The 56,382-nt window shown below is 71.9% G+C and carries 51 protein-coding genes (1 of these 51 only partly in view); 26 read left to right on the top strand and 25 right to left on the bottom strand.

All coding sequences use genetic code 11. The annotated features are described in order from the left end of the window. Positions 1–2 precede the first annotated feature (2 nt). Positions 3–236, top strand: coding sequence for a hypothetical protein (locus tag EOE48_RS06295; RefSeq protein WP_127727932.1), 234 nt, complete (start codon positions 3–5; stop codon positions 234–236). 131 nt (positions 237–367) lie between these two features. On the opposite strand, the gene EOE48_RS06290 is transcribed toward EOE48_RS06295, so the two are convergent. From EOE48_RS06290 to EOE48_RS06275, 4 genes are all read right to left on the bottom strand, one after another. Continuing rightward, on the bottom strand, positions 368–673 hold the full coding sequence (locus tag EOE48_RS06290; RefSeq protein WP_246154013.1) for a hypothetical protein: 306 nt from the start codon (positions 671–673) through the stop codon (positions 368–370). A gap of 222 nt (positions 674–895) precedes the next feature. After that, positions 896–1,102, bottom strand: coding sequence for a hypothetical protein (locus EOE48_RS06285; RefSeq protein WP_127727931.1), 207 nt, complete (start codon positions 1,100–1,102; stop codon positions 896–898). 51 nt (positions 1,103–1,153) lie between these two features. Further along, the gene (locus EOE48_RS06280; RefSeq protein WP_425463628.1) at positions 1,154–1,378 is read right to left on the bottom strand and encodes a hypothetical protein; all 225 of its coding nucleotides are present in this window, start codon (positions 1,376–1,378) and stop codon (positions 1,154–1,156) included. A 110-nt stretch (positions 1,379–1,488) separates the two neighbouring features. Then, positions 1,489–3,318: a cation:proton antiporter domain-containing protein gene (locus EOE48_RS06275; RefSeq protein WP_127727929.1), complete on the bottom strand. Its 1,830-nt coding sequence runs from the start codon at positions 3,316–3,318 to the stop codon at positions 1,489–1,491. A gap of 657 nt (positions 3,319–3,975) precedes the next feature. Here EOE48_RS06275 and EOE48_RS06265 point away from each other — a divergent pair. The 6 genes from EOE48_RS06265 to EOE48_RS06240 all read left to right on the top strand — a co-directional run bounded on the left by EOE48_RS06265 (position 3,976) and on the right by EOE48_RS06240 (position 13,363). Beyond that, positions 3,976–4,554: a DUF2147 domain-containing protein gene (locus tag EOE48_RS06265; protein WP_127727928.1), complete on the top strand. Its 579-nt coding sequence runs from the start codon at positions 3,976–3,978 to the stop codon at positions 4,552–4,554. A gap of 229 nt (positions 4,555–4,783) precedes the next feature. Then, positions 4,784–5,266, top strand: a complete 483-nt coding sequence (locus EOE48_RS06260) for a Ros/MucR family transcriptional regulator (protein ID WP_127727927.1) — start codon at positions 4,784–4,786, stop codon at positions 5,264–5,266. Positions 5,267–5,782: 516 nt separating this feature from the next. Further along, positions 5,783–6,013 carry a hypothetical protein gene (locus EOE48_RS06255; protein ID WP_127727926.1) on the top strand — a complete coding sequence of 77 codons (231 nt, stop codon included), beginning with the start codon at positions 5,783–5,785 and terminating at the stop codon, positions 6,011–6,013. Positions 6,014–6,160: 147 nt separating this feature from the next. Beyond that, the gene (locus EOE48_RS06250) at positions 6,161–7,939 is read left to right on the top strand and encodes an alpha/beta hydrolase family protein (protein WP_246153988.1); all 1,779 of its coding nucleotides are present in this window, start codon (positions 6,161–6,163) and stop codon (positions 7,937–7,939) included. A 534-nt stretch (positions 7,940–8,473) separates the two neighbouring features. Then, the gene (locus tag EOE48_RS29740) at positions 8,474–12,073 is read left to right on the top strand and encodes a hypothetical protein (protein WP_246153987.1); all 3,600 of its coding nucleotides are present in this window, start codon (positions 8,474–8,476) and stop codon (positions 12,071–12,073) included. Positions 12,074–12,148: 75 nt separating this feature from the next. After that, positions 12,149–13,363, top strand: coding sequence for a pyrophosphate--fructose-6-phosphate 1-phosphotransferase (locus tag EOE48_RS06240; protein WP_127727924.1), 1,215 nt, complete (start codon positions 12,149–12,151; stop codon positions 13,361–13,363). Between the two features lie 11 nt (positions 13,364–13,374). Here EOE48_RS06240 and EOE48_RS06235 read toward each other — a convergent pair whose 3' ends face one another. Beyond that, complete coding sequence (locus tag EOE48_RS06235) at positions 13,375–14,328, bottom strand: polyphosphate kinase 2 family protein (protein WP_127727923.1); 954 nt, start codon at positions 14,326–14,328, stop codon at positions 13,375–13,377. Between the two features lie 103 nt (positions 14,329–14,431). Here EOE48_RS06235 and EOE48_RS06230 point away from each other — a divergent pair, with 103 nt between their 5' ends. Further along, entirely contained in the window at positions 14,432–15,022 is a 591-nt protein-coding gene (locus EOE48_RS06230) for a histidine phosphatase family protein (protein WP_127727922.1), read from the top strand. Positions 15,023–15,178: 156 nt separating this feature from the next. Further along, on the top strand, positions 15,179–19,228 hold the full coding sequence (locus EOE48_RS06225; RefSeq protein ID WP_127727921.1) for a Pls/PosA family non-ribosomal peptide synthetase: 4,050 nt from the start codon (positions 15,179–15,181) through the stop codon (positions 19,226–19,228). Positions 19,229–19,397: 169 nt separating this feature from the next. Here EOE48_RS06225 and EOE48_RS06220 read toward each other — a convergent pair whose 3' ends face one another. From EOE48_RS06220 to EOE48_RS06210, 3 genes are all read right to left on the bottom strand, one after another. Further along, a complete protein-coding gene (locus EOE48_RS06220) occupies positions 19,398–19,772 on the bottom strand; it encodes a VOC family protein (protein ID WP_127727920.1) in 375 nt (124 codons plus the stop codon). Positions 19,773–19,827: 55 nt separating this feature from the next. Then, complete coding sequence (locus EOE48_RS06215; protein WP_127727919.1) at positions 19,828–21,387, bottom strand: OpgD/OpgG family glucan biosynthesis protein; 1,560 nt, start codon at positions 21,385–21,387, stop codon at positions 19,828–19,830. Between the two features lie 206 nt (positions 21,388–21,593). Further along, positions 21,594–21,776: a hypothetical protein gene (locus EOE48_RS06210; protein WP_187371331.1), complete on the bottom strand. Its 183-nt coding sequence runs from the start codon at positions 21,774–21,776 to the stop codon at positions 21,594–21,596. A 153-nt stretch (positions 21,777–21,929) separates the two neighbouring features. Between EOE48_RS06210 and EOE48_RS06205 the strand changes: the two genes are divergently transcribed. Further along, complete coding sequence (locus tag EOE48_RS06205) at positions 21,930–23,519, top strand: gamma-glutamyltransferase family protein (RefSeq protein WP_127727917.1); 1,590 nt, start codon at positions 21,930–21,932, stop codon at positions 23,517–23,519. Between the two features lie 94 nt (positions 23,520–23,613). Continuing rightward, positions 23,614–24,246, top strand: coding sequence for a LysE family translocator (locus EOE48_RS06200; protein ID WP_127727916.1), 633 nt, complete (start codon positions 23,614–23,616; stop codon positions 24,244–24,246). Between the two features lie 101 nt (positions 24,247–24,347). On the opposite strand, the gene EOE48_RS06195 is transcribed toward EOE48_RS06200, so the two are convergent. Continuing rightward, entirely contained in the window at positions 24,348–24,947 is a 600-nt protein-coding gene (locus EOE48_RS06195; RefSeq protein WP_127727915.1) for an ActR/PrrA/RegA family redox response regulator transcription factor, read from the bottom strand. Positions 24,948–25,024: 77 nt separating this feature from the next. Further along, positions 25,025–26,362, bottom strand: coding sequence for an ActS/PrrB/RegB family redox-sensitive histidine kinase (locus EOE48_RS06190; protein WP_127727914.1), 1,338 nt, complete (start codon positions 26,360–26,362; stop codon positions 25,025–25,027). Positions 26,363–26,626: 264 nt separating this feature from the next. Here EOE48_RS06190 and EOE48_RS06185 point away from each other — a divergent pair, with 264 nt between their 5' ends. The 3 genes from EOE48_RS06185 (at position 26,627) to hemW (ending at position 29,993) form a co-directional block, all read left to right on the top strand. Further along, positions 26,627–27,895, top strand: coding sequence for a polyhydroxyalkanoate depolymerase (locus EOE48_RS06185; protein WP_127727913.1), 1,269 nt, complete (start codon positions 26,627–26,629; stop codon positions 27,893–27,895). Positions 27,896–28,022: 127 nt separating this feature from the next. Beyond that, positions 28,023–28,766, top strand: a complete 744-nt coding sequence (locus EOE48_RS06180) for a M48 family metallopeptidase (protein ID WP_127727912.1) — start codon at positions 28,023–28,025, stop codon at positions 28,764–28,766. A gap of 60 nt (positions 28,767–28,826) precedes the next feature. Beyond that, positions 28,827–29,993: a radical SAM family heme chaperone HemW gene (hemW, locus tag EOE48_RS06175; protein WP_127727911.1), complete on the top strand. Its 1,167-nt coding sequence runs from the start codon at positions 28,827–28,829 to the stop codon at positions 29,991–29,993. 255 nt (positions 29,994–30,248) lie between these two features. Here hemW and EOE48_RS06170 read toward each other — a convergent pair whose 3' ends face one another. Both EOE48_RS06170 and EOE48_RS06165 read right to left on the bottom strand, forming a co-directional pair. Beyond that, a complete protein-coding gene (locus EOE48_RS06170; RefSeq protein WP_127727910.1) occupies positions 30,249–31,106 on the bottom strand; it encodes a 2-keto-4-pentenoate hydratase in 858 nt (285 codons plus the stop codon). Positions 31,107–31,233: 127 nt separating this feature from the next. Then, on the bottom strand, positions 31,234–32,250 hold the full coding sequence (locus EOE48_RS06165; protein WP_127727909.1) for an NADP-dependent oxidoreductase: 1,017 nt from the start codon (positions 32,248–32,250) through the stop codon (positions 31,234–31,236). 250 nt (positions 32,251–32,500) lie between these two features. Between EOE48_RS06165 and EOE48_RS06160 the strand changes: the two genes are divergently transcribed. Further along, positions 32,501–32,908, top strand: coding sequence for a DUF4174 domain-containing protein (locus tag EOE48_RS06160; protein WP_127727908.1), 408 nt, complete (start codon positions 32,501–32,503; stop codon positions 32,906–32,908). A gap of 56 nt (positions 32,909–32,964) precedes the next feature. Here EOE48_RS06160 and EOE48_RS06155 read toward each other — a convergent pair whose 3' ends face one another. Continuing rightward, on the bottom strand, positions 32,965–33,513 hold the full coding sequence (locus EOE48_RS06155; protein ID WP_127727907.1) for a hypothetical protein: 549 nt from the start codon (positions 33,511–33,513) through the stop codon (positions 32,965–32,967). A 148-nt stretch (positions 33,514–33,661) separates the two neighbouring features. On the opposite strand from EOE48_RS06155, the gene EOE48_RS06150 reads away from it, so the two are divergent. From EOE48_RS06150 to EOE48_RS06135, 4 genes are all read left to right on the top strand, one after another. Further along, a complete protein-coding gene (locus tag EOE48_RS06150; protein ID WP_127727906.1) occupies positions 33,662–34,417 on the top strand; it encodes a phosphodiester glycosidase family protein in 756 nt (251 codons plus the stop codon). Positions 34,418–34,467: 50 nt separating this feature from the next. Then, the gene (gene coaD, locus EOE48_RS06145; protein WP_127727905.1) at positions 34,468–34,968 is read left to right on the top strand and encodes a pantetheine-phosphate adenylyltransferase; all 501 of its coding nucleotides are present in this window, start codon (positions 34,468–34,470) and stop codon (positions 34,966–34,968) included. A 41-nt stretch (positions 34,969–35,009) separates the two neighbouring features. Next, positions 35,010–35,549 (top strand): peptidylprolyl isomerase, encoded by a 540-nt coding sequence (locus EOE48_RS06140; RefSeq protein ID WP_127727904.1) that lies wholly within the window; start codon positions 35,010–35,012, stop codon positions 35,547–35,549. Positions 35,550–35,612: 63 nt separating this feature from the next. Next, on the top strand, positions 35,613–36,071 hold the full coding sequence (locus EOE48_RS06135; protein WP_127727903.1) for a peptidylprolyl isomerase: 459 nt from the start codon (positions 35,613–35,615) through the stop codon (positions 36,069–36,071). 40 nt (positions 36,072–36,111) lie between these two features. Here the strand turns inward: EOE48_RS06135 and hemC are convergent, their stop codons facing one another. Together hemC and EOE48_RS06125 are read right to left on the bottom strand one after the other, a co-directional pair. After that, complete coding sequence (gene hemC, locus EOE48_RS06130; protein ID WP_127727902.1) at positions 36,112–37,047, bottom strand: hydroxymethylbilane synthase; 936 nt, start codon at positions 37,045–37,047, stop codon at positions 36,112–36,114. A gap of 121 nt (positions 37,048–37,168) precedes the next feature. After that, positions 37,169–37,468 carry an antibiotic biosynthesis monooxygenase family protein gene (locus tag EOE48_RS06125; protein WP_127727901.1) on the bottom strand — a complete coding sequence of 100 codons (300 nt, stop codon included), beginning with the start codon at positions 37,466–37,468 and terminating at the stop codon, positions 37,169–37,171. Between the two features lie 194 nt (positions 37,469–37,662). Here EOE48_RS06125 and EOE48_RS06120 point away from each other — a divergent pair, with 194 nt between their 5' ends. Further along, positions 37,663–38,100 carry an RNA polymerase subunit sigma-70 gene (locus tag EOE48_RS06120; RefSeq protein ID WP_127727900.1) on the top strand — a complete coding sequence of 146 codons (438 nt, stop codon included), beginning with the start codon at positions 37,663–37,665 and terminating at the stop codon, positions 38,098–38,100. Positions 38,101–38,418: 318 nt separating this feature from the next. Here EOE48_RS06120 and EOE48_RS06115 read toward each other — a convergent pair whose 3' ends face one another. After that, positions 38,419–38,886, bottom strand: coding sequence for an Hsp20 family protein (locus tag EOE48_RS06115; protein WP_127727899.1), 468 nt, complete (start codon positions 38,884–38,886; stop codon positions 38,419–38,421). Between the two features lie 226 nt (positions 38,887–39,112). Here EOE48_RS06115 and EOE48_RS06110 point away from each other — a divergent pair, with 226 nt between their 5' ends. Further along, entirely contained in the window at positions 39,113–40,117 is a 1,005-nt protein-coding gene (locus EOE48_RS06110; RefSeq protein ID WP_127727898.1) for an alpha/beta hydrolase, read from the top strand. Here EOE48_RS06110 and hisN read toward each other — a convergent pair. The 5 genes from hisN to EOE48_RS06085 all read right to left on the bottom strand — a co-directional run bounded on the left by hisN (position 40,107) and on the right by EOE48_RS06085 (position 46,244). Continuing rightward, positions 40,107–40,895 carry a histidinol-phosphatase gene (gene hisN, locus EOE48_RS06105; protein ID WP_127727897.1) on the bottom strand — a complete coding sequence of 263 codons (789 nt, stop codon included), beginning with the start codon at positions 40,893–40,895 and terminating at the stop codon, positions 40,107–40,109. The genes EOE48_RS06110 and hisN overlap by 11 nt on opposite strands. A 310-nt stretch (positions 40,896–41,205) precedes the next feature. Beyond that, positions 41,206–43,233, bottom strand: a complete 2,028-nt coding sequence (locus tag EOE48_RS06100; protein WP_127727896.1) for an AI-2E family transporter — start codon at positions 43,231–43,233, stop codon at positions 41,206–41,208. Positions 43,234–43,459: 226 nt separating this feature from the next. Next, a complete protein-coding gene (locus tag EOE48_RS06095; RefSeq protein ID WP_127727895.1) occupies positions 43,460–44,224 on the bottom strand; it encodes an ABC transporter ATP-binding protein in 765 nt (254 codons plus the stop codon). Next, positions 44,221–45,186, bottom strand: a complete 966-nt coding sequence (locus EOE48_RS06090; RefSeq protein ID WP_127728039.1) for a FecCD family ABC transporter permease — start codon at positions 45,184–45,186, stop codon at positions 44,221–44,223. The genes EOE48_RS06095 and EOE48_RS06090 overlap by 4 nt, the downstream gene beginning before the upstream one ends. Positions 45,187–45,230: 44 nt before the next feature. After that, positions 45,231–46,244 carry an ABC transporter substrate-binding protein gene (locus EOE48_RS06085; protein WP_127727894.1) on the bottom strand — a complete coding sequence of 338 codons (1,014 nt, stop codon included), beginning with the start codon at positions 46,242–46,244 and terminating at the stop codon, positions 45,231–45,233. 594 nt (positions 46,245–46,838) lie between these two features. On the opposite strand from EOE48_RS06085, the gene EOE48_RS06080 reads away from it, so the two are divergent. The 4 genes from EOE48_RS06080 (at position 46,839) to mobA (ending at position 50,707) form a co-directional block, all read left to right on the top strand. Beyond that, a complete protein-coding gene (locus EOE48_RS06080) occupies positions 46,839–47,348 on the top strand; it encodes a pyridoxamine 5'-phosphate oxidase family protein (protein WP_127727893.1) in 510 nt (169 codons plus the stop codon). Positions 47,349–47,462: 114 nt separating this feature from the next. Further along, positions 47,463–48,755, top strand: coding sequence for a nicotinate phosphoribosyltransferase (locus tag EOE48_RS06075; RefSeq protein WP_127727892.1), 1,293 nt, complete (start codon positions 47,463–47,465; stop codon positions 48,753–48,755). Between the two features lie 135 nt (positions 48,756–48,890). Next, positions 48,891–50,084, top strand: coding sequence for an Mrp/NBP35 family ATP-binding protein (locus EOE48_RS06070; RefSeq protein WP_127727891.1), 1,194 nt, complete (start codon positions 48,891–48,893; stop codon positions 50,082–50,084). 2 nt (positions 50,085–50,086) lie between these two features. Then, entirely contained in the window at positions 50,087–50,707 is a 621-nt protein-coding gene (mobA, locus tag EOE48_RS06065) for a molybdenum cofactor guanylyltransferase MobA (protein ID WP_127727890.1), read from the top strand. 3 nt (positions 50,708–50,710) lie between these two features. Here mobA and EOE48_RS06060 read toward each other — a convergent pair whose 3' ends face one another. The 4 genes from EOE48_RS06060 to EOE48_RS06045 form a co-directional block, all read right to left on the bottom strand. Further along, positions 50,711–50,923, bottom strand: coding sequence for a hypothetical protein (locus EOE48_RS06060; protein WP_127727889.1), 213 nt, complete (start codon positions 50,921–50,923; stop codon positions 50,711–50,713). A 458-nt stretch (positions 50,924–51,381) separates the two neighbouring features. After that, complete coding sequence (locus EOE48_RS06055) at positions 51,382–54,006, bottom strand: TIGR02302 family protein (RefSeq protein ID WP_127727888.1); 2,625 nt, start codon at positions 54,004–54,006, stop codon at positions 51,382–51,384. Positions 54,007–54,242: 236 nt separating this feature from the next. Then, entirely contained in the window at positions 54,243–55,394 is a 1,152-nt protein-coding gene (locus EOE48_RS06050) for an ABC transporter substrate-binding protein (RefSeq protein ID WP_127727887.1), read from the bottom strand. Between the two features lie 138 nt (positions 55,395–55,532). Next, positions 55,533–56,021: an META domain-containing protein gene (locus EOE48_RS06045; RefSeq protein ID WP_127727886.1), complete on the bottom strand. Its 489-nt coding sequence runs from the start codon at positions 56,019–56,021 to the stop codon at positions 55,533–55,535. Positions 56,022–56,295: 274 nt separating this feature from the next. Between EOE48_RS06045 and EOE48_RS06040 the strand changes: the two genes are divergently transcribed. Then, positions 56,296–56,382: the beginning of a helix-turn-helix domain-containing protein gene (locus tag EOE48_RS06040; protein ID WP_246153985.1), read on the top strand. The gene runs 207 nt beyond the window's last position; only the first 87 of its 294 coding nucleotides appear in the window; the start codon lies at positions 56,296–56,298; its stop codon lies beyond the right edge, outside the window.

Below are 56,382 nucleotides of genomic sequence, written 5' to 3'. Positions count from 1 at the left end.
CCATGAAACTGCTCAGCGCTGCTCTCCTGGCCACCGCCGTGACCGTGCTGGCCGCCCCGGCCTTCGCCCAGGGCGGCTCGCCCTACAACCGTTCCGGCTCGCAGGCGGGTGGTCCGCTCGGCGGCATGGAGCGCCGGATGGGCGAGCCGACCCCCGCGCCGATGGCCGTGCGCCCGATGAAGCGTCACCGCGCCTACGCGCCGAAGACCCGTCATCACCGTTACCGCGCCCACTGATACGACTTTCGGACGATCCGTTCCGAAAACCGTCTCGACGCCCGCGCGGCGCCTGATTTTCTTCATGTTCAAACCCGGCCGACATCCCGTCGGCCGGGTTTTTCGCGACCGGACCGGCGCGGCCCCGTCGCTCAGTCGATCCGCGACAGGGACGACAGCGCGACGGGGCCGTCCGGCCCGGCGAAGCGCGGCTCCGCGCCGTTTCCGTCCTGCGCGATCCCGGTGATGCGGTGATCGGCGCTGTCGTAGCTCTCGCGGCGCCCGTTCCGTTCGACGAGAAGCCGTCGCTTCTCCGGGAAGAACGCATAGCGTAGCCCGTTCTGGGAGCCGCTCGACGACGGTGAGCCGAGATCCTCCGGCCACCATGCCGGGGCCGACTCCATCGGTTCCATGGGCTTCATCGGCTCCATGGGTTTCATCGGTTCCATGGGCTTCATCGGTTCCACGAGGGTCCTCCCGGGTGCCGGTCCGCGGCGGCTCGCCCGCCGACTACGGTTTCGCGTGGATCGACCACGCGCCGTCGCGGCTCGTCCTCGATGCGAGCGAATGCGCCAGCTTGAAGATCAGACCTCGAAACATCGCCGCTCCTCCTGATCGCGTGGATGATGATTGCATCGACAACGCGCGATCGGGCCGGGAAGGTTCCGCGGGTCGGCGGGTCAGGGATGGCTGGCCTGCCAGAGCAGGGTCGCGATGGCCGCGAGCAGGCCGAGCCACATCACGACGACGAACGGGATCGGCGCCCGGCGCAGCCGCCGGTTGTCGTTGCCCGGGCGGGGCGGCCGCGTCCTGGCGATCCGATAGCCATAGACGACCTTCGCGGTTCGTCCGGTCCGGAAGGTGGGTGACTGGCGCGGCTCGGGCATGCCGAAGTGTAGGATTTGGCGCCTCCGACGGAAAGCGAAATCAACAGCGCGTCACACCGGGCGGCACGGCCGGCGGCCGGGAGGCCGGTTGCGGTCGATCCAGTGCGGGCTGAGGATGTCGCCGTCCTCGGTGACGATCCACGGCAGGGCGTCGGGGTCGGCGGTCAGGTCGCGGGCCGCCGCGAGCGCCTCGCGCAGCGTCGGGTAGATCCGGGCTCCGGCCGGGGCGGGACCGCTCCCGCCGCGCCAGATCACGAGTTCGGCTGGACGCTCCATCGGTGACATCGGTCTCGCCTCCGCAGAATCAGCGGGGACGATGATGGCGCGGCCGCGGTGACGGATTCCTGTCCGCACCATTGCGGTTCCGTCATCCGGCCCTCCTCGTCTCAGGTCTGCGACGGCACTTCCTCGCGGTGGGGGCGCAGCTCCGGGGCGCCCTGCTCCGGCTCGGCCTCCTCGACCGGCGCCGTCCGGCTCTCGGCCCGGGTGGTGTCGATGAACAGCCGCGCCTCGCCCTCGCTGAGGCCCAGGCTGCGCAGGGCGTAGAGCGCCATCCCGAAGCCGAGCTCCCGCTCGGCCATCAGCACCAGCCCGACGCCGTCCTGCTCCAGGTGCCGGCGCTCGAGGTCGCTGTGGGTGCGGATCACCGTGTCGATGCCGGAATTGGCCTCCCGGGCGATGGCGATGAGGCGGCGGGCCTGATGCGCGTCCGGGCTCGCCACCACGAGGAGCCGCGCCGCCGCGATGCCGGCCGCGTCGAGGATGCCGGGGGCGCCGGCATCGCCGAACACCGCGGTGAGCCCGGCCGCGCGCAGCTCCTCGACCCGGCGACGGTCGCGCTCGACCACCACGAAGGGCAGGTCCCAGGCTTCGAGCGCCTTGCCGATGCTGCTGCCGACCCGGCCGTAGCCGACGACCACCGCGTGACCGCGAGGCCGGGACGCGCCCTCGGCCAGGATCGGGACGGCGCCGGCGCCGCGCCGCTCGAAGCGGGCGGCGAGGGAGGGACGCCGCGCCATGGCGCCGATCAGCCGCTCGACGCCGGCGAAGAACAGCGGGTTCAGGGTGATCGACAGCAGCGAGCCGGCGAGGATGAGGTCGCGGCCCTGCTCGGGCAGCAGCTTGAGGCCGATGCCGAGCCCGACCAGGATGAACGAGAACTCGCCGATCTGGGCGAGGCTCGCCGCGATGGTGAGCGCCGTCCCGAGCGGGTGCCGGAAGGCCAGCACGATCGCGACCGCGGCGATCGACTTGCCGACCAGGATGACGCCGAGGACCGCCAGGACCGAGAGGGGCGCCCGGACCAGGATGCCGGGATCGAACAGCATGCCGACCGAGACGAAGAACAGGACCGCGAAGGCGTCCTGGAGCGGCAGCGAATCCGCCGCGGCCTGATGGCTGAGGTCGGATTCGGCCAGCACCATCCCGGCGAAGAAGGCACCGAGCGCGAACGAGACTCCGAACAGCTCGGCCGAGCCGTAGGCGATGCCGAGGGCGAGGGCGAGCACCGCGAGGGTGAACAGCTCGCGCGAGCCGGTCCGGGCGGCCTGGTCGAGGAGCCACGGCACCACCCGGCGCCCGCCGATCAGCATCAGGGCGGCGAAGGCCGCGACCTTGGCGACGGTGAGCCCAAGGGTGAGCCAGAGCGAGCCGCCGCCGGCGGCATGGGCGAGCCCGGCGCTCTCGCCGCCGAGCGGCCCGGCCAGGGCCGGCAGCAGCACGAGCGTCAGCACCATCGCCAGATCCTCGACGATGAGCCAGCCGACGGCGATGCGGCCCTTGTCGGAATCGAGCAGGCCGCGCTCCTCGAGCGCCCGCAGCAGCACCACCGTCGAGGCGACCGAGAGGGCGAGGCCGAAGACCAGGCCGGCCCCGAGGCCCCAGCCCCAGGCGAAGCTGAGGCCGACGCCCATCAGCGTCGCGACGACGATCTGCACCACCGCCCCCGGCAGGGCGATGCTGCGCACCGCCATCAGGTCGCCGATGGAGAAATGCAGGCCGACGCCGAACATCAGCAGGATCACGCCGACCTCCGCGAGCTGCGAGGCCAATTCACCGTTGCCGACGAATCCGGGCGTGTAGGGACCGACCGCGATGCCGGCGACGAGGTAGCCGACGAGCGGCGGCAGCCGCAGGCGTTGCGCCAGCATCCCGCCGATGAACGCGAAGACGAGGCCCAGGGCGATGATGGCGATCAGCTCGGAAGCGTGCGGCACGGTGTCGATGACCTCCAGGGGCGCGAATGGGACGGCGCGGCGCGCGGCAGCGCGCCCATCACGTCAATCCACGAACGCCGTCCTGGTGCACGGATACGATGACGAGAGCTTCACGCGACCGACGCGAGTCGCGACCCTAGCAGATGTCGGACGGGTCCGCGGTGCCTCACCGCACCTGACCGGACGATTTGCGCGGACGATCGCGCGGCCCGGTCGGCGTCAGGACCAGGGCCGGGAGCGGGGCAGGAGCGCCCGCGCGGGGCCCGGACGGCCGGGCCGCCAGGGAGCCGGTCGCCAGGGAGCCGGTCGCCAGGGAGCCGGTCGCCAGGGAGCCGGTCGCCAAGCGGCCGGGCGAGCCGCCATCAGGATGACCACCGCGCCGAGCACGCCGGAGGTCATCACCAGGATCTCCGCCGACATCATCCGACCTGCCCTGCGCTTCGTCGATCCGCGACCGCGATCCGGGACCGGGCGACCCGGTTGCCGCTCCGGCGGATGCGCTCTAGCTCGCCGGTGGGAGGATCCACCATGTGACATCCCGCCATGAGGCAGCGTGTCCCCGCGGCCCGGCCGGTTCGTCTGGCGTCGCGCGCCCGGATGCGGCATCAGCGGGCGCCGGAGGTTCGAGACGGGACCCCGTCACCGGAGGGAGAGTTGATGAACAGATTCCTGGCCGCAGGCCTCGCCGCATTCGGCTCGCTCCTGCCGGTGGCCGCGCAGGCCGCGCCCCGCGACCCGGGCGGCGTCTGGCTCACCGAGGACGGCCGCGCCCGGATCCGCATCGAGAAGTGCCCCGGCCGGGCCGACCGCGTCTGCGGCTACGTGGTCTGGCTGAAGACCCCCAACGACGACAAGGGCCAGCCGCGGGTCGACTTCCGCAACACCGACCCCAAGAAGCGCACGCGGCCCTCCCTCGGCCATCAGCTCATCATGGGGCTCAGGCCCAATGCCGAGGACCGTCACGAGGGCCAGATCTACAACTCGGAGGACGGCAAGAACTACGACGTGTCGATCTGGATCGAGGAGCCGAACGCGCTCAACGTGCGCGGCTGCCTGCTCGGCTTCCTGTGCGGCTCGCAGACCTGGACCCGGGTGACCGACGTCCTGCCCGGCCAGCTCACCGGCCCGACCAACGGCCCCGGTGGGCCGTCGGCCGACCCGGAATGGGCCCCGAAGACCGCCCCGGCGGCGCCGGCGAAGCCGCCCGCCGCGGCACGCGACGCGCCCAGGCCCTGATCCCCGGTCCGGAGCCGACCCGGCGGGCGCTCCCCGGCCGCCGGGCATCGCAGCCGCCGTCGCGCGCCGGCATTGCAACCACGATGTCTGATCGACAACCTGTAAGTGGCAGTGGTGTTGCCTCGGCGCAACCATTTTGACACGGCGGGTCTACGGAAGACTTGAAACAATATTGACATATTCGGGCTTTCCCTCAGCATGCAAAACAGTTTTGCAGCAGGGCGGGACGATGAGCACCTCCGACGACGGCACGAATGCGGGTTTGATCGATCTGTCCGCGGGGATCGTGGCAGCCTACGTGTCGAGGAATTCCATCCCGATCGGCGATCTCGGAGCCCTGATCGCTTCGGTCCACGGCTCGCTGGAGAAGCTTGCGTCCCCTCCGGCTCCCGAGCCCGAGAAGCCGACGCCGCCGGTCCCGATCCGCAGGACGGTGACGCCGGACCACATCATCAGCCTCGAGGACGGCAAGCCGTACAAGTCGCTCAAGCGCCACCTCGCCGGTCGCGGCCTCACCCCCGACCAGTACCGCCAGAAGTGGGGCCTGCCGCACGACTACCCGATGGTCGCGGCGAGTTACGCCGCCCAGCGCTCCGAGCTCGCCAAGAGCCTCGGCCTCGGGCAGATCCGCCGCAACCGGGCGGTGGCTCCTGCGCCCGCCCCCGAGCCCGCCAAGCCGGCGCGCCGCGGCAAGGCCCGGGCCGAGGCCTGAACCCCGTCCGTCCGGAGCCGCTCGGCTCCGGACACCCCTCCGCTTCCCGGCCGCCGGCCGGCCATCGAGCGGGAGGACGGCCTCGCTCCCCGGCAAACCGGGTGGAGCGGCTTTCGCACGGTCCTTCCCTCGTATCATCAGCCCGCGCGGTGGAGCCGAAGGCTCCACACACCTGAGCGAAGCCGATTTTCGCATCGCGAAGCGATCGATCGGAAATCGTATCGAAGCTCGCGCGGCGTCTGAGCGAAGCCGATTTTCGCATCGCGAAGCGATCAATCGAAAATCGTATGAGGCCGCCACCGCCGGCCGCATGCGCCGGCTGGTCGCGCCCGGCGAGGCCGGCGGCCCCGGTGCGACCCTCGTCCCCGAGGCTCCCGCGCAGCAGGCGCGTGCGCGTCCGGCCGTTCTTCCACGCGCGGACCCGGCGATCCGGCGCTGATGCTGCGGGCCGTCGAGATCGGCGGGATGTCGCTGCGGAAAGCGTCTCATGGTAGCCTGCACGGGGAGGAGCCTGCCATGACGGATGAGGAATTCGCGGTCGTCGCCGAGCTTACGGCCCGGGTGAACGCCCTCGACTTCGTCCTGCACTCGATCATCCTCGAACTGGGCGACAGGAATCCCGGCTGCCGGGACGACCTGCGCGAACGGGTCGAGCGCTGTGCGGCCCAGCTCAAGGATGTCGACGATCCCGGGGCCGACATGCGGCGGAAGACCATCGAGTATGCCCGCGCGATGCTGGCACCGTGAGATGTCCGGGATCGACCAGCGCCCGGGTCGTGCGCGGGCCGAGTTTTCTCGGAATCGGACATAACAGGACTGTTCACGTCTGAAGAAATATGCCTCATGGCTCGACCGCTCGCGCGAGACGGGCGGACTGCATTGCGGAGGCCCACGATGGCGACGCCGTCCACATCGGATTTCCTGAACGCGGCCAATTTCGCCTACGGACGGGACGCCACTCTTCCGACCGGCCTCACCCAGTTCACCACCGCGGACGGCCGGCCCTTCGAGCTGCGGGACAACGCGACCGGCTTCTTCGGCACGGCGCTGCAGACCTCCGACGGCTCGATCATCGTCGCCTTCGAGGGCACCGACATCGGCGACTTCGAGGACAATCCGCAGTTCGTCGTGGCCCAGGTGCTGGCGGACCTCGCGATCTACCGGGGGCAGTTGCCCGCGACCCACCTCCAGGCGGCGGACTTCGCCCGCAGCGTCGTCGCGGCGGCGGGAGCCAACCCGGTCTATCTCTCCGGCCACTCCCTCGGCGGCGGCGAGGCGCTGTACGCCGCGGCCGTCACCGGCCTCGGCGGGCAGACCTACGGCGCCCCGGGCATCCCCGCGACCGTGATTCCCTCGGGCAGCGTGTCGGGGCTGACCAACTACGTCGAGTACGGCGACCCGGTCGGCAATTACAGCTTCACGCCGGTCAACGTCCTGGGCGACTTCCTCTACAGCGACCAGATCGTGCGCTTCGGCGATCCGACCTATGTCGGCGACCCGCTCGACGCGCTCGAACTCATCGCCGCCGGGCAGGCCTTCGCCCCCGGCACCTCCGACGAGGTCAGGCTCGCCGGTCTCGCCGTGCTCGCCAACAACTTCGCCACGATCCACCCCCTGACCGTCTATGCCGGCGACCTCGGCGTGACGATCTCGGGCAACCCGGCGGGCGGTCTCGACGACCTGTCGCTGGCCGACGTCCAGGCCATCCTGACCAGCATCCAGCAGGACGGGATCCCGGTCTCGGGCGGCATCGGCGCCGACGCGCTGACCGGCTCGGCGGCCAACGACGCGGTGCGCGGAGGCGCCGGCAACGACACGCTGTCGGGACAGGCGGGCGACGACAAGCTGTTCGCCGGGGCCGGCGACGATCAGGCGTTCGGCCAGGACGGCACCGATTCGGTGCAGGGCGGCGCCGGCAACGACTTCGGCTCGGGCGGGTGGGGCAGCGACACGGTGCTCGGCGAGGCCGGCAACGACCTGCTGTTCGGCGACGACGACGACGATCTCGTCGACGGCAACGACGGCGACGACCTCGTCTACGGCGGCACCGGCACCGACACCGTCTACGGCAGCGCCGGGAACGATCAGGTCTACGGCGAGCAAGGCGACGACTTCGTCGGCACCGGCTCGGGCAACGATTTCGGCTCGGGCGGGTGGGGCAACGACGAGGTGCACGGCGAGCAGGGCAACGACCTGCTGTTCGGCGACGACGGCAACGACGGCGTCTACGGCGAGGACGGCGACGACCTCGTCTATGGCGGTACCGGCAACGATTACGTCACCGGCGACGCCGGCAACGACCGGATCTTCGGCGAGGACGGCAACGACGGGCTCTCGGGCGGGGCCGGCGACGACACGCTGGAGGGCGGCGCGGGCACCGACCTGTTGTTCGGCAACAGCGGCGACGACGTGCTCACCGGCGGAGCCGGTGCGGACATCTTCGCGTTCGGGCGCGGCGACGGGCGCGACGCGATCCTCGACTTCGTGACCGGCGGTGCCGAGGCCGACGTGATCGCGTTCAACGGCGGAGCCTTTGCCGACTTCGCGGCGCTGCAGGCGGCGAGCCGGCAGGAGGGGTCGGACGTCGTGATCGCCTACGGCACCGACGACGTGCTGACGCTGCGCGGCGTGCAACTCGCCACCCTGTCGGCGGCGAACGTCTCCTTCGCCTGACGCGGGCCATACGATCGGTGCCGCACGGTCTTCGGGCGATCGGGACCGACGACCGTGCGATCAATCGAAAATCGTATCAGTTGCTCACCGGCATGGCCGTCCCTTGCGGATGAAACGGGATCGCGGATTTTCTGCACCCGCTACAGCCATCGAAGACAGTTTTTGTCCTGGCGCGGCTCCCCTCTCCCGAGTGGGAGAGGGGGCGGGGGTGAGGGTGGCTCGGGTTCCGCAATGATTCTGAACCGCCGAGTTGCGCACCTCGACCGTTGTGGCCTGATCCGGCACCGTCTCCACCCTCACCCCTACCCCTCTCCCACCCGGGAGAGGGGATCCCGCGCTTAAACTTTTGACTGCAAAACCAGTCGTTTGCAGCGAGTTTCTATTTAGACGATCGGCACCATTGCTGCCGTCCACGGAAATTCCCCGCCAGGGCCCGGACCGGTCAATCAAATCGCAATGCGCAGTTCCTCATAACGTCCAAGACGTCGCCCTCTGCCGCAACTGCCGGCAACACGGCGCGACGTGGGGGCGTGCATGGCGGCGATCGAGAATTCCAGCTTCCTCGACATGACGGCGTGGCGGCTCACCACCGCGACCACCGTCAAGGACGCCTATAAGCTGCGAGAGGCGGACATCACGGAATCCCCGGCAGGCCAGACGGTGACCGTCGGTCTGATGCTCGAGCGCGCCAACGATCCGACCAGCCTGCTCAAGAAGGATTGGGCCGCGCGCCAGCAGGATCTCGCCGACGAGACACTCTGGACCAAGTACGGTGCCGATCGAGGCACGTACGACACCGTCACCGCGGCGCTTGGCGACCAGGGCATCGAGATCCTGAACGGGACCGCGGGCTGGGTGGGCTCCGCCGAGTCGCGCATGGTCTGGGTGAATCTGTCCGCGGTGGAGTTCAAGTGGCTGTTCGGAACCGAGCTCAAGTACGACAGCGAATACGAAGGCGGATTGTCGTTCTGGGACGGTGATCTGTCGCTCGATCATTCATGGGGCGGCAAGGTCGCGGGGTTGTGGATGGATTTCGGCGAGAAGCCGAAACCCGAGTTCAATCAGCCCGCCGTGTATCTTCCACCGGGACCTCAAAGCCCCGGCAACTCGGCGACGACGGTACTCCCCCAGTATCCGAACATGATCGCCCAGCTCTACGATTTTCCTCTCTCGGCGACCGACGCCCGGACGGCGACGATCGGACTCATGGAGCCGGGCATCGGGATCCCCACCGAGGCCGGGATCGATCCGCGCAGTCCGGCCGCGCGAGAGTCTTTCACCAGCCTGGTCGAAACCTATCGTCAGGGGGCCGGAATCGATGCACCGGCCGACATCTACGTGTCGGTACAGGCGGATCAGGACGACCTGTCGGAAGGAAGCGGTCAGCCCGGATCCGGCGAGATGGCGCTCGACGTCGGCGTGGTGACGCTGGCGGCACCCAACAGCCGGATGGGGATCTATGGCGGCCCGCAGGACGCCTGGACGAAACTGCCGACCTATCAGGCGGCGATCTGGGACACCGACAACGACCCTGCCGTCCTGTCCTCGTCGTTCAACGAGAGCATCCAGCCGGCACCGGATTCTCCCTTCCAGAAGGTCTACGACGAACTCTACGTCGATGCGGCCCTGCGCAACATCAGCTTCATGAAATCGTCGGGCGACACCGGCTCCGCGGGACGAGGGGCCAACGGCGTACCGAACGTGGAAGTGGGAAAGGCAAGCCCTTACGTCGTCGTGGTCGGGGGCACCTCGATCTCCTTGTCCGGGAACGCCGCGACCGATCCGACCCTGGACGCCCTCGTCCAAGGGGCGAAGGCCTCCGACCCCGCCACCCTGAAGCAACTGATCGGCGGCGGCCTCAAGGTTCTTCCGTCCCGTGCCGCGGACGGATCCCTGTTCGTCGAGGTCGCCTGGAACGAGTACACATTGCACGATAAAGAGATGAAGCATGGATATACGGGGAACAACAGCAGCTCCGGCGGTGTCGATCCCCGAGTTCCTGTCCCGGACTATCAATCCGATTACGGCTTGAGTCTGGTCGGGGCCGGGCCGAATGCCGATATCGGCCGTGGCATCCCGGATGTCGCGGCGCTCTCGGATGGCAACACCAAATACACGGTCCCGAGCGCCGACTTCAGTACCACGAACCCCGACGGAGGCACCAGCGCATCGGCCCCGCTCTGGGCAGCACTGACGGCGCAGATCCATACGATCTTCACCGACCAGGGGCTGCCCGGGCTCGGCTACTACAACGACCTGCTCTACATCGCGGCGGCCGTCACCCCGGGCGCGTTCAACGACGTCACTCTCGGCAACAACGTCTCCAGCTACCGGCTCGAGGGTCCCATCACGTCGGAGGGCAAGCAAGACAAGAAAACGCAGATCACGCCGACGGGATACGGCTATGGGGCCGGGCCGGACTACGACCTCGTCACCGGCCTCGGTACGCCCAACGGCCTGCTGCTCGCCCGCAGCCTCACCGCCATCGCCCACGCGCAGATGTCGTCCGATGCGCCCGCGCTGCTCGATCCGGCCGGCTCCGCCAGTGCCGCCGCCCAGCACCTCCTCGTCCAGTCCTCCCTCAAGAACGACCACCACGTCGCCGTCACGGCCGGCGGCACCGCCAACCGGTTCGACGGCACCGCCGCCAGCAGCCTCGCCTGGAGCAGCGCCTTCGCCCAGAAGGCGCTGCAGGCCGACTTCGACCCCGCCCTCGTGCGCCTCTTCGACAGCGCCGCCCAGGGCACCGCCTACGATCTCGGCGTCGCGGACGGCACCAGCCTGAGCGTCTCCGTCCACGAGAGCGCCGCCACCGTCTCGCGCGCCGCCATGACCAGCCCGTTCGGCTTCGTCGACTACGAGGACGCCGACGGCAACGGCCTGCGCCTCGCCCGCGCCGTCGCGGTCGCCCAGACCGCCGGCGGCGCCGACGACCAGCAGGCGGTGGTGCGCCTGCGCCAGAACACCACCGACGAGATGAGCATCGCGTTCTACCGCGTCGACGATCTCGACGGCACCATCGACGGCCTCGCGCCGGGTCAGGCCGGCTACGACGCGGCGGTCACCGGACGGCTCTACACAACGACCACCGGCGGGACTGCGGTGGCAGGACCCGGCTATGGCCTGTACACCCAGGCCCTGCTGTCGGGCGTCGACAACGGCGACCTCATCGCCATGACGGTCACCAGCGGTTTCTACGACAAGACCGTCAGCAGCGTGACGCACGACTACTACGGCTTCTCGGCCGCCAACGAGAGCGCCGGAGGCCGCGGGGTCACGCATCTGTGGAACTACGGCCTCAACACCTGGGGCTGGGAGGGCACCTACGGCGGCGGCGACCTGGACTACAACGACCTCGTGGTCCAGCTCGACTTCACCAGCGCCAGCGGCTCGGGCTGGCTGGTGCAGGATCCCTCGGCCGGCAGTGCGGGGGACGACGCCAGCTACGGCGACGACGGCGCCAATCGGGTCACCGCGGCAGCCGGCGACGACACGGTGTACGGGGCGGCCGGCCGCGACACGCTGTTCGGCGGCACCGGCGACGACCTCGTGTCGGGCCAGGACGGCGACGACTTCGTGGGGGCTGGCGCCGGCAACGACTTCGGCTCGGGCGGGTGGGGCAACGACGAGGTGCACGGCGAGGAGGGCAACGACCTGCTGTTCGGCGACGACGACAACGACGGCGTCTACGGCGAGGACGGCGACGATCTCGTGTACGGCGGCACCGGCGACGATTACGTCACCGGCGACGCCGGCAACGACCGGATCTTCGGCGAGGACGGCAACGACGGGCTCTCGGGCGGGGCCGGCGACGACACGCTGGAGGGCGGCGCGGGCACCGACCTGCTGTTCGGCAACAGCGGCGACGACGTGCTCACCGGCGGTGCCGGTGCGGACATCTTCGCGTTCGGGCGCGGCGACGGGCGCGACGCGATCCTCGACTTCGTGACCGGCGGTGCCGAGGCCGACGTGATCGCGTTCAACGGCGGAGCCTTCGCCGACTTCGCGGCCGTGCAGGCGGCGAGCCGGCAGGAGGGGTCGGACGTGGTGATCGCCTACGGCACCGACGACGTGCTGACGCTGCGCGGCGTGCAACTCGCCACCCTGTCGGCGGCGAACGTCTCCTTCGTCTGACGCGGGCCGGCGGGGCTGGACCGGACCCGGGAGGCGGCCGATAACCGGGCGCCCCCCGACCCGCCGGAGCCCGCCATGACCGCAAAGACCACCCCGAAAGTCGCGATGCTCACCGCCGGCGGACTGGCTCCGTGCCTGTCGGCGGCGGTCGGCGGCCTGATCGGCCGCTACACCGACCTCCACCCCGAGATCGAGCTCATCGGCTACCGCGGCGGCTACAAGGGGCTGCTGCTCGGGGATGCCCTCCCGGTGACGCCGGAGGTGCGGGCGCAGGCGGCGGTGCTGCAACGCCACGGCGGCTCGCCGCTCGGCAACAGCCGGATCAAGCTCACCAACGTCAAGGATTGCGTCAAGCGCGGCCTCGTGCGCGAGGGCCAGGACCCGCTCGCGGTCGCGGCCGAGCAGCTCGCCCGCGACCGGGTGACGATCCTGCACACGATCGGCGGCGACGACACCAACACCACCGCGGCCGACCTCGCCGCCTACCTGGAGCGCAACGGCTACCGCCTCACGGTGGTCGGGCTGCCCAAGACCATCGACAACGACGTGGTGCCGATCCGCCAGACGCTCGGCGCCTGGACCGCCGCCGAGCAGGGTGCGCTCTACGCCGAGAACGTCGTCAACGAGCAGAGCGCCAACCCGCGCATGCTGGTCGTCCACGAGGTGATGGGCCGCAATTGCGGCTGGCTCACCGCCGCGACCGCCCGGGCCTACCGGACCCGCCTCGACCGGCTCGACTTCGTGCCCGCCTTCGGCCTCGACCGCGCCCACAAGGACATTGACGCCGTCTACGTGCCGGAGGTGCCGTTCGACCTCGACGCCGAGGCGGAGCGCCTGCGCGCCCGCCTCGACGCCAAGGACTGCGTCACGATCTTCCTCAGCGAGGGGGCGGGGCTCGACGCGATCGTCGCCGAGATCGAGGGGCGCGGCGAGGTGCTGGCCCGCGACCCCTTCGGCCACGTCAAGATCGACACGGTCAACGTCGGCAAGTGGTTCGCCGACCGGTTCGCGCCGCGCATCGGCGCCGAGAAGACCCTGGTGCAGAAGAGCGGCCATTTCTGCCGCTCGGCGGCGCCGAACGCCGACGACCTGCGGCTGATCCAGGGCATGGTCGACCTCGCGGTCCAGAGCGCGCTCGCGGGCGTCTCCGGCGTGATCGGCCACGACGAGGAGCAGGGCGGGCGCCTGCGGGCGATCGAGTTCCCGCGCATCCGCGGCGGCAAGCCGTTCGACCCAGGTACGCCGTGGTTCGCCGACCTCCTCGACGGGATCGGCCAGCCCCGGGGCTGAACCCGACCTCCTCAATCCGGCACGGTGATCCCCGACAGGTCGTGCGCCGGTTCGGGGAAGCGCGGATCCATCGCCTCCAGGGTGTCGGCGATGGTGCGGGCGACGACGAGGTTGCGGAACCACTTGCGGTTGGCCGGCACCACGTACCAGGGCGCGTGCGCCGTCGAGCACTCGGTCAGCGCGTCCTGGAACGCCGTCTGGTAGGCGTCCCAGGAGCGCCGCTCGACGAGGTCGGACGGGTCGAACTTCCAGTGCTTGGCCGGGTCGGCCAGCCGGCTCTCCAGCCGCTCCTTCTGCTCGTCGCGGGAGATGTGGAGCAGGAACTTCAGCACCACCGTGCCGGAATGGGCGAGCAGGCGCTCGAAGTCGTTGATGAGGCCGTAGCGCGCCCGCCAGACCGGCTCCGGCACGAGGTCCTTGACGCGCACGATCAGCACGTCCTCGTAGTGGCTGCGGTTGAACACCCCGATCATCCCGCGGCCCGGGACGTGGTGGTGGTAGCGCCACAGGAAGTCGTGGTCGAGCTCCTCCTGGCTCGGGGTCTTGAACGACCACACCCGGCAGCCCTGCGGGTTCACCCCCTCGAACACGCTGCGGATCGTGCCGTCCTTGCCGCCGGTGTCGATCGCCTGGAGCACCACCAGCAGGCTGCGGCGGTGCTCGGCGTAGAGCCGCTCCTGCAGGTCGCGGATGCGGACGCGCTCGCGGCCGAGCGCCTCGATCGCCGCCTCCTTGCCGTCCGACGAGGCCGGCCCGTCGGGGTCGATCGCCGCGAGGTCGCACAGGCCCCCGGGCCGGCAGACCACGACGCCGGGAGGGGCCGCGACCTGCGGCCAGCCATGGGCGTCGAGGGCGCCGGGGCTCCCTTTCGCCGAGCGTCCGACCTCGTCCGCCCAGGCGGCGGAGGAGGGGCGGCGATGGAGCGGCGCCGAATCCGGCTTGTGTTTCGCGTGCTTCTTCGACATCGGAACCCGGGGCGCGAGGGACTGGTGACAGCATGCGAGCGACGACGACAGCACGGGGCGGCCGGTCCGCTCGGACCCGCAGCGTTACCACGCCGGCGGACCGATGACCCGTCCGGTGCTCTATTTCGTCCGCCACGGCGAGACCGAGTGGAACGCGCAAGGGCGTCTCCAGGGCCAGCGCGACACGCCCCTCAACGCCCGCGGGATCGGCCAAGCCGCCGAGGCCGGGCGGCGCCTCGGCTACCTCGTCGGCGAGGCCCGCGACCGGCTCGCCTACGTGGCGAGCCCGCTGGAACGCACCCGCCACACCATGGAGGGCCTGCGCACGGCGCTCGGCCTCGATCCGGCCGCCTACGCCACCGACCCGCGCCTCGTCGAGATCGGGTTCGGCGCCTGGGAGGGGCTGACCTGGAGCGGCCTGCGCCGCGACGAGCCCGGCCGGATGGCCGAGCGCGACCGCGACCGCTGGAACTACCGCCCGCCGGGCGAGGAGGCCGAGAGCTACGAGATGGTGCTGGCGCGCCTGCGCCCGGTCCTCGACGGCCTGACCGGACCGACCGTGATGGTGGCCCATGGCGGCGTCGCCCGGGCGGTGATGGTCGGCCTCGGCCTCGTCTCGCGCGAGGAGGCACCCCATCTGGAGATCCTCCAGGGCCGGGTGCTGGTGCTCGACGGCGGCCGGCGCTGGGCCTGAGCGGAGCCGGTTCCCGGATCGCCACGAACCGGCCGCTTTCTCGTCCACGTCCCGGTCCACAGCGGGCGCGATGCCGACAGCTTTTCGCAAGGCCCGACCCGTATCCTCGCCCGGTATCCGCGCCCTGTCCGGCGCCGGGCGCCAGCGGAGCACGCCATGAGTCACACAGCCGGGACCGCCCGCCTGCCGCGCGAGGGACATCCTCCCGGTCCGGCGGTGCTGCGGGGCGAGGCGCGCCCCGACCTGCTGCGCGACGAGGTGCTGGCCGAGATCTTCCGCGCGAGCGCGGGCACGCGCGCCGACCACCCGGCCCTGATCGACGCCGCGAGCGCGGGCCGGACCCTGACCTACCGCGAGGTCGACGCCCGCTCGGACGCGATCGCGGCCGGGCTCGCCGCCCGCGGCATCGGCCCCGGCGACGTGGTCGGGCTGTGGATGGCGCGCTCCCCCGACCTGCTGGTGGCGCAGATCGGCATCACCAAGGCCGGCGCTGCGTGGCTGCCCTTCGACGCCGAGGCGCCGGCCGACCGGGTCGCGGTCTGCCTCGACGACGCCGACGCCAAGGCGCTGATCGTCTCGGCCGCCCTGAAGGACGCCGCACCCGCCGGCCGCGCCGCGGTCCTGACGCCCGACGAGGCCGCCGCGGCCGGGGAGGGCGGGGCGGCGCCGGACCTGCGCGCCGCCGGGCTGACGCGCGAGCACCCGGCCTACCTCATCTACACCTCGGGCTCGACCGGCGTGCCGAAGGGCATCGTCATCAGCCACGCCAACATCTGCCACTTCCTGCGCTCGGCCAACGCGCTCTACGGCATGCGGCCCGACGACGTGGTGTTCCAGGGCGCCTCGGTCGCCTTCGACCTCTCCATGGAGGAGATCTGGGTCCCCTACCTCGTCGGCGCGACCCTGTTCGTGGCGAGCCCCGCGATGATGGGCGACGCCGAGGCGCTGCCCGACATCCTCGACGCGGCCGGGATCACCGTCCTCGACACCGTGCCGACGCTGCTCGGGCTCCTCACCCGCGACGTGCCGAAGCTGCGGCTGATCCTGCTCGGCGGCGAGGCGCTGCCGGCGCCGCTGATCGCCCGCTGGGCCACGCCCGGACGCCAGCTCTTCAACACCTACGGCCCGACCGAGGCGACCGTGGTGGCGACCGCCGCCGAGATGCGCCCGGGCGATCCGGTGACGATCGGCGGCCCGATCGCCAACTACACCGCCTACGTCGCCGACGAGGCCCTGAACCTCGTCGCGCCGGGCGTGCAGGGCGAACTCCTCATCGGCGGCCCCGGCATCGCCAAGGGCTATCTCGCCCGGCCCGAGCTGACGGCGGAAAAATTCGTCGCCAACCCGTATGGCGGCGACGGCTCCGATCCGGTGCTCTACCGCTCCGGCGACGCGGTCTCGCTCGACCCGCAGGGGCGCATCGTCTTCCACGGCCGGATCGACGACCAAGTCAAGATCCGCGGCTTCCGGGTCGAGCTCGGCGAGATCGAGGCGCGGATCCGCGCGCTCGCCGGCATCGCCGGGGCGGCGGTGGTGCTGCGCCAGGACGACGGCCTCGACCGGCTCGTCGCCTTCCTGGTGCCGGAGCGCGGCGCGGTGATCGAGCGGGCGCGCCTGCGCTCGGACCTCGCCGGGACGATGCCGCCCTACATGGTGCCGGGGCATTTCGAGATCGTGTCGGCGCTGCCGGTGCTCGCCGCTTCGGGCAAGGTCGACCGCAAGGCCCTGCGCGCCGCGCCGCTCACCGTGGCCGAGGCCGCGGGCGAGCAGGAGGAGCCGCGCGACGAGACCGAGGCGGCCCTGCTGGTCGCCGCCCAGCGGGTGTTCGGCAACGGGCCGATCCCGTTCGAGGCCGACTTCTTCGCCGATCTCGGCGGGCACTCGCTGCTCGCCGCCCGCTTCGTCTCGGCGGTGCGCGAGGTGCCGGCGCTGGCCTCCATCACGCTTCAGGACGTCTACGGCGCCCGGACGCTCCGGGCGATCGCCGAGGCGCTGATCGCGCGCACCGGCGGCGCCGGGGTCGCGGCGGCCTTGCGCGACCTGTCCTTCGCGGCGCCGCCGCTCCGGCGCCGCTTCCTGTGCGGACTGGCCCAGGCGGCGGTGCTGCCGTTCGTCATCGCGCTCTCCACCGCGCAGTGGCTCGGCATCTTCGTCACCTACCTGCTCATCACCGGCGGCGAACTCGGCTTCTTCGCCGAGATGGCGGTGCTGCTGCTGGTCTATGTCGGGCTCAACACCGTCACGGCCTGCCTCGCCATCGCGGCCAAGTGGCTGATCCTCGGGCGGACCCGCCCCGGGCGCTACCCGCTGTGGGGGACGTACTATTTCCGCTGGTGGCTGACCCAGCGCCTGACGCCGCTCGTCCACGTCAAGTGGCTCCAGGGCTCGCCCTTGATCCGGATCTACCTGCGGCTGCTCGGCGCCAGGATCGGCCGCGACGCGATGATCTCCGACATCGAGGTCGGGGCGCCCGACCTGCTCAGCATCGGCGACGGCGCCTCGCTCGGCGGCCGGCTGGTGGTCTCGAACGCCGAGATCGTCGGCAACGAACTGGTGATCGGCCCGGTCGAGATCGGGGCGGGCGCCGCCATCGGCACGTCCTGCGTCATCGGGCCCGACGCCCGCATCGGCGAGCACGCCGAGATCGCCGACCTGACCACGGTGCCGGGCGGCACGGTGGTCGGCCGGGCCGAGGCCTGGGACGGCTCGCCCGGCCGCAAGGTCGGCGAGGTCGACCCCGCCGCGCACCCGGCACCGCCCGAGGCCTCGCCCGCCCGCCGGGCCGCGTTCCTGGCCGTCTACGCGGCGCTGCTCGCCGCCGTGCCGGCGATCGGCCTGCTGCCGATCTTCCCGGCCTTCTTCGTCCTCGACCAGATCAGCGATTCGCTCGGCGACTTCACCGACGTCGACTATCACTTCTACCTGCCGCTGCTGACCTGGCCGGCCTCGATGCTGATGACCGCCGGCACGGTGCTGCTGATCGCGCTCCTGCGCTGGCTGGTGCTGCCGCGCCTGCGCGAGGGCCGCTACTCGGTCCATAGCGGGCTCTACCTGCGCAAATGGGCGGTGGCGCTCGGCGTCGAGGTGATGCTGGAGACGCTCTCCTCGCTGTTCGCCACCGTCTACATGCGGGCGTGGTACCGGCTGATGGGCGCCGGGATGGGCCGGGGCGCCGAGATCTCGACCAACCTCGCCGGCCGCTACGACCTGTCCGAGATCGGCGCGCGCAACTTCATCGCCGACGAGGTGGTGTACGGCGAGGAGGAGGTCCGCCACGGCGTGATGATCCTGCACCCGGTGCGGACCGGCGAGCGGGTGTTCGTCGGCAACGACGCGGTGGTGCCGCCGGGGGCGGTGATCCCCGACGACGTGCTGATCGGCATCAAGTCGAAGCCGCCGGCCAACGACCGCATGGCGCCGGGCGAGACCTGGTTCGGCTCGCCGCCGATCAGGCTGCCGGCCCGCCAGCGGGTCGATCTCGGCCAGCGCCAGACCTACGAGCCGGGAATCGGGCCGCGGATCGGGCGCGGCGTGTTCGAGGCGTTCACCTCCTCGTTCTCGCCGATGCTGTTCATCACCTTCGCGATCCTGTCGATCGACTTCGTGTTCTACCCCGCGATCCTGGCCGGCGACTGGACCGGGCTGGCGGTCAGCTTCGTGGCGGCGAGCGTCGCCATCGCGCTGCTGCAGACCCTCGTGGTGATCGGGGTTAAGTGGCTGCTGATGGGCGCCTACCGGCCGGGCATGCACCCGATGTGGTCGTGGTGGGCGATGCGGACCGAGGCGGTGGCGGTGATGTACTGGGGGCTCGCCGGCAAGGTGCTGCTGGAGCACCTCACCGGCACGCCGTTCCTGCCCTGGCTGCTGCGCCTGTTCGGCACCAGCACCGGCGAGGGCGTGTGCATGCTGTCGACCGACATCACCGAGTTCGACTGCGTGACGATCGGCGACTTCGCGACCATCAACCGGATGTCGGCGCTCCAGACCCACCTCTACGAGGACCGGATCATGAAGGTCGGCCGGGTCGAGGTCGGCCGCGGCGTCACCGTCGGCGCCTTCGCGACCGTGCTCTACGACACCCAGGTCGGCGACTACGCGCAACTGCGCCCGCTGACGATCGTGATGAAGGGCGAGTCGATCCCCGCCAACACCCAGTGGGAGGGGGCGCCGGCGGTGCCGGTGGTGCACAAGGCGGCGGCGGAGTAGAGGGCGGGCGACCGCGGCGACGCGGGCTCGCACCCCGGCCCGTTCGGAACCGCGAGGAGCGCCGCCTCCTGGCCAGTCGTTTGGTTCCGGTGTTCGGACGATCCGGTCCAAACACCGCATCGCAGCCCGCGCTGTGGAGCCGGAGGCTCCGCGCGACGCCGCGATTCCGCTATCTCGTCGGCGGGGTCCGTGCGGTGAGCTTGTTGCCGTCCGGGTCGCGAAGATAGGCGACGAAGGACCCGTTCGGGCGCTCGGTGGGCGGGCTCTCGATCGCGGTGCCGCCATGCGCGGTGCCGGCCTCGTGCCACGCGAGAACGTGGTCGTGACTGGTGGCCGCGATCCCGATCGTCCCACCGTTGGCCGCCGTAGCCGGCTTGCCGTCGATCGGTTTCGTGATCATCAGCCGCCCGCCCTCGTGGAGGTAGACCAGCCGGCCCCTTGCATCCATCGCGCCGCGCCCGCCGCCCAACGCCGCGAAGGTGGCGTCATAGAAGATCCTGGCCCGGTCCAGATCATTGCTGCCGATCATCACATGGGTGAACATGGTTCCGCTCCTTCGGGGGCAGCGAGTCGGCGCCGGGGGCGAAGGCCCGGTTCCCTCACGCCGGCGGGATGTACTGATACGTCCAGGTCTCGCTCAGCGTCTCGTCGCCCCGCCGCAGGAACAGCCGCAATTCGACCGGCTCCGGCCCGGTCACCGCGAGGTCGAACTCGGCGCGCCAGTGGCCGGCGACGTCGTCCGGCACCGGCTCGGTGCGGGCGAGGGTGAAGCTGCCGCGGGAGGCCGTCAGCACCGGCTCGGGCTTCACGCCCGACGGCAGCCGGGCCAGGGGCTCGCCGAGGAATTCGACCACGAACTTGCGCACGCCCTTCGGCCGGTCGGTGCCGGCCTGGCCGCCATTGCCCTCGCGGGTGGCGACGCAGCGGGCGAAGGCGGAGGGGTAGGGCTCGTCGGCGACCCAGTGCAGGCGGTAGTGCAGGTCGTGCGAGGAGCCGGCCTTCGCCGGCTCGGCCGGCACCCACATCGCCACCACGTTGTCGTGGATCTCGTCGTCGGTCGGGTTCTCGACCAGTTGCACCGAACCGCGGCCCCAGTCACCGAGCGGCTCGACCCACAGGCTCGGGCGGCGGTCGTAGTACACGCCGTCCTGGTAGTGGTCGAACAGGCGGTCGCGCTGCATCAGGCCGAAGCCGCGGGGCGTCCGGTCGGAGAAGGCCGAGACCATCGTGCGCGGCGGGTTGCGCAACGGGCGCCAGACCCGCTCGCCGGCGCCGGTCCACAGGGCGAGGCCGTCGGAATCGTGCACCTCCGGGCGCCAGTCGACCGCGGTCGGCTTGGCGGTCTCGGAGAACCAGTACATCGAGGTCAAGGGCGCGAGGCCGAACCGGCCGACATCCTTGCGCAGGGTCAGGCTCGCCTCGATCTCCATCACCACCGCCTTGGTGCGGCGCATGCGGAACCGGAACGCGCCCGCCACCGAGGGACCGTCGAGCAGCGTCATCACCGTGACGGTGTCGGACTCCGGCGCCGGAGTCTCGAACCAGACATGGGTGAAGTCCGGAAACTCCTCCGGCCGGTCGGGCATCACGGTGTCGAGGGCGAGACCGCGGGCCGACAGGCCGTACTGGTAGAGTTCGCCGATCGCCCGGAAGTAGGAGGCGCCGAGGAACGCCACCCAGTCGTTGCGCTGCCAGTCGAGGGCGCCGCTGCGGCTCTCCTGGAAGCGGAAGCCGGCGAAGCCCGGATTGGGCGGCAGGCGGCGCGCGGGGGAATCCGCCGGCATCTCGAAGGCGGCCGGGTCGTAGATGATCTCCCGCGCCTCGCCGTCGGTCACGACGTGCATCCGCACCGGCTTCTGGAAGTAGCGGCCGAGATGGAAGAACGTCACCGGGAAGGCGCCGGGCCCGTCGGCCCAGAGGGCGTGGTCGGGCTTGTACTTCAGCTTGCCGTGAGCGTCGTAGTCGATCGCCTGGAGCACGTCGCGGTCGGGCACCGCCGGCGGGGCGTAGGGCGTGCGGGCGAGGTCGCGGGCGCGGTTCTTCAGGGCCGCGAAGTCGAACGGAACCCGCTCGCCGAGCGGCAGGTCCGCCGCCCGGGCGGCGAGGCCCGAGCCGAGCAGGAGGGCGGCACCGGAGAGCAGCGTGCGGCGGTCGATCATGCAGAGGGCGTCCCGCAGGGGAAGGGCCGGGCCTTCTCCCGCGCCCCGGATGAATGCCGGCCGAACGGCTCATGCGGTTTCCGATCGATCGCTTCAGGCGACCGCAAGCGGTCGCCTGAAGCGATGCGGAAATCGGCTTCGCTCATGCGCCGCGCGGGCTGATGACACGGTTTTTGAACGATTCGTCCAAAAACCGTGTCGGGCCGTCAGCCGCGGATCGGCTCCAGGGTGCTGGCCCGCTGCCAGAGCTGGATCATCAGCCACAGGGCGGCGAGGCTGAACACGCCCATCAGGACGTGGCCGACGAGGTCGCCGAGCTCGAAGATGCCGGCGATGGCCCAGCCGGCGGCCAGCGCGACGCCGAACACCTCGGTCCCGACCAGCACCATGATGCTGACCAGCGTGACGAGGTTGCGGGGCTTGAGGGAGCCGGAGGAGGCGGGCACGGCAAGTGGCCTTCTGGTTCTCGGGGATTGCGGACTAGCCCGAACCGGCCCTTTGGCGCAACGTTCCGGCGACCGCTCCCTTGCCCGACGGACCCGATGCCCGACACGCCGACCTTCTCCCGCGCCGCCTGCGCGGCCCCCCACCACCTCGCGGCCGAGGCCGGCCGGGCGATCCTGGCGGAGGGCGGCAACGCCCTCGAGGCGATGGTCGCGATGGCGGCCGCCATCGCGGTGGTCTACCCGCACATGAACGGCATCGGCGGCGACGGCTTCTGGCTGGTGCGCGAGCCCGGCGGGCGGGTGCGGGCGATCGAGGCCTGCGGCCCGGCCGGGACGCTCGCGACGATCCGGCGCTACCGCGACCGCGAGTACGACGCGATCCCGAGCCGCGGGCCCGACGCCGCCGTGACGGTGGCGGGCGCGGTCGGCGGCTGGCAGGCGGCGCTGGCGCTCGCCGGCGGGCGCCTGCCGGTGCGGGTGCTGGTCGAGGAGGCGGTGCGCCTCGCCCGCGAGGGCGTGGCGGTGTCGCCGTCCGAAGCGCGCTACGTGCCGAAGGAACTCGACAGCCTCTACGACCAGCCGGGCTTCCGCGAGACCTTCCTCATCGACGGCGCGGCGCCGAAGGCCGGGGCGGTCCGCCGGCTGCCGGCGCTCGCCGCCACCCTCGACCAGCTCGGCCATGCCGGGCTCGACGACTTCTACCGCGGCGATGTCGGGCGCGAGGTCGCGGCCGACCTGGAGCGCCTCGGCAGCCCGGTGACCCGGGCCGACCTCGCCGGCTATCGCGCCCGCGGGCGCGCGCCGCTGTCCCTGCGCCTCAAAGCCGCGACGGTGTTCAACCACCCGCCGCCGAGCCAGGGGCTCGCCGCGCTGATGATCCTCGGCCTGCACGAGCGGCTGGCGCCGTCGAAGCCGGAATCGACCGCGCGCGTCCACGGCCTGATCGAGGCGACGAAGCGCGCGTTCCGGGTCCGCGACGCGGTGGTGACCGATTTCGACCGCCTGCGCCACGACCCGGCTTCGTTCCTCGACGCGAAGGTCCTCGACCGCGAGGCGGCGGCGATCGCGATGGACCGCGCCTCGCCCTACCCGGTGCGGCCGGTGGGCGACGGCGACACGGTGTGGATGGGGGCGATCGACGCGACCGGCCTCGCGGTGTCCTACATCCAGTCGGTGTACTGGGAGTTCGGCTCCGGCGTGGTGCTGCCGGGAACCGGCATCGCTTGGCAGAACCGCGGCACCGCCTTCTCGCTCGATCCCGGAGCCGTCAACCCGCTGGAGCCCGGGCGCACGCCGTTCCACACCCTCAACCCGGCGCTCGCCGTGCTCGACGACGGCCGGGTGCTGTCCTACGGCAGCATGGGCGGCGACGGGCAGCCGCAGTTCCAGGCCCAGGTCTTCACCCGCTACGCCCTCGACGGGATGGGCGTCGCCGAGGCGGTGGACGCGCCGCGCTTCCTGTTCGGCCGCACCTGGGGCGCCGAATCGATGACCGTCAAGGTCGAGGACCGCTTCGATTCCGGCTGCATCGCCGCCCTGTCGCGACTCGGCCACGAGATCGAGGAGTTGGGCGGGCCGTACATCGACTCGCTCGGCCATGCCGGGCTGCTGGTGCGCCATCCCGACAACGGCCGGGTCGAGGCGACGCACGATCCGCGTTCGGACGGGGGTGCGGCCGGGGTGTGATGGCTGGCATCACGAAACGTCACGTGACTTCGACCGCCCCGGAGCGCAGAGCATCCGGGCGGTCGCCGCGGACCGCGCTGCCGGAGCCCGTCCGATGCCGAGCCTCACGACGCTTGCCGCCTTCGCGCTGATCTCCTTCGGGATGGTGCTCACGCCCGGCCCGAACATGATCTACCTGATTTCGCGCTCGATCTCACAGGGCCGCGGCGCCGGTCTGATCTCGCTCGGCGGCGTCGCCCTCGGCTTTGTCGTCTACATGCTGCTCGCCGCCTTCGGCATCACCGCGCTGCTGTTCGCGGTGCCCTATGCCTACGACGCCCTGCGCCTCGCCGGGGCCGGCTACCTGCTGTGGCTGGCGTGGCAGGCCCTGCGGCCGGGCGGACGCTCGCCGTTCCAGGTGCGCGACCTGCACCGCGACCGCCCGGCGAAGCTGTTCGCCATGGGGTTCGTGACCAACCTGCTCAACCCGAAGATCGCGATGCTCTACCTCGCGCTGCTGCCGCAGTTCATCGACCCGGAGCGCGGCAGCGTGCTCGCGCAGTCCCTGGTGCTCGGTAGCGTGCAGATCGTCATCAGCGTCGGGGTCAACGGCTGCATCGCGGTCACCGCCGGCTCGCTCGCCGCCTTCCTCGGCACCCGCCCGACCTGGCTGCGGGTCCAGCGCTGGCTGATGGGCACGGTGCTGGCCGGGCTCGCGGTCAGGATGGCGACCGAGGCCCAGCGCTGACCGGGCCCCGAACGCGACGAGGCCCGGATCCTTCGGGGAATCCGGGCCTCGTCGCGGGGATATGCACGGGTCGGGGTCAGCGCGGCGCGCGCTTTGTCGGCTCAGCGCGGGGCGCGCTTGGCCAGGATGCGCTGGAGCGTGCGCCGGTGCATGTTGAGCCGCCGGGCGGTCTCCGAGACGTTGCGGTTGCACAGCTCGTAGACGCGCTGGATGTGCTCCCAGCGCACCCGGTCGGCGGACATCGGGTTCTCGGGCGGGTCGGCCCGCTCGCCCGGCTGCGCCATCAGGGTGCCGTGGATCTCGTCGGCGTCGGCGGGCTTGGCCAGGTAGTCGAAGGCGCCGAGCTTCACCGCCGTCACCGCGGTGGCGATGTTGCCGTAGCCGGTCAGGATGACCCCGCGGGCCTCGGGCCGGCGCTCCTTGAGGCGGGCGATCACGTCGAGGCCGTTGCCGTCGCCGAGCCGCATGTCGATCACCGCGAAGGCCGGCGCACCGGCCTCGACGGCGGCGACGCCCTCGGCGACGCTCTCGGCGACATGGACCTGATAGCCGCGCGCCTCCATGGCGCGGGCGAGGCGGGTCGAGAACGGCTTGTCGTCGTCCACGATCAGCAGGCTGCGGTCGGCATAGGCGGCCAGGGGATCGCCCTCGGCGATCACCGCGGGGTTCGCGGCGGCCTGGGTTCCGGTCTGCGTCATCAAGCGACGCTCCTCACACTTCGTCGTTGTTTGTCAGCGATTTATATAGGAACGCCGCGCCCGGCCGTCAGGGGGCGGGATCAGTTGCCCGCGAGGTTTTTTCGACTTCCGGCTTCCCTCTCGAAAACGTGACGAGGCCAGACGATGCGCACCACCGCCCCGGTCGAGGGGTCGGCGGCGTTGGCGAGGGTGAGCTGGGCGCCGGAGCGCTCGATGAGCGTCTTGGCGATGAACAGCCCGAGCCCGAGCCCTCCGCCGCCGGTCTCGCCGGCCGGCCGGCTGCCGCGGGTGGTGACGTAGGGCTCGCCGACCCGCAGCAGCACCTCGGGGGCGATGCCCGGCCCGTCGTCGCGGATCTCGATCGACACCCGCTCCGCGCTCCAGCGCGCCTCGACGATCACCCTTTCCTCGGCGAAGTCGGCGGCGTTGTCGACGATGTTGGACAGGCCGAACAGCACGCCGGCGTTGCGCCGGCACGAGGGCTCCGGCCCCTCGCCGCGGGTCGAGACGTCGAGCACGATGCCGAGCCCGCGCTGGGGCGCCACCAGTTCCTCGACCAGATGGCTGAGCGTGATCGTCTCGAGGAAGGCCGACTGGTCCTCGTTGAGCGAGGTCAGCTTGGAGAGGATGCCGCGGCAGCGCTCGACCTGCTCGCCCAGGAGCTTCAGGTCCTCGGCGACCGCCGGGCTGGCGCCGGGACCGAGCTGGCGGTCGAGCTCGCGCGCCACCACCGTGATCGTGGCGAGCGGCGTGCCGAGCTCGTGCGCCGCCGCCGCCGCGAGGCCGTCGAGCTGCGACAGGTGCTGCTCGCGCGCCAGCACCAGCTCGGTCGCGGCGAGCGCCTGGGCGAGCATCCGCGCCTCCTCGGCGACCCGCCACGCATAGACCCCCGTGAAGGCGGTGCCGAGCAGGATCGCGGTCCAGACCCCCGACACGTACAGGAACGGCAGTTCGAGATGGCCGTCGACGTACCAGGGCAGGGGACGGTGGACGAGGGTGAGTAGGGTGGCGAGCCCGACCGCCAGCAGCCCGAGCGCCAGGGTGCGCTCCGGCGGCAGCGCCGTCGCCGAGATGAGGACCGGGGCGAGGAACAGCAGCGAGAACGGGTTCTGCAAGCCCCCGGTGAGGAACAGCAGGGCGGCGAGCTGCACGATGTCGAAGGCGAGCAGCAGGGCGGCCGCGTCGTCGCTGAGCCGGTAGCTCGCCGGGAAGCGGATGCGCAGCACGAGGTTGAGCCACGACGAGGCGGCGATGACGAGGAAGCACCAGCCGAAGGGCAGCGGCAGGCCGAGGCCGAACTGCGCCCCGGCCACCGCGGCGCTCTGCCCGGTGATCGCCAGCCAGCGCAGCCGCACCAGCGTGTCGAGGCGCAGGTGGCGGGCGTCGCGCACGGCGTCGGCGGGCAGCATCTCGATCATGCGCCAACGATAGGGCGCGGGCCGGCGGCGCACAGTCCGGACGGGGTACGCCGTCCGGAGCACCGGCGAGGTCGCCCCTCACCTGACCCAGAGTCGCGCCGGCCCGCAGGATGATACCAAAAAGGCACAAGACGCCGAAATGGAATGCACGTGCTGCACAAACATTGTAATCCTCCGCAGGAACCCGCACCCTGCATCTCACGTTGGGGCAGACGGCGTCGCAGGTGCCCCGCATCGCGGCGTCCTCGTGAAGGCGGGGGTCAGATGGATCTGTCGTATTTCTGGTACGAGGCGGCCCACTGGATGCTGACGCCGGCGCGCGCGGCCGCGGACGCCACGCAGCTCGTGTTTCAGAACCCGGTCAACCCGGTGACCTACACGGCCTACGGACGCACGGTCTCGGCCGCCTGCGAGATGTTCGAGCGCACGACCCGCCGCTACGGCAAGCCGGATTTCGGCCTGCCCCGGACCGTGGTCGAAGGCATCCCGACCGACGTGTCGGAGCGCGTGATCTGGGAGAAGCCGTTCGGCCGGCTGATCCGCTTCGAGCGCGACCTCAAGCGTACGCCGTCGCGCCCTCAGCCGAAGGTGCTGGTGGTGGCGCCGATGTCGGGCCACTACGCCACGCTGCTGCGCGGCACCGTCGAGGCGCTGCTGCCGGCGCACGACGTGGTCATCACCGACTGGCACGACGCCCGCATGGTGCCGCTGGCGGCCGGCCGATTCGACCTCGACACCTACATCGAATACCTGATCGAGATGTTCCAGCATCTCGGGCCGGACCTGCACGTCATGGCGGTGTGCCAGCCGGCGGTGCCGGTCTTCGCCGCGGTGGCGCTGATGGAGGCCCGCGGCACCCCCGGCGTGCCGACCTCGATGACCCTGATGGGCGGGCCGATCGACACCCGGCGCTCGCCGACCGCCGTGAACTGCCTCGCCGCCGAGCGCGGCCAGGAATGGTTCAAGCGCAACTGCATCACCACCGTGCCGCCGGGCTATCCGGGCAGCTGGCGTCAGGTCTATCCGGGCTTCTTCCAGCTCTCCGGCTTCATGGGCATGAACCTCGACCGTCACCTGACGGCGCATTACGACATGTTCAAGCACCTCGTGCGGCACGACGGCGACTCGGCCGAGAAGCACCGCGAGTTCTACGACGAGTACCTGTCGGTGATGGACCTGACGGCGGAGTTCTACCTCCAGACCGTCAACACCGTGTTCGTCGAGCACGCCCTGCCGAAGGGCGAGATGCGCCACCACGGCGAGCGCGTCGATCCCGCCGCGATCCGCCACTGCGCCATCATGGCGGTGGAGGGCGAGAAGGACGACATCTCCGGCGTCGGCCAGACCCTCGCGGCTCTCGACCTCACCCCGAACCTGCCGCCCGAGCGCAAGCTCTACCACCTCCAGAAGGGGGTCGGGCATTACGGCGTGTTCAACGGCTCGCGCTTCCGCTCGGAGATCATGCCGCGGATCTCGGAGTTCATGCACGAGATGCAGGGCACAGCGGTCGAGCCGCTGCGCGAGGCGGTCTGACGCGGGACCGGGCCCGGTGCCCGGCCTCCTCGGGCGCCTGCTTCCCTTCGTCGGACGGGCGCCGCGACCGGATCCATCCGGCCCGGCGGCGCTGACAGGGGCGGGACGAAACCTGTACGACACCGCGATGCGAGTCGCGTTGCGGCGCCGTTCGGCGCCCGAGCCCACCCACCTCACCGTGCTGCACGACGGCACCGCGTTCCAGGTCGCGATCCGCCGCCGCGCCGCGGCCCGGCGCATCACCCTGCGGGTGTCGAGCGCGACCGGCGAGATCGTGCTGACGCTGCCGGATCGCGTCCCGCTCGCGGCGGCCCAGACCTTCGCCGACGGCCATGGCGGCTGGATCGCCGCGCGGCTCGCCAGGCTGCCCGACCGGGTGGCGTTCGAGCCCGGCGCCGTGGTTCCGGTGCGCGGCGTGCCGCACCGCATTCTGCACCGGCCCGGCGCGTCTGGCGTCACCGCGCTGGCGACGACGCCCGAGGGCGAGCCGGCGATCATCGTGGCGTGCGGGCTGCCGCATGTCGGCCGGCGGGTGCGCGACTTCCTGGAGGCGGAGGCGCGGCGCGACCTCGCCGCCGCGGTGGCGCGCCACGCCAGGGCACTCGGGCGGTCGCCCAAGCGCCTCACCGTGCGCGACACCCGCAGCCGCTGGGGCTCGTGCTCGGCCACCGGCCAGCTCAACTTCTCCTGGCGGCTGATCCTGGCGCCGCCCCACGTCCTCGACTACCTCGCGGCGCACGAGGTCGCCCATCTCGCCGAGATGAACCATTCCGACCGGTTCTGGGCGATCGTGGCCCGGCTCTACCCCGACCTCGACGTCGCCGAGGCCTGGCTGAAGCGCCACGGCAGCAGCCTGCACCGCTACGGGTGACGGCGCCCCGGGGCGCCGAGCCCGCTTGTGCCGCGGCGCCGGCGGGGGCACATCGGCGCGATGATCGACCATCCCACCCGCGACGTCGGCTTCGGCATCTACCTGCACTGGCCGTTCTGCGCCGCGAAGTGCCCGTATTGCGACTTCAACAGCCACGTCCGCCATGCCGGCGTCGATCAGGCGCGCTGGCGCGAGGCGTTCGCGCGCGCCATCGCGCAGGCCGCCGCCCGCACGCCGGGCCGCACCGTCACCAGCATCTTCCTCGGCGGCGGCACGCCCTCGCTGATGGAGCCGGCCACCGTCGGGACGCTGCTCGACGCGGTCGCGGGCGCCTGGGGCGTCGCCCCGGACGTCGAGGTGACCCTCGAGGCCAATCCGACCAGCGTCGAGGCCGGGCGCTTCCGCGGCTACCGGGCGGCGGGGGTCAACCGGGTCTCCCTCGGCGTCCAGGCGCTCAACGATCCCGACCTCAAGCGCCTCGGCCGCCTGCACGGCGCCGCCGAGGCGATGGCGGCGGTCGAGACCGCGGCGGCGCATTTCGAGCGGTTCTCGTTCGACCTCATCTATGCCCGGCCCGATCAGAGCCCGGCCGCCTGGGCGGCGGAACTGCGCGAGGCGATCGCCCGGGCCGCCGAACACCTGTCGCTCTACCAGCTCACGATCGAGGAGGGGACGCCGTTCCACGGCCTCGCCGCCGCCGGGCGGCTCACCGTGCCGGACGACGACGCGGCCCGCGCCCTCTACGACGTGACGCAGGAGGTCTGCGCCGCCGCCGGCCTGCCGGCCTACGAGATCTCGAACCACGCCCGGCCGGGCGCCGAGTCGCGCCACAACCTGCTGTACTGGCGCTACGGCGAATATGCCGGCATCGGCCCCGGCGCCCATGGCCGGCTGGTGCTGCCGGAAGGCCGCACCGGCACCGCCACCGAGCGCAACCCGGAAGCCTGGCTCGCCCGCGTGGCGCAGGACGGCCACGGGATCGTCGACACCGAAACGCTGGCGCCCGACCAGGAGGGCGACGAGTTCCTGCTGATGGGCCTGCGCCTCACGGAGGGCATCGACCCCGCCCGCTACGCCGCCCTGACCGGGCGGCCGCTCGCGGCCTCCCGCCTCGACGGGCTCCTCGGCGAGGGGCTGGTTGCCCGCCGCCCGGACGGGCGCATCGCCGCGACGGCGCGCGGGGCGCCGCTGCTCAACGCGGTCGTGGCGGAACTGGCGCGGGAGTGAGTGCCTGTTTGGGCGATTGTCGACAGCATTGACCGCTTGAAGCGCCCCTTTCCCGGACGAGTGGAACGCAGTGGAAGGAGGCCCGGGATCCAGCACATAGAAGTCGCGAAGCGTCTACACACAGCGACAGCGCTGGCAGACGGAGCCGCTTCGCGGCACATCTGACGTCTGGATCCCGAATCTTCTTCCGCTTCGCTTCAGTCGTCCGGGAATGGGGGCCCGTTCTTTAGATCGAGAGTCAACAGGCTCTGAGCCTCACCGGAATCTCACCGACACCTGCCCGTCGCCGCCCGGCAGGCCCTCGTAGCGCGCCGTCATCGTGCGGCCGGCCTGGGGCGGCACGAAGGGCGAGAACGAGCCGAGGCTGATGACGTCACCGGCCTTGAGCCGGATACCGCTCGCCTTGAGGTCGCGGGCGAGCCACGCCACCACCGCGAGGGGATGCCCGAGCACCGCGCTGCCCGGCGAGCGGGCGTGCTCCTTGCCGGTGTCGTCCACGAAGGTGATCTGCATCGTGCCGAGGGCCTCGACGTCGGCGGCGCTGCCGGTCAGCGGGATCGGCGTACCGGTCACGCCCTGGCGGGCGAAGGCGTTGAGCGCGATGAGGTTCGGCCCGTCCAGCACCTCGCCCTTGGCGAGTTGGCTCGTCGCGCCCGGCAATTCGATGAAGGGCACCGCCGCCGAGAGGTGGCGGACGATCTCGGCCGGTTCGGTGGCGTCGTTGACGCCCTCGTCCTTCACCACCAGCAGCATGTCGGCCTCGGACATGAAGGCCGGCGAGGCCGCGACCTCGCTGCCGTCCGGCAGCAGCATCCGCTCCAGCAGCGTGCCGCGGGCCGGTCCGTCGAGCTTCAGCACCTCCTGGATCCGCTTGCTGGTCGCCGCCGCCTTGTAGCCGACGACGCGGCCGAGCTGCGGCCGGAGCCGGGCGACGAGCTTGTCCTGGGCGCACAGCCCGTCCGCGACGGTGAGGCCGGGGCCGAAGCTCTTCGCCGGGTTTCCCTCGGCGAAGGCCGTTTGAGTCGCCGCGACCGCGTCGTCGGCCGGGCAGGCCGCCTCCGCGGGCGTCGCGACGACGACCGCGAGACCGAGGAAAGCCGCGAGCCTGTGCATGATGTCCTCCCGATGCCGCCCCGTCTGGAGCGGGGTGCGCCGGCGGCATCGTGGGAGGCGCGGCCCGGACGGTCAACGCCGGATGGATCAGAGCTCAGGGCAATCGGGTGAACCCGATGGCCCTGGATCAGAGCTTCACCACCAGCTTGCCGAAGTTGCGGCCCTTGAGCAGGCCGATGAACGCCTCCGGCGCGCTCTCCAGCCCCTCGACCACGTCCTCGCGGTAATGGATCCGGCCCTCGCGCAGCCAGCCCGACACGTCGGTCAGGAAGTCCTGCAACTGATCGCGAAAATCCCACACGATGAAGCCGCGGAACAGCAGCCGGCGGCTGAGCACGGCGCGCATCAGCGCCGGGGTCTTGTCGGGGCCGGGCGGCAGCTCGGTCATGTTGTAGTTGGCGACGAGGCCGCAGACGGGGATGCGGGCGAAGTCGTTGAGCAGCGGCAGCACCGCGTCGAAGACCGCTCCGCCGACATTCTCGAAATACACGTCGATGCCGTCCGGGCAGGCGGCGGCGAGCGCGGCCGGCAGGTCGCCGGTGCGGTGATCGACCGCGGCGTCGAAGCCGAGCTCCTCGGTCAGGTGGCGGCACTTGTCGGCGCCCCCGGCGATGCCGACCGCCCGCGCGCCCTTCAGCTTCGCGATCTGGCCGACGAGCGAGCCGACCGGGCCGGTGGCGGCGGCGACCACGACGGTCTCGCCGGGCTTGGGCGCGCCGATGTTGAGCAGGCCGGTATAGGCGGTCATGCCCGGCATGCCGAGCACGCCCAGCGCGGTCGAGACCGGGGCGGCGGCGGGGTCGATGCGGCGCAGGTCGCTGCCGTCCGAGACGGCGAAGTCCTGCCAGCCGCCGTAGCTCGTCACCACGGTGTCGCCGACGGAAAAGTCCGGCCGGTGCGAGGCGACGACCTCGGCGACCGTGCCGCCGACCATCACCTCGTTGATCTCGACCGGCTTGGCGTAGGACTTCGCCGCGCTCATCCGGCCGCGCATGTAGGGATCGAGGGAGAGGTAGCGGTTGCGCAGCAGCACCTCGCCGTCCCGCGGCACCGGCACGGCCGCCTTCTCGAGCCGGAAATGCGCCGGGGTCGGCTCGCCGTGCGGGCGCGACGCCAGGACGATGCGGCGGTTGATCTCGGACATGGGAGCCTCCCTGGGCGGCCGGACGGCCGAGCCGCTTTCGTCTCCGACTTGGGTCCCGCACCGGCCTGCGTCAACGCCGCCCTGGTCGCCGCGGGCGCGCGCGACACCTAAAACAGACTCGCGTCGGCACGCCGACGCTTCGTCGGTTTCGATTCTTGATGTGTCGCAGATTTTCGTCGCAAAACCGGCTGCCGTTTCTGCGAGATCTGCTCAGCCGGACATCCCCTCGGGCCCATTCGGGAGCCGTTCGATGCCCTCCACCCCGTTCGTTCCCGCCGCGCTGTCGCTGGTGCTCGCCGTCCCGAGCGTCGCGGGCGCGGCCTCCCTCGACGCCTATCGCTGGAAGGCGCGGGTTCTGGTGATCGCCGCGGCCGATGCCGACGATCCGCACCTCGCCGAGCAGCGCCGCATCGTCGCGGCGGCGCAGCGCGGCAGCCGCGAGCGCGACCTCGTGGTGGTCGAGGCGGTCGGGCCGGGCGTGGAGGCCGAGGGGCTGCGCCGCCGGTTCGGGCTGCCGGCGCGGGAGTTCCGCGCCGTGCTGGTCGGCAAGGACGGCGGCGCCAAGCTCAGCGCCGCCGCGCCGATCTCCGCCGAGCGCCTGTTCGAGATCATCGACGCGATGCCCATGCGCCGCGACGAGGCCGCCGGGCGCCGCTGAACGAGAAGAGCCGCCCTCGCGGGCGGCTCCGGTCGTGTCGCAGAACCTGGATCGGCTCAGTAGCAGCGGGTCACGAGCACGCGCTGCCAGCCGTAGGGCGTCCAGCGGGTGCGCGGGACCTGATAGCACTCGCCGCCATAGCCGCCGCCGTAGTAGCCCACCGGGGCGTAGCCGCCGCCATAGTAGCCCCCGCCGTACCCGCCGTAGCCGTAGCCGCCGTAATAGGGCGAGGAAGCCGCCGCGAGGCCGAGGCCGAGACCCAGGCCGATCCCGGCGCCGGCGAGGCCGTAGCCGTACCCGCCCCGGCGCCAGCCGTAGCCGCGATAGCCGCCGCCGAAGCCGCGGCCGTAGCCGCCACCGTAGAAGCCGCGGCCGAAACCGGGACCGCCGAAGCGGGCGCCGGCGAAGCCCGGGCGGCCGAAGCCGCCGCCGAAGCCGCGACCGCCGAAGCCACCGCCCCGGAAGCCGCCGCCGAAGCCGCCGCCGTGGAAACCGCCACCGTGGAAGCCGCCGCCGAAGCCGCCGCCCGGCCGGGCCTCGGCCAAGGTCGGGACGAGCAGCAGCGAGCCGGCGAGGGCGGCCGAGGCCATCAACACCCGTTTCATGTCACGATCTCCGCGAGAAAGGTCATCGAATCCCCCAGGCCGGAACAACGCCGGGGCGGCGAATCCGGTTCGTGCTGCATTTTGTCCGCCAGCCGCTATACCGCCCCCGGCGCCCGGACCGGGCATCCCGAACGGAGACCTTCGCCTCATGCCGAGGAGACGCACCCCGCACGCCCGTCCGGTGGCCTGCCTCGTCGTGGTCGCGGCCCTGTTCCCGCTGCGCGCCGGCGCGGCGGCCCCGGCCCCGTGCGCGCCCGTGACCCACGAGGGCGAGACCTACGCGGTCTGCACCGCCGACCTGCGCCGGACCCGGATCCGGCTGTTCTGGCGCGGGGCGGACGGGCAGCCCTACGGCTCGCTGTCGCGCCTCGCCGATTCGCAGGCCGGCCTGTCCTTCGCGATGAATGCCGGCATGTACGATTCGGCCCAGGGCCCGGTCGGGCTCTACGTCGAGGACGGGCGCGAGCTGAAGGGCGCCAGCACCGCCGACGGGCCGGGCAACTTCCACCTCAAGCCCAACGGGGTGTTCTACGTCGCCGGCGACCGGGCCGGGGTGCTGGAGACCGGGCGCTATTTGAAGGCGAGACCGAAGGCGGAGTTCGCGACCCAGTCCGGGCCGATGCTGGTCATCGCCGGGCGCATCCACCCGAAGATCTCCGCCGACGGGCCGTCGCAGAAGATTCGCAATGGCGTCGGCGTGCGCGCCGACGGCCGCACCGCGGTGTTCGCGATCTCGGAGCGCCCGGTGAGCTTCGGCGCCTTCGCCCGCCTGTTCCGCGACGGCCTGCACTGTCCCGACGCGCTGTTCCTCGACGGCAGCGTGTCGAGCCTCTACGCGCCCTCGCTCGGACGCTCGGACCTGAGCCGGCCGCTGGGGCCGCTCGTCGGCGCGGTGGCGCGGTAAGCGCCGCCCGCGGTTCCGTTTCCGGACGAAATGCTCTACCTCGGTCGGCGATGAACCGCACCGCCCTCTATGCCGGCTCGTTCGACCCGGTGACCAACGGCCACCTCGACGTGGTGCGCCAGGCCTGCCGCCTCGTCGGCCGCCTCGTCGTCGCCATCGGGGTCCATCCGGGCAAGGCGCCGCTCTTCTCCGCCGAGGAGCGGGCCGACCTGATCCGGGAGACCTGCGGCCCGCTGGCCGCCGCCGAGGGGACGGCGCTCGACGTCGTGACCTTCGACGACCTCGCGGTCTCGGCCGCCCGCCGGGCCGGCGCCGGGCTGTTCATCCGCGGCCTGCGCGACGGCACCGATCTCGACTACGAGATGCAGCTCGCCGGGATGAACGGCGCGATGGCGCCGGAGGTGCAGACGGTGTTCCTGCCGGCCTCGACCGGCGTGCGGCCGATCACCGCCACCCTGGTCCGGCAGATCGCCGCGATGGGCGGCGACGTGCGGCCGTTCGTGCCGGCCGTGGTGGCCGAGCGGCTGGCGGCGCGGTTCGCCCGGGCCTGAGCGCGCTCGCGTCCGGTTCCACCATCCTCGGGAGAAGTCTCATGATCCGATGGCTCGTCGCCCTGACCCTGTCGCTGGCGGCCACGATCGGCCTCGGCCGTGCCGCGCTGGCGGCCGACGCGAACACGATCTACCTCGACACCAAGGACGGCCGGATCACGATCCAGCTCCGTCCCGACATCGCGCCCAAGCACGCCGCCCAGATCAAGGCGCTGACCAAGCAGGGCTTCTACGACGGCGTGCCGTTCCACCGGGTCATCGACGGCTTCATGGCCCAGACCGGCGACCCGACCGGCACCGGCACCGGCAAGTCGAAGCTGCCCGACATCCCGGCCGAGTTCAGCAGCGCCCCGTTCAAGCGCGGCACGGTCGGCATGGCCCGCTCGCAGAGCCCGAACTCGGCCAACTCGCAGTTCTTCATCTGCTTCGGCGACGCGCCGTTCCTCGACAACCAGTACACGGTCGTCGGCGTGGTCACGTCGGGCATGGACGTGGTCGACAAGATCAAGAAGGGCTCGAAGGCCGCCAACGGTCAGGTCGACGGCCCCGACAAGATCGTCAAGATGTCGCTGGCCCAGTAGGCTTCGCACAAGACGAGAGCGCCGGGCGACGGCGCTGCATTCTCTCGAAACCAGGAGTTTCCCATGGCCGACAGCAACACGCTCGTGATGGAGACGAGCAAGGGCCGGGTGGTCATCGCCCTGCGCCCGGACCTCGCCCCCGCCCATGTCGAGCGGATCAAGACCCTGAGCGAGCGCGGCTTCTACGACGGCGTGCCGTTCCACCGGGTCATCGACGGCTTCATGGCCCAGACCGGCGACCCGACCGGCACCGGCTCGGGCGGCTCCGACCTGCCCGACCTGAAGGCCGAGTTCAACGCCGAGCCGCACGTGCGCGGCACCTGCTCGATGGCCCGCACCAACTTCCCGCACTCGGCGAACTCGCAGTTCTTCATCTGCTTTTCCGACGCCCGCTTCCTCGACAAGCAGTACACCGTGTGGGGGAAGGTCACCGAGGGCATGGAGGTCGTCGACCAGATCAAGCGCGGCGAGCCGGTGCGCGATCCCGACACCATCGTGTCGATGCGCGTGCAGGCGGCGTGATCTCCCGCGTGGCGGCGGCGCTGCCGCCGTCACGCCCTCGTCACTGCAACTCGCGCCGGTAGGTCTCGCCCGCCTGCGCCTTGAGATGCGCGCCGGCGTCGCGGCCGATCGCGGCGGCGTCGGCGGCGAGGCCCGAGCGATGGGTGGCCCAGTGGGCGCTGCCGTCGGGCTTGAACAGCAGGCCATCGAGGGTCAGGCGGTCGCCGTCGATCTGCGCCAGCGCGGCGATCGGCGTGCGGCACGAGCCGTCGAGTTCGGCGAGCAGCGACCGCTCGGCCATCAAGGCCGTGGTGGTGCGTGGGCAGGCCACCGCCTGGAGCCGGGCGATCAGGTCGGCATCGTCGGCCCGGCACTCGATGCCGAGCGCCCCCTGCGCCACCGCCGGCAGCATGTCGGCGACCGGCATCACGTCCTGGGCGAGATGGGCGAGGCCAAGCCGCTCCAGCCCGGCGATGGCGAGCAGGGTCGCGTCGCACTCGCCGTCCTGGAGCTTGCGCATCCGCGTGTTGGCGTTGCCGCGCAGCGGCACGATGGCGAGGTCGGGCCGGCGCATCAGCACCTGGGCGCCGCGGCGCAGGGAGGAGGTGCCGACGCGGCTGCCCGGCGGCAGGTCGATCAGCCGGCTCGCCCGCGGCGACAGGAAGGCGTCGCGCGGGTCGTCGCGCTCCAGGACCGCCGCGATCACGAGGCCGTCCGGCAGCCAGGTCTCGACGTCCTTCATCGAGTGGACCGCGAGGTCAATCCGGTCGGCGAACAGCGCCTGTTCGAGTTCCTTGGTGAACAGCCCCTTGCCGCCGATCTCCGACAGCGGACGGTCGAGCACCTTGTCGGCCACGGTCGTGATGACGACGAGTTCCATCGCCCCCGGCTCGGCGAGGTCCGGATGCGCCGCGGCGATGCGGTCGCGGACCATCCCGGTCTGCGCCAGCGCCATCGGGCTGCCGCGGGTGCCGATGCGCAGGGGACGTGAGGCCATGATGCTCTGGTGCCGTCTGTGGGCGGGTCTCTCTTGCCGAGTAGACGAGAACCCCGCCCGCGTCACCTGTTCGCTCCCGCTCGCGGGTCCCACCGGCCGACGAACGGGAGCGGGCGGGGTTTCAGAAGCCCTTCACCGCCACGACGGTGTGCTCGACTTGCGGCGGGGCGACGAAATGCTCCGACACCAGGGCCCGCCACGCCTGGAAATCCTCCGAGCCGCGGAAGTCGACCGTGTGGTTCTCCAGGGTCTCCCACTGCACCATCAACTGGTAGTGGCTCGGATTCTCGACCGAGCGTTGCAATTCCATGCCGCGGCAGCCCTTGGCGCGGCGGAACAGCTCGGCCGCCTTGGCGACGCCCTCTTCGAAGGCCGATTCCTGGCCCGGCTTCACCTCGATCCGCGCGATCTCCAGAACCATCGTTTCCTCCCGTTCAGGTTGTGCCCGACATGCGCGATCCGGGGGACGAAGTCCATGTCGGGCGGTGGATAGACGGTGGATGCGTGTTGCCATCGCGACGGCCGGCGCGCACAAACCGTGAATATCCACGGCAAGCGGGGCAACCCTGCCCGAGCGCGGCCGTTCCCTCGACACAGAGGCCAGAAGGGGTCGCCATGACGACGCTGAAGGAGTTCGAGGAGGCCCTGCGCGAGAACGGCATGCTGATGGCGCTCGCGGTGCTGGAGCGTCTGCGCGAGCGCGACCGGGCCACCCGCACCACCAAGCCGGCCCGGCGCATCGCCGGCAAGAAGATGACGCCGGAACTGGCCCGCACGATCCTGGAGCTTCACGGCTCGACCGAGATGACCCAGCAGGAGATCGCGTTCAAGCTCGGGGTGAACCAGGGCCGGGTCAACGAGGTCATCAAGCGCGGCAAGTGGCTCTCCGGCGACCCCCACGCTCCCGAGGCGGTGGCCCGCGACAAGGCCAAGGCCCGCATGCGCGGCGCCGAGCCGAAGAAGAAGCCGCGGCGGGCAAGCGAGAAGGCCGGGGCGACGGCGGCCCGGAAGGGCAAGGGGCCGCAGGCGCAACTGGCGTTCGGGGATCTGTGAGGCGCTAGAATTTTTCAAGCGCGAGCACTGCCCCAACCCTCCCCCCTCTGCGGGGGAGGGTGGCGAGCGGAGCGAGCGCAGCGGGACGAAGTCCCGCCGAGAGGGGAGCGCGACGGTGCCGGATGGGGCGTCTGTCAGTTCAGTCGCGACCTATCCGGCAGCGTGATTCCCCTCTCCCGCCTGGCTTCCGCCGGGCACCCTCCCCCGCAGAGGGGGGAGGGCGGGCCCGCGCATCACGTCGACCGCCGGCACGCGCAAGAACGCCCCGGCCTTGCGGCCGGGGCGCCCGTTCGACTCAACGCGGGTTGAGCGCTTCCCTCACGCGGCCTTCTGCACCGTGGCCTCGATCGCCTGCGGGCGGCGGCCCGTCGCGATCTCGATCTGGCGCGGCTTCTTGGCCTCCGGGATCTCGCGGACGAGATCGATGTGGAGCAGGCCGTTCTCCAGCGCCGCCCCCGTCACCTGGACGTGGTCGGCGAGCTGGAACCGGCGCTCGAAGCTGCGCGCGGCGATGCCCTGGTGCAGGACCTCGGTCTGCTTCGCCGGCGCCGGCTGGCGCTCGCCCTTGATCGTCAGCGCGTTCTCACGGACCTCGATCGACAGATCCTGGTCGGTGAAGCCGGCGACCGCCACGGTGATCCGGTAGGCGTTCTCGCCGGTGCGCTCGATGTTGTAGGGCGGATAGCTCGGTGCCGTCTCCGCGCTCACGAACTGGTCGAGAGCCGAGAAGAGACGATCGAAACCGACAGTCGAGCGGTAGAGGGGAGCAAGGTCGAACTGACGCATGACATATTCTCCGTCTGAAGCAATATGCGGTTGTTCGGTCCGCCGCAGGGGCCGGACCTGTCTTCGTCTGCGCCGCCACTAGGGGCCGGCGCTCCCGTGATATCGGGGTGGGTTTTCGACGTTCAAGAGGCGGGATGGCGATTTTTCCGCGCTTGATTTCGCTCGCCGGAAGCGCAGCTTCGCTGGCGGATCCCGGCCGATCCCGCGACCCGGTTCGAGGTGCCCCGTGACCCTCACGCTTCTCGCCACGCCCGGCAACCCGGTGCCCCCCGGCGCCACCCTGGTGCCGGTGCGGACCGCCGACGGCCTCACCCTGCGGGCCGCGACCTGGCCGGCGACCACCCGGACGACCCGCGGCACGGTCTGCCTCGTCCAGGGGCGGGCCGAGTTCATCGAGAAGTACTACGAGACGATCGGCGACCTGCGCCGGCGCGGCTTCGCCGTGGTGGCGTTCGACTGGCGCGGCCAGGGCGGCTCCGACCGCACGGTGCGGGACGCCCACAAGGGCCATGTCGGCGACTTCGGCGAGTACCGGCTCGACCTCGCGGCGGTCGAATCCGGCGTCCTGGAGCCGGCGATGCCGCGGCCGTTCTTCGGCCTCGCGCATTCGATGGGCGGGGCGGTGTGCCTGACCGCGGCGCGGGAGGGCTGGCTGCCGTTCGAGCGGCTGGTCACCCTGGCGCCGATGGTGGCGATCTGCATGATCCGCCGGCCCCGCGCCGCGATGCGGCTCGCGGCCTTCCTGAACCGCCTCGGCGGCGGCCGGAGCTACGTCCCGGGCGGCGGCCCGGTCTCGATCGCCACCAAGCCGTTCCCCGGCAACCGCCTCACCACCGATCCCGAGCGCTACGCCCGCAACGCCGCCGCGGCGCTCGCGGTCGGGGCCGGGGCGGTCGGGGACCCGACCGTGGCGTGGCTTGCCGCCGCCTTCCGGGCGATGGCGCCGTTCGAGGATCCGCGCTGGCCGGCGCCGATCCGCGTGCCGGTTCTGGTCTTCGCCGCCGGCGACGACCCGGTCTGCAGCACGCCGGCGATCCAGCGCTTCGCCGCCCGGCTCAAGGCCGGCCACACCATCACCCTGCCGGGCGCCCGCCACGAGATCCTGATGGAGCGCGACACCGTGCGCGAGGAGTTCTGGGCCGCCTTCGACGCCTTCGTGCCCGGCACCTCGGCCGTGCCCGAGTCGGCCTCGCTCCAGTCGACCCTTTCCCCCACGCCCGTCAGGGCCTGAGGAGCTTCAGGGCGGCCTCGTGCAGGCGCGGGTCGCCGGCCGCCACGATGGCGCCGCCGCCGGCCGCCGGGCCGCCGTCCCAGGTCGTCACCACGCCGCCGGCGCCCTCGATCACCGGGATCATCGCCACGATGTCGTAGGGCTTGAGCCCGGTCTCGACCACGAGGTCGATCTGGCCGGCCGCCAGCATGCAGTAGGCGTAGCAGTCGGTGCCGTAGCGGGCGAGGCGCACCGCCGCCTCGACCCGGCCGTAGGCGTCCCGGTCCGGCCCCTCGGCGAACAGGCGCGGGTCGGTGGTGGCCATCACGGCGTCCTTGAGGTCGGCCTTGCGGCGGGCGTGCAGGCGCCGGCTGCCGTGCGGCCCGCGATACTGCGCGGACTTGCCGTCGCCGGAGAAGCGCTCGCCGGTGAAGGGCTGGTTCATCAGGCCGTAGCACGGCACGCCGTGGCGGGTGAGGCCGATGAGCGTCCCCCACAGCGGCAGCCCGGCGATGAAGCCGCGGGTGCCGTCGATCGGGTCGAGCACCCAGACGTATTCCGCGTCGGCGCCCTCGGTGCCGAATTCCTCGCCGAGGATGCCGTGGCCCGGGAAGGTCTGCTTGATGAGGCGGCGCATCACCGTCTCGCCGGCCCGGTCGGCCTCGGTGACCGGATCGAACGCACCGCCGCCCCGGGCCTTGTCCTCGGTCGAGAACGCCGCGCGGAAGAACGGCAGGATCGCGCCGCCCGACTGGGTCGCGAGGTCGTCCACGAACCGTGCGAAATCCACCACGCTCATCGAGTCCGTCCCGGGTTCCGATTCGCCGGCCGGTCGGCCGGGGTCCGGGGGATCGAGACGGCCTCGCGGCGCCCGCGTCAAGCGCGGGCGGCGGCTTTCCAGGGCAATCGGGTTCACCCGATTGCCCTGGGTTTCTTGCTTGGCCTCAGGCGCCGGCGGCCGCGCGACACGCCGTGTCGCCGCGACCTTGGCTTCGCTCCGCTCTGCGTCCGAGAGGACGTTCGTCCTCCCGGACCCGCTGCGCGGGGCGCTCCTCGCGCCCAACGGATCGACAATCGGGTTTCACCCGATTGCCCTCGCGGCTTTCGCGTCAGGCCGGGGCGCCTTCGGTCAGGGCCGCGACCTGGGCCGGGATCGGCCGGGGCGCCGTCCCGGGCCGGACGACCGGGGCGGCGGCCGCGTCGTCGCGGGCTGCGGCGAGGCAGGCCTCGACGCCCTCGCGCAGGGTCGTGGTGGTGTGGTCGGTGCCGAGCGCCGTGCGGGCGGCCGGGTCGCGCAGGGCCGCGTCGTCCGACGACCACAGGCCGACCAGCATCCGGGCTTCCGGCAGGCGGCGGCGCAGGCGCTGGACGAGGTAGCGCAGATGCGCCGGGGTGCCGACGATCTCGAGGCAGGAGATGCAGATCATCCGGACGTCCCCGACCTCGAGGGATCCGATCCCCTCCCGCGACACCGCCTCGAACGGCACCAGACGGGTGCCGAGGCCATGCTTGCCGAGGATCTGCGCCATCATCAGGGAGGCGGCCTCGTCGAGGGGGCCGCGCCCGGCGACGCACAGGACCGCGCCCTCGCGCCGCCACGCCTCCGGCAGGGCCTCGGGGGACGGGGCGTCGGGCACCGCCGGCTCGGCGGCGCAGGGCACCTCCTCGGACGGGCGGCGCAGCAGCCGGCCCGCGAGGGTCGGGGTGGAATCCGGCGTGACGTCGTCGCGGTCCGACAGATCGTGGACCAGCCCCGAGATCGCGGTGCGGATCCGCTCGAGCTGCTCGCCGGTGAGCACGCCGCGGCGGGCGTCGGCGGCGGCGAGCTGGAGCCCCTTGATCGCGACCTCGTCGTAGTACGAGGACAGCGAGCATTCGGCGAGGATCGCCTCGGCGAGCTCGTGCGCCTCGTCCGGGTCGTCGGCGAGCATGCGCTGGTAGAAGTTCTCCACCGGCGTCAGCGCCGGCCGGTCGCCGAACAGCACGTCGAGGAATTCGAGCGCCTCGACGTGGCGGCCGAGCACGACGAGGCAGACGGTCAGCGGCGTGGCGAGCAGCAGGCCGACCGGGCCCCACAGCCAGGTCCAGACCAGGGCCGCGACCAGCACCGCGAACGGCGACAGGCCGGTGGAGTGGCCGTAGACCAGCGGCTCGATGAAGTGCCCGACCACCGGCTCGATCACGATGAACAGCAGCGCGGTGGCCAGCACCATGTTCCAGCCCGGATCGACCGCGGCGGCGAGCGCCAGCGGCAGCAGGGCCGACAGGAACGCCCCGACATAGGGCACGAAGCGCATCAGCGCGGAGAAGATGCCCCACAGGATCGGATTCGGCACCCCGATCAGCCACAGCCCGGTGCCGATCACGAGGCCGAAGCCGGCATTGAGCCCGAGCTGCACCAGGAAGAAGCGGCCGAGCCGGCGGGCTGCGTCGTCCATCGCCACCGTCGTCCGGTGCAGGTCGCGGGAGCCGATGAGGCGGATCATCCGGTCGCGCAGGTCCTCGCGCTGCACCAGGATGAAGATCAGCACCACGAACACGATGCCGGTGGTGGCGAGCGGCGACAGGACCGGGGCCACCACCTTCTCGACGAGTTCGAGCGGCGTCATCGCCCGCTGCTGCACCTCGACCACCAGGGGCTTCTCGCCCGCGGGTTCGCTCGGGCGCGCCGCCGCCGGTTCCTCCTTGGACTCGCTGGTGGCGGTGTGGATCCGCTGGCCGATGCTGCGCAGGTAGCCGGCGGCGTCGCCGAGCGGCCCCTGCTTCAGGTTCTCGACCTTCTGCTCGACGGTGCGCTGGTAGCGGGGCAGGCCGGAGGACAGGTCGGCGAGCTGCATGCCGATGATGCCGGCGAGCAAAGCCACGAGGCCGATCGTGGTGAGGACCGCGATGCCGACCGACAGCAGCCGGCCGAGCTTCAGCTTGCGCAACAGGCCGATGAACGGGCTGAGCACGAAGCTCAGCAGCAGCGCAATGGCGATCGGGATGAGGATGTCGCGGCCGAGATACAGGCCGGCCACCACGAGGGCGCAGATGAGAAGCGGCGCCGCCACGCCGTCGCCGGGCGTTTCGGCCGGGTGAACCCGGGCGGGACGCCGTGGCAGGAGGGAACCCTGGTTCCGCGATTCGCTCGCCATGCGCCTGCTCGACTCCGGACTTCGGTGCGGGATCGGCAACTCCAGGGTGCAGGACCCGGGAAGTTTGCCGGAAACGCACTCAACGCGTGCACTCACCGGAGGAACGGCGGCGGGGGCGGTTTGGATCCCGCATCGGTGCCGCCACGCTTCTCCCGGACCGGAGGATTTTCCTGGCGCGTCATTGGTTTGCGCGTGTCCTAACGTGCACCGGCTACGCCGGCACCGGCTATGCCGGCAGGAAGGCCCGCGCCCCGTCCCCGCGAACCTCAATGACCGGCGCACCGTAGAGGGCGCCGAGCCGCGCCGGATCGAGAACCTCGCCCACCGGCCCCTGGGCCAGGGTGCGCCCGGCGCGCAGCAGCAGCGCCCGGTCGGCGTAGCGGGCGGCCTGGTTGGGATCGTGGGTGGTGAAGACGACGCCGAGGCCGGCGTCGCGCAGGCGGGTGATCTCGCGCATCACCAGCCCCTGGTTGCCGAAGTCGAGGCTGGCGGTGGGCTCGTCGAGCACGATCAGGCGCGGCTCCTGCACCAGGGCGCGGGCGATCAGCACGAGCTGGCGCTCGCCGCCGGAGATCCGGTTGACCGGCCGCGCCGCGAGGTGGCCGATGCCGAGCCGGTCGAGGGCGGCCGCGGCGGCGCGGTGGTCGCCCCGCGAGGGCGCGGCGAACAGGCCGGACCGGCTGGTGCGGCCCATCAGCACCACCGCGAGCGCGGTGAACGCGAAGGCCCCGCCCGCCGCCTGCGGCACCGCGGCGACGAGCCGGGCGCGCTCGCGCGCCGACAGCCGCTCCAGCGGGTGGCCCGCGACCGCGACGGTTCCGGCGAGCGGCGGCAGCAGGCCGAGCAGGGTGCGCAGCAGCGTGGTCTTGCCGCCGCCGTTGGGGCCGAGCAGCGCCAGCACCTCGCCGCCCGCGACCGCGAGGTCGAGCCCGCGGCCGATCGCGCGGCCGCGATAGCCGAAGGCGAGGCCGGTCGCGGTGAGCAGCGTCACTGCCAGTCCCTGTCGGCGCGCACGAGGAGGACGAGGAACAGCGGCGTGCCGACGAGGGCGGTCAGCACGCCGAGCGGCACCTCGACCGGCGCGAGCGTGCGCGCCAGGGTGTCGATGACGAGGAGCGTCGCGCCCCCGAGCAGGGCCGAGACCGGCAGCAGGCGCCCGAAGCCCGGCCCGACGAGGAAGCGGGCGAGGTGGGGCACCACCAGCCCGATCCAGCCGACGATGCCGGCAGCCGCGACGCTCGCGGCGGTGACGAGCGTCGCGGCGGCCACGATGGCGAGGCGCAGGCGGCCGGTGGCGAGGCCGAGCGACCGCGCCTCCTCGTCGGGCAGCGACAGCACGTCGAGCCGCCAGCGCAGCAGCAGGAGCAGCCCGGTGCCGAGGACCACCGGCACCAGCAGCGGCACGAGGTCGGCGGCGTGCATCGCCGACAGGCTGCCGAGCAGCCAGAACGTCATCGCGGGCAACTGGTTGTAGGGGTCGGCGAGGAACTTCATCAGGCCGATCCCGGCGCCCAGCAGCGAGCCGACGACGATGCCGGCGAGCACCAGGACCAGCACCGGGTCGCGCCGGCCGAGCGCGGTGCCGATCGCATAGACTGCCGCCACCGCCGCCAGCCCGCCCGCGAAGGCGAGCAGCTCGATTCCGAGCACGCCCAGCGACAGCCAGATGCCGAGCACCGCGCCGAGCGCTGCCCCTGACGAGGCGCCGAGGATGTCGGGCGAGACCAGCGGGTTGCGAAACAGCCCCTGGAACGCCGCCCCGGCCGCCGCGAGGGCGCTGCCGACGAGGATCGCCGCGGCGATGCGCGGCCCGCGGATCTGCAGCACCACCGCCTCGACCGCCGGAGGTACGCTCGCCGGGCCGCCGGTCAGCTTGGCGAGCAGCACCCGGGCGGCGTCGCCGGGCGCGACCGGGTAGCGGCCGACCGCGAAGGCGAGGGCGATGCCGAGCATCAGCAGGGTCAGGGCGAGGAGCGGCCCGGCGGCGGACGGGCGGCTCACCGCGTACCCGCCAGGATCCGGTCGAGCCCCGCCTCGTCGGGCGCGACGTGGTAGAACCGGGCGTGGAAGTCGCGGGCGATGGCGCGCAGGTCCTCCGGGAACCGGCGCGGGTAGAGCCGGGCGCCGATCCACCATAGGCCGAGCAGCCGGTTGACCGAGGGCGGGAAGTCGACCCAGCCGAAGGGCAGCGACGGGACGAGGTGGATCCGCCCGGCCCGGCCCGCCGGCGTGCCCTGCCACAGCGGGTCGCTCCGGGCGGCGGCGGCGAAGTCGGGGTCGAGGGCGACCACGACCTCCGGCGCGAAGGCGAGCACGTCCTCGGGCGAGACCTGGGCGAGACCGCCGCCCTCGCCCGCGACGTTGACGGCGCCGAGCAGCGCCAGGGTCTCGGCATTGACCGACCCGGCCCGGGCGGTCTCCAGGCCGCGCGGCCCGCGGGCGAGGTAGACCCGCGGCCGCTCCGCCACCGGCACCGCGGCGACCCGCTCGCGCACCGTCGCCAGGGTGGCTTCGGCCGTTGTGGCGAGCGCTGCGGCCTCGGCCTCGCGGCCGAGCAGGCGGCCGAGGGCGCGGCAGGTCGCGGGCGTGCTCTCCAGTCGTCCGTCGAGGAGCGCGTACGGGATGCCGGTCTGCGCCTCGACCCGCTCGGCCAGCGAGCGGTAGGTCTCGCCGGTCGCGCCGGCATCGAGGATCAGGTCGGGCTTCAGTGCCAGCACCGCTTCGAGGTTGGCGGTGTTGCCGCGCCCGGTGAGCCGGCCGAGTTCCGGCCGGGCGGCGACCTCCGGCAGCAGGAAGGCCCGTTCGTCCGGGCGCAGGGCGCGGGGCCAGCCGAGCAGGGCGTCCGGCGCCAGGGCGTAGAGCAGGATCGCCGCCGGCGGCCCGGCGGGAAACACCCGCAAGGCCGGCCGTGGCAGGTCGGGCAGGCGCCGCCCGGACGCGCCGCGGGCCGGGCGCCCGAGGGCCCCGGCCGCCAGCAGACCGCCGATCAGGCTGCGCCGGTCAGGCCGCATGGCATCGCTCCCTCGTCGCACCCCGCCCGCCTGCGGATGTCGGGCGGCGCCGGCGGGAATCCAGGCCGTCGGCTCCGGCGATCCAGCGCCTCCTCGTCGCACTCGACGGCGACGATGCGTTCGGCGGGCGCCGGACGGCGGGCGTCCGCAGCGGTGGCGTGGTTCTGGAACAGCCACCGCTCGGTCGACCGCCACCTTCACCGCCTGGCCGACCTGACGCCTGAGATCGTCCACCGCCTCGTTGGTGATCGCCGCACTCACGTCCTGTCCGCCGCCGATCTCGACCCGCAGGAGTGTGGTGGTCGAGCTCCTCGTGGACGCTGCCAGCGGCGACGTTGCGCGCGCTGATCTTCATCTCGGCCTCACGGGCACGCGGGAGTGGCACGCCGGGGCGCGCCATAGCGCACGACGCCTCGCCGCGCGAGAACCGGAACACGAGAACCGAAACCCGAGAACCGAAACCCGAGAACCGAAACCCGAGAACCGAAACCATTGCCGAGGTCGTCCGTTGTCAGGTCACTTCGGGCCGGCCGCCGGCCCCGCCGCCGCGCCACGGGGCCGGCGGCTCCCGATTGTCCACGGAGACGCACGACGATGCACCAGGGCAGCCACCGCGACCACGAGGGCGCGCAGAAGCTCTTCTCGCTCATCAAGGACGTGAAGATCGCGATGATGACCACGGTCGATTCCGACGGTCAGCTCCGCAGCCGCCCGATGTGGAACCAGGACGCCGACGAGAACGGCGACCTGTGGTTCTTCGTCCAGGTCGATGCCCCGGTGACCACCGAGATCAGCCGCGACAACCAGATCAACCTCGCCTATTCCGACCCGTCGAGCCAGAACTACGTCTCGGTCTCCGGCAAGGCCGAGATCGTGCGCGACAAGGCCAAGATCGACGACAAGTGGAGCGAGAGCCTCAAGACCTGGTTCCCGGGCGGCAAGGACGACCCGAAGGTGGCGCTGATCCGCGTCCACCCCGAGAAGGGCGAGTACTGGGACAGCCCGAACTCGACGATGCTGCACCTCTACGGCTACGTGAAGGCCGCCGTGACCGGCGAGTCGCCCAAGACCGAGAAGAAGGCCGTCGACCTCTCGGCCCGCTGAGTTCCCCGTCCCGCTCGCCGACCGGGCCCGGCCGAAGCTTGACTTCGGCCGGGCTTCCGTGTGCGGTGACCGCCACGGAGCGGGCCGCGGGCCCGACCAGCGGACGTGTGCGTGATGCTTGATCTGGCGACCAGGGTCTACAACCACACCTGGAAGATCGACCCGATCATCCGCTCCGTGCTCGATACCGACTTCTACAAGCTCCTGATGGCGCAGACGATCTTCCGCCGTCACCGGGACGTCGCCGTCACCTTCGGCATCCACAACCGCACCGCCCGGGTGCGCCTGTCCGAACTCATCGACGAGGGCGAGCTGCGCGAGCAGCTCGACCATTGCCGCTCGCTGCGGCTCACCCGCGGCGAGTCGACCTGGCTGCGCGGCAACACCTTCTACGGTCAGCGCCAGATGTTCTCGCCGGACTTCATGGACTGGCTCGAGAGCTTCCGCTTCCCCGAATACCTGCTGGAGAAGCAGGACGGGCAGTACGTGCTCACCTTCCACGGCCCGTGGATCGAGACCACGATGTGGGAGGTGCCGGCGCTCGCCATCCTCAACGAGCTGCGCTCGCGCGGCGTGCTCAAGGGGATGGGCAAGTTCGACCTCCAGGTGCTCTACGCCCGGGCGATGACCCGGCTGTGGGAGAAGATTACCCGCCTCAAGTCCATGCCCGGCCTGTCGGTCGCCGATTTCGGCACACGGCGCCGGCACGGCTTCCTGTGGCAGGACTGGTGCGTCGAGGCGATGATCGAGGGACTGGGGCCGCACTTCCTCGGCACCTCGAACTGCCTCATCGCCCTGCGCCACGACATCGAGGCGGTCGGCACCAACGCCCACGAGCTGCCGATGGTCTACGCGGCTTTGGCCGAGACCGACGCGGCGCTGGCCGCCGCCCCCTACGGCGTGCTGTCGGACTGGCAGGAGGACTATGCCGGCAACCTGCTGGTGATCCTGCCCGACACCTACGGCACCAGCGGCTTCCTGGAGCGCGCGCCGGACTGGATCGCCGACTGGACCGGCATCCGCATCGATTCGAAGGACCCGATCGAGGGCGGCGAGGAGGCGATCGCGTGGTGGCGCGCCCACGGCAGGAACCCGAAGGACAAGCTCGCGATCTTCTCCGACGGGCTCGACGTCGATTCGATCGAGATGATCCACCACCGCTTCCACGGCCGGATGCGGATCGGCTACGGCTGGGGCACGCTGCTGACCAACGACTTCCGCGGCCTCGCCCCCGACCGGCGCCTCGATCCGATCTCGATCGTGTGCAAGGTCATCTCGGCCGACGGCCGCCCGACCGTGAAGCTGTCCGACAACCCGACCAAGGCGCTCGGCCCCGAGGACGAGGTCGAGCGCTACAAGCGGGTGTTCGGGGTCGGCGAGCAGGCGGCGCAGCCGGTCCTGGTGTGAGCGGCATCGGCCGGCGCGACCTTCGTCCGCCCTGGCGTTCGCGCATCCATCGGCTACATGCAGGGTGAACCGGGCCGAGCATGCTCGGCCTTGCGGGGTGAGCCGGGGTGAGAAGTCCCGGAAGGAGCAAAGCCCGTGGCGATTACCCGTGACGACGTGCTGAAGGCCCTGGCCGGCGTGGCCGTGGAGGCCGGCGGCACCTCCCTGCCGGCCTCCCGGCGCCTGTCGGAGATCGTCATCGATCCGTCGAACCGGGTGATGTTCTCGATCGTGGTGACGGCGGCCGAGGCCGAGGCGTTCGAGCCGGTCCGGCAGGCGGCCGAGATCGCGGTGCTGAAGATCCCCGGCGTCAAGGGCGCCTTCGCGAGCCTCACGAACGAGCGCGCGCCGGCCGCCCCGTCCGGCACGGCGGCCAACGGCCCGCCGGTGCGGGCCTCCGGCGGGCCGGGCCATGCGCACGCCCACGGCCATTCCCATGCCCCGGCCCGCGGCAGCGGCGGCGCGCCGCGCCCCGGGCCGGCGCTGCCGGGCGTGCGCCACGTCGTGGCGGTGGCCTCCGGCAAGGGCGGCGTCGGCAAGTCGACCACCGCCTGCAACCTCGCCCTCGCGCTCAAGGCGCAGGGGCTCAAGGTCGGGCTCCTCGACGCCGACATCTACGGGCCGTCGGTGCCCAAGCTGTTCGGGCTCGACCAGAAGCCCGAGACCATCGATACCCCGCAGGGCCAGCGCATCGTGCCGCTCAACGGCTACGGCCTGCCGGTGATGTCGATCGGCTTCCTGATCCAGGCCGACACGGCGATGATCTGGCGCGGGCCAATGGTGCAGTCGGCGCTGACCCAGCTCCTGCGCGAGGTCGCCTGGGGCGAGCTCGACGTGCTGATCGTCGACATGCCGCCCGGCACCGGCGACGCCCAGCTCACCATGGCCCAGGCGACGCCGCTCGCCGGCGCCGTCATCGTGTCGACGCCGCAGGACCTCGCGCTGATCGATGCGCGGCGCGGCGTGACGATGTTCCGCCGGGTCGAGGTGCCGATCCTCGGCGTGATCGAGAACATGGCGACCTTCGTCTGCCCGCATTGCGGCGGCGCCTCGCACATCTTCGGCCATGGCGGCGCCCGGGTCGAGGCGCAGCGCCTCGGCGTGCCGTTCCTCGGCGAGGTGCCGCTGACCATGGCGATCCGCGAGAGCTCGGATGCCGGCCGCCCGGTGGTGGCGGTCGATCCCGACAGTCCGCAGGCCGGGGTCTACCGGGACATCGCCGCCGCCCTGTGGGCCAACCTCTCCGGCGCGCCGGTCGGGCGGCAGGCGCCGCGGATCGTCATCGAGTAGCCGTGTCGGGCCCGCCGACCCTCGGGGTGATCCTCGCCGGCGGCTTGTCGCGGCGGATGGGCGGCGGCGACAAGCCGCTCCTGCGCCTCGGCGGCCGCACGCTGCTCGACCGGGTGGCCGAGCGGCTGCGGCCGCAATGCGCGGCCGGCCTCGTCCTCAGCGCCAACGGCGATCCGTCGCGCTTCGCCGGCTTCACCGGGCCGGTGGTGGCCGACACGGTGGCGGGGGCGCCCGGGCCGCTTGCCGGACTTCTCGCCGCCCTCGACTACGCGGCGGCGCACCGGCCCGACGTGACCTACGTGGCGAGTGCCGCCGGCGACACGCCGTTCCTGCCGGAAAACCTCGTCGCGCGGCTGCACGCGGCGCGGGAGCGGGACGGGGTCGAGGTCGCGGTGGCGGCCTCGGGCGGGCAGTTGCACCTCGTGACCGGCGTGTTCGCGGTGGCGTTGCGCCACGACCTGCGCGCGGCCTTGGTCGAGCGCGGCCTGCGCCGGGTCGGGATGTGGATCGCCCGCCACCATGCGGCGGAGGCCGCGTGGCCGGTCGAGCCGGTCGATCCGTTCCTGAACCTCAACACTCCGGAGGAGCTCGCGGCGGCGGAGCGGGCGCTCGCGGCGTCCTGATCCTCACACGTCGGGCGGCAGCTCGGCGACCAGCGCCTCGATCTCGCCGGGGCGCAGGATGTGGCCGTTGGCGGTGATGATCCAGGCAGTGCGCCGGTCGGAGAGGCGCCTCGCGGCGAGCACCGCCTCGCGCAGGGTCACGGTCTCGGGCTCGTCGCCGGTCGCGTCGTCGTTCGGCCAGGACACCAGCCGGGCGGGGTCGTTCCAGTCCGTCATCCCGGCATCACAGCACGGCATTGAGGCCGCGCGGGGGCGTCCGGCGGATCATGCGATTTCCGCATTCGGGACCTCGGGCTCGACGAAAATCCGAGAACGGAACCGTACGAAATCCGATGGATCGCTCGGCGGTCCTCCCGGGATCGTGGGGATTGCCGTGCAATCGCCACGCGACACGGATTTCGGCTTCGCTCGTGCGCCGCGCGGGCTGGTGATACGGCTTTCGGAACGGATCGTCCGAAAACCGTATCGAAGGTCGTTCTCAACGATCGTCGGTATCAGTTGCACACCGGCTTTGCGGTCCCTTGCGGATGAAACCGGGCGGTGGTCCGCCTGCAGCCGTTGCAACCGTGGAAGGCGGCTTTCATCGTGGCGCGGCTCCCCTCTCCCACCCGGGAGAGGGGATCCCGCGCTCAAAATTTCGACTACAAAACCAGTCGTTTGCAGCGAGTTTCCATTTAGTTCCGGCGCAGCAGGCGCTCGAAGTAGTCGAGCTCCTCGCGGGCGCGGTTCGGGTCGCCGAGCTTGCGCCGCAGCTCCTCCAGGATGCGCCGGGCGCGCTCGACGCCGGATTCGTCGGCGGTCGGCACCCGGACGCGACCGTCGGAATAGTCGCGGTTGCGGGTCGGGCGGCCGAGCGGGTCGTTGTCGCGGGCGCCCTGGCGGCCGGGCTGGCCCGGCTGACCCTGGCCCTGCTGCTGGCCCTCGCCGGGCTGATCGCCGTCCTGGCCCATCTGCTGCATCTGCTGGGCCATGCCCTGGGTGCCGCGCTGCAGGCCTTCGAGGGCGCGGCCTTGCGCGTCGACGGCGCTGCCCTCCTGGCCCTGCCCGAGGGATTGCTCGGCGTCGCGCATCGCCTGCTCGGCATCGGCGAGGCCCTGCTCGCCCTGCATGCCGAGCTCCTTCATCCGCTTCTGCAACTCCTCCAGGCGCTGGCGCAGGGCCTGCTGGCGCTCGCCGACGCCGCCCTGGCCCTGCTGCCCCTGCTGGCGCTGGCCCTGCTGGCCGGGCTGGTCGCCGGGCTGCTGGCCGCCCTGCTGTCCCTGCTGCTGGCGCCCGCGTTGGCCGTTCTGCTGCCGGTCGCCCTGCTGGCCGGGCTGGTTGCGGTTGAAGCGGCGCTCCTGGCCCTGGCGGAAGGTCTCGTCGCGCAGGCCCTGCTGCTCGCGGGCCATGTTTTCGAGATCCTGCATCTGCCGGCTCATCTCGCGGGCGGCGGGATCCGACATCCGCGAGCCCGGCTGCGCCATCTGGAGGTTCTCCAGGATGCCGCGGAGCTGGTCGAGCAGGCGCTGCGCCTCGGCGACGTCGCCGCGCTTCATCGCCTCCTGCATCTGGTTCAGCATCCGGTCGAGGTCGTCGGGCGTGATCGTGCGGTCGGCCTGCTGCTGCTGTTGCGGCGAGCCGGATTGCTGCTCCTTCTGCATGCGCTGGGCGAATTCCTTGAGGAACCGGTCCATCGCCTGCCGCAGGTCGTCGGCGAGCTTCTTGATCTCCTCGTCGGGGGCCCCGCGGTCGACCGCCTCCTTGAGCCGGTCCTGGGCGGCGCGCAGGGCCTTCTCGGCATCCGAGAGGTCGCCCTCCTCGATCTGGAGCGCCATCGCCCACAGCCAGTCGGCGACCTCGACCAGGGCCGCGTCGTCGCGGGCGGCGCGCAGGCGCCGGGCGGCGTCCTTGAGGCCGAGAAAAACCCCCCATTCCGGGGTGAACCGCTCCGGCGCGATCAGCAGGGCGTCGAGGGAGGCCTGCACCCGGCGCCGTCCGCCGTCGGGATCGAGGACGAGGCGGCGGCGCTCCTCGGCGAGCGAGCGCGCCAGCGGCTTGGCGAAGAACCGGCCCGGCAGGGTGACGGTCTGGGTCGGGCTGCGGCCCTCCTGGCCGGCCTCGTCCTTCGCCACCAGGGTCAGGTTCACCCGCGCCCCGGCCCACGGGCTGTCGGTGAGGTCGACGAGGGTGCGGGTCTCGCGGCCGCCCTGCGCGTCCGCGGGCAGCGACAGGGCGAGGCGCGGCGGCGCCACCAGCGGGCGGGTGCGCGCCAGCGGCTCGACCGCGCCCTCGGCCGAGGCGATGCCGTAATCGTCCCTGGCCGTGTAGGCGATCGTGAAGGTGCCGCGGCCGTTGGCCTCCGGCGGGCCCGCGAAGGCGATCTCCGGCGGGTGGTCGGGGATCGTCTCGACCACGAGGCGGTGGCGGCTGACGAGGCCGGTCTGCACGGTGACGTCGGCGGTGCCGCCGGTGAGGGTGAAGCGCTCCTCGCGCAGGTCGGGCCGCGGTGGCGCCGAGGGCGGCAGCGGCTTGAGGCCGGCGCCGGGCGTGACCGTGGCGTCGCCCTGGCCGGCGATGCGCACCACCAGCGTGGCGTTGACCGGCGCGCGCAGGCGCTGCTCGGCCTCGGCGAGCGTCACGATCAGCGGCGGCATCCGGGTGTAGAGCGGCGGGTCGATCCAGCCGTCGACCCGGAACGACGGCGCGGCGGCGGCCGGGCCGCGCCAGTCGAACGCCGCCCGCACCCGCTCGCCGGCCTCGGGGCCGGCGACGAAGGCCGCCGCCACCGCGGCGAGCAGGCAGCCGGCCCGCAGGGCGAACGGGTCGCGCCGGGCCATGCCGGGGCTCGGCAGGCCGACGCGCAGGGCGTTCACCGCCGCGGCGGCGCGGCGGCGGTGCAGGTCCCACAGGGCGCGTGTGGCGGGATCGCCCTGGCCGATGGCGAGGGTGTCCTCGAGCGCCCGGGCCGGGCCGTGGCGCAGGCCGGCATCGCGGTCGATGCGGGCGAGCGCCTGGGCGCGCGAACCGGTCCGCAGCCGGACGAGCGGGAACAGGGCCGCCAGGAGGGCGAGGACGAACAGGCCGAGGCCGGCCATGCGCAGGAGCGGCGAGGCGTCGAGCCACAGCCCGAGCCACGACACGGTGAGGAACACCAGCACGACCGCGAGGCCGCGCCACAGCACCGGCCACGCCTGCTCCCACAGGGCGGCCCGGCCAGCGAGGGCGACGAGACGGTCGAGGCGGGCGCGCAGGTGGCGGTCGGCGGCCGGGCCCGGCTCCGTGGGGCGGCTCGCGGCGGTGTCCGGCTCGACTGCGCTCATGCCCTGCTCCCCGCTGCGGATCGCCGATCCGACGAGGCTAGCACGGTGGCCAGAGCCGGCCAGCGAGTCAAATCCGCCCAGGCGCGACCGCGCCCGGGCGGCGACGCATCATACGATTTTCGATCGATCGCTCGGCGATCCCTGCGGGATCGCTGTCGCGATGCGGAAATCGGCTTCGCTCACGCGCCGCGCGGGCTGGTGATACGACGTCCGAACGTGATCGTCCGGATGTCGTATCACTGGAGGAGCTGGAACTTGCCGCCCTTCATCACCAGCACGACCACGCCGGAGGTGTCGGCCGGGTCGCGGGTGTCGGAGAACGAGAACGGGCCCATCACGCCGGTGTGCTTCACCTTGATGAGCGAGTCCTTGATCTTCTCCGAGTCCGGCGCGCCGGCGGCGTCGATCGCCTTGGCGACGATGTGCACGGTGTCGTAGGCCTGGGCCGCGAACTGGTCGGGCAGGTCGCCGTTGTACTTCTCCTTGAAGGCGGCGACGAAGGCCTGGTTGGCCGGGTCGGTCTTGCCGACGAACCACGGGCTGCCGACGAGGGTGCCGTCGGCGGCGGTGCCGGCGATGTCGCCGAGCTTGGGCGAGTTCAGGCCGTTGCCGCCGATGAAGAACACCTTCGGGTCGATGCCGAGCTGGCGCGCCTGCAGCTCGATGCCCGAGGCCGCCTCGACCAGCGCCGACAGCACGATCGCGTCGGGGTTCAGCGCCTTGATCTTGGTGAGCTGGGCCGAGAAGTCGGAATCCTTGGAGCCGAAGGTCTCGGTGGTGAGGACCTCGATGCCGAGCTTCTCCAGCGACGCCTTCATGACGTCGTAGGCCGACTTGGTGAAGGCGTCGTCGTTGCCGTACATCACGGCGACGCGCTTGATGCCGAACTTCTGCTGCGCGGTCTTGAGCGTGACCGGGATCACGTCGGCTTCCGGCAGCGAGGTGCGGAAGACGTAGGGGCCGATCGCCGTGATGCCGTTGGCGGTGGTCGAGGTGCCGACGATCGGCACCTTGCGCTCGTTGGCGACCGGGCCGGCGGCGAACATCTCGTTCGACAGGGTCGGGCCGAGGATCAGCGGAACCTTGTCGCGGCCGATCAGCTTGCGGGCGGCGTTCAGCGCCTGCTCCTTCGAGCCGGCGGAATCCTCGTAGGTGACGGCGAGCGGCCGGCCGCCGAGCACGCCGCCGGCCTTGTTGACGTCGGCCAGCGCGAGGTCGAAGCCGCGCTGGATCGCGATGCCGTAGCGGCTGTTGGGGCCGGTCAGGATCTCGATCGCCCCGAGCTTGACCGGGGTCTTGTCCTGGGCCTGGGCCGCGGTCTGGGCGCCGACCGCGGCGCTCCCGACGAAAGCTGCCGCCAGCAGCGTCCTCCTCGACACCCCACGCATCGTTTCCTCCTGATTATCTCGGCCGCACCGGTGGCCGCGGGTCGGATCCCGCGGCGAAGGCTGCTTAGATCAGGAGACCGCGCGGGTAAACGCGGGAGAGGGTCGAAGCCGGGGCGGCGTAGCGCCCGGCTGCTCACATCACAGCGCGCGCTCGAAGCGCAACTCGCCGGCCTGGGTCTTGATGACGAGCTGCGACCCGACGATGTCCCACTGCCCGGACGTGCGCAGGGCGGTGAGGAACTGCATCTCGGCCGTGCCGATGCCCTTGTCGCAGTTCTTCTTGGTCAGGGCGAGCGGCCCGACCGCGAGGTGCTGCTCCTTGAGCGGGAAGGCGGTCGCCGCGAAGGTGTTGCAGCCGCCGAAGCCGCGGGCGCGGTACTGCTTGTCGATGATGAAGCTCGGCCGCTCGCCGCCGGCGAACGACTTGCCGTTGAGGCTGACCGCCGTCCAGGTCGAGTCGAGCGGGAATATCTTCTCCTGCGCCTTGGCGGAGGGGACGTACTGCTTCTCGCTCGGCTTGTCGCGGGCCTTCTGGCCGAAGCCGGTCAGCGACTGGGCGTGGCCCTGGGTGGCGGACAGTGCCAGCGCGAAGGCGCCGGCCGCGGCGGCGGCCTGCACAAACCTCATCTTGTTCCCCATCGTGCGTCGTTTGGGCATCGTTTTACGGGAGGCCCCGCCGGCCGCGCAAGCCGCGGCCCCGCCCGAAGCGGCCTTCGGGCCGTTGCCAAGATCACACTTCGTCACGACTGTTGTATTTTTGCAGAAGCTTGACCGTAAGCTCGGCCGTTTCGCTCGGAAGCTTGGCGGAATGGCAACGAATGCGGGGGCCGTCCGTTGAACGAGCGACGTCCGACCCCTTTTCGGGTTCGGACCGGACGGCACCAGCGGAAGGACGCAGGCGGTGAGCAGCGCAGACGGGATCAATGCCGCACAGGCGCGCCGGGGCAGGGAGTTGCTGAATTGGTCGGAGGCGGATCTGGCGCTGCGC

Source organism: Methylobacterium oryzihabitans (genome assembly GCF_004004555.2).
Lineage (GTDB): Bacteria > Pseudomonadota > Alphaproteobacteria > Rhizobiales > Beijerinckiaceae > Methylobacterium > Methylobacterium oryzihabitans.
This window is presented reverse-complemented; position numbering and strand designations above follow the sequence as displayed.

Bases quoted from the DNA above. Each gene is read 5' to 3' on its own strand.
- EOE48_RS06295 (WP_127727932.1), top strand. From the start codon at position 3: ATGAAACTGCTCAGCGCTGCTCTCCTGGCCACCGCCGTGACCGTGCTG.
- EOE48_RS06290 (WP_246154013.1), bottom strand. From the start codon at position 673: ATGAAGCCCATGGAACCGATGAAACCCATGGAGCCGATGAAGCCCATG.
- EOE48_RS06285 (WP_127727931.1), bottom strand. From the start codon at position 1,102: ATGCCCGAGCCGCGCCAGTCACCCACCTTCCGGACCGGACGAACCGCG.
- EOE48_RS06280 (WP_425463628.1), bottom strand. From the start codon at position 1,378: ATGGAGCGTCCAGCCGAACTCGTGATCTGGCGCGGCGGGAGCGGTCCC.
- EOE48_RS06265 (WP_127727928.1), top strand. From the start codon at position 3,976: ATGAACAGATTCCTGGCCGCAGGCCTCGCCGCATTCGGCTCGCTCCTG.
- EOE48_RS06260 (WP_127727927.1), top strand. From the start codon at position 4,784: ATGAGCACCTCCGACGACGGCACGAATGCGGGTTTGATCGATCTGTCC.
- EOE48_RS06255 (WP_127727926.1), top strand. From the start codon at position 5,783: ATGACGGATGAGGAATTCGCGGTCGTCGCCGAGCTTACGGCCCGGGTG.
- EOE48_RS06250 (WP_246153988.1), top strand. From the start codon at position 6,161: ATGGCGACGCCGTCCACATCGGATTTCCTGAACGCGGCCAATTTCGCC.
- EOE48_RS29740 (WP_246153987.1), top strand. From the start codon at position 8,474: ATGGCGGCGATCGAGAATTCCAGCTTCCTCGACATGACGGCGTGGCGG.
- EOE48_RS06240 (WP_127727924.1), top strand. From the start codon at position 12,149: ATGACCGCAAAGACCACCCCGAAAGTCGCGATGCTCACCGCCGGCGGA.
- EOE48_RS06235 (WP_127727923.1), bottom strand. From the start codon at position 14,328: ATGTCGAAGAAGCACGCGAAACACAAGCCGGATTCGGCGCCGCTCCAT.
- EOE48_RS06230 (WP_127727922.1), top strand. From the start codon at position 14,432: ATGACCCGTCCGGTGCTCTATTTCGTCCGCCACGGCGAGACCGAGTGG.
- EOE48_RS06225 (WP_127727921.1), top strand. From the start codon at position 15,179: ATGAGTCACACAGCCGGGACCGCCCGCCTGCCGCGCGAGGGACATCCT.
- EOE48_RS06220 (WP_127727920.1), bottom strand. From the start codon at position 19,772: ATGTTCACCCATGTGATGATCGGCAGCAATGATCTGGACCGGGCCAGG.
- EOE48_RS06215 (WP_127727919.1), bottom strand. From the start codon at position 21,387: ATGATCGACCGCCGCACGCTGCTCTCCGGTGCCGCCCTCCTGCTCGGC.
- EOE48_RS06210 (WP_187371331.1), bottom strand. From the start codon at position 21,776: ATGGTGCTGGTCGGGACCGAGGTGTTCGGCGTCGCGCTGGCCGCCGGC.
- EOE48_RS06205 (WP_127727917.1), top strand. From the start codon at position 21,930: ATGCCCGACACGCCGACCTTCTCCCGCGCCGCCTGCGCGGCCCCCCAC.
- EOE48_RS06200 (WP_127727916.1), top strand. From the start codon at position 23,614: ATGCCGAGCCTCACGACGCTTGCCGCCTTCGCGCTGATCTCCTTCGGG.
- EOE48_RS06190 (WP_127727914.1), bottom strand. From the start codon at position 26,362: ATGATCGAGATGCTGCCCGCCGACGCCGTGCGCGACGCCCGCCACCTG.
- EOE48_RS06185 (WP_127727913.1), top strand. From the start codon at position 26,627: ATGGATCTGTCGTATTTCTGGTACGAGGCGGCCCACTGGATGCTGACG.
- EOE48_RS06180 (WP_127727912.1), top strand. From the start codon at position 28,023: ATGCGAGTCGCGTTGCGGCGCCGTTCGGCGCCCGAGCCCACCCACCTC.
- hemW (WP_127727911.1), top strand. From the start codon at position 28,827: ATGATCGACCATCCCACCCGCGACGTCGGCTTCGGCATCTACCTGCAC.
- EOE48_RS06170 (WP_127727910.1), bottom strand. From the start codon at position 31,106: ATGCACAGGCTCGCGGCTTTCCTCGGTCTCGCGGTCGTCGTCGCGACG.
- EOE48_RS06165 (WP_127727909.1), bottom strand. From the start codon at position 32,250: ATGTCCGAGATCAACCGCCGCATCGTCCTGGCGTCGCGCCCGCACGGC.
- EOE48_RS06160 (WP_127727908.1), top strand. From the start codon at position 32,501: ATGCCCTCCACCCCGTTCGTTCCCGCCGCGCTGTCGCTGGTGCTCGCC.
- EOE48_RS06155 (WP_127727907.1), bottom strand. From the start codon at position 33,513: ATGAAACGGGTGTTGATGGCCTCGGCCGCCCTCGCCGGCTCGCTGCTG.
- EOE48_RS06150 (WP_127727906.1), top strand. From the start codon at position 33,662: ATGCCGAGGAGACGCACCCCGCACGCCCGTCCGGTGGCCTGCCTCGTC.
- coaD (WP_127727905.1), top strand. From the start codon at position 34,468: ATGAACCGCACCGCCCTCTATGCCGGCTCGTTCGACCCGGTGACCAAC.
- EOE48_RS06140 (WP_127727904.1), top strand. From the start codon at position 35,010: ATGATCCGATGGCTCGTCGCCCTGACCCTGTCGCTGGCGGCCACGATC.
- EOE48_RS06135 (WP_127727903.1), top strand. From the start codon at position 35,613: ATGGCCGACAGCAACACGCTCGTGATGGAGACGAGCAAGGGCCGGGTG.
- hemC (WP_127727902.1), bottom strand. From the start codon at position 37,047: ATGGCCTCACGTCCCCTGCGCATCGGCACCCGCGGCAGCCCGATGGCG.
- EOE48_RS06125 (WP_127727901.1), bottom strand. From the start codon at position 37,468: ATGGTTCTGGAGATCGCGCGGATCGAGGTGAAGCCGGGCCAGGAATCG.
- EOE48_RS06120 (WP_127727900.1), top strand. From the start codon at position 37,663: ATGACGACGCTGAAGGAGTTCGAGGAGGCCCTGCGCGAGAACGGCATG.
- EOE48_RS06115 (WP_127727899.1), bottom strand. From the start codon at position 38,886: ATGCGTCAGTTCGACCTTGCTCCCCTCTACCGCTCGACTGTCGGTTTC.
- hisN (WP_127727897.1), bottom strand. From the start codon at position 40,895: ATGAGCGTGGTGGATTTCGCACGGTTCGTGGACGACCTCGCGACCCAG.
- EOE48_RS06100 (WP_127727896.1), bottom strand. From the start codon at position 43,233: ATGGCGAGCGAATCGCGGAACCAGGGTTCCCTCCTGCCACGGCGTCCC.
- EOE48_RS06090 (WP_127728039.1), bottom strand. From the start codon at position 45,186: ATGCTCGGCATCGCCCTCGCCTTCGCGGTCGGCCGCTACCCGGTCGCG.
- EOE48_RS06085 (WP_127727894.1), bottom strand. From the start codon at position 46,244: ATGCGGCCTGACCGGCGCAGCCTGATCGGCGGTCTGCTGGCGGCCGGG.
- EOE48_RS06080 (WP_127727893.1), top strand. From the start codon at position 46,839: ATGCACCAGGGCAGCCACCGCGACCACGAGGGCGCGCAGAAGCTCTTC.
- EOE48_RS06075 (WP_127727892.1), top strand. From the start codon at position 47,463: ATGCTTGATCTGGCGACCAGGGTCTACAACCACACCTGGAAGATCGAC.
- EOE48_RS06060 (WP_127727889.1), bottom strand. From the start codon at position 50,923: ATGACGGACTGGAACGACCCCGCCCGGCTGGTGTCCTGGCCGAACGAC.
- EOE48_RS06055 (WP_127727888.1), bottom strand. From the start codon at position 54,006: ATGAGCGCAGTCGAGCCGGACACCGCCGCGAGCCGCCCCACGGAGCCG.
- EOE48_RS06050 (WP_127727887.1), bottom strand. From the start codon at position 55,394: ATGCGTGGGGTGTCGAGGAGGACGCTGCTGGCGGCAGCTTTCGTCGGG.
- EOE48_RS06045 (WP_127727886.1), bottom strand. From the start codon at position 56,021: ATGAGGTTTGTGCAGGCCGCCGCCGCGGCCGGCGCCTTCGCGCTGGCA.